Origin of the sequence: Azospirillum sp. TSH20, from assembly GCF_003115935.1 — a bacterium.
Taxonomy (GTDB): domain Bacteria; phylum Pseudomonadota; class Alphaproteobacteria; order Azospirillales; family Azospirillaceae; genus Azospirillum.
The window spans coordinates 1-49,804 of the sequence record NZ_LGQU01000083.1; the positions used below are offsets into that span (position 1 = coordinate 1).

Sequence of the window (49,804 nt, forward strand, 5' to 3'; positions counted from 1 at the left end):
AAGCGGGGAGGGTGAGGGGCAGTCCAAGAGTCCTGAACCTGCCTGATCCTTGCGCCACCCCTCACCCTTCCCACCGCTTTGCGGCGGGTCCCTTCCCTCTCCCGGGGCGGGAGAGGGACCTTTCCTCCTCGCAATACGACTTTCAAATTGCGACGGATTGTCGCGCTGAATTGGCCGCCTTCAAAACAAAGGGGCGCTCTGATAGCGCGAACATAGCGCGATGATAAAGTTTCATTTGTTCTCTCTTCCGGGCGCGTCCTTAGTTGACAAATGGACAGGTTCAGTCCTTCTATTATCCATCTGAAGAATGCTAAGCCACTGTAAGGCAACGGCTTTTCGCAGGTGCATCAAAAGGGGTGCAGGGCCTTGGGTCCAAATACGGCGCGCGGTGGGACCGTGAACGCCGACGCATCCGTCTTGTGTCCGAGAGGAGTTTGCGGCGCGTGTCCAGGGCCGTCGATCACACCGTTCCCCCCGCCGTCGCGGAGGAGGAGCTGCTGCGTGCGCAGGTCTATGCCCTGCTGGCGCGCCTGCTCGCCCGCGCGCCCGACGCGGCCTTCCTGACCGTGCTCGGTGAGCTGGCAGGGGAGGGCGGCGACTTCGGCGCGGCTCTCGACCAGCTGGTCGGCGCGGCGCGCGACAGCGATCCCGCGGCGGTGGAGGAGGAGTTCACCACCCTCTTCATCGGCGTCGGCGGCAGCGAGCGCACCCCCTACGGGTCCTTCTACCTGACCGGATTCCTGAACGAGAAGCCGCTGGCTGAGCTGCGCGCCGATATGGCGCGGCTGGGCATCGCCCGCGCCGACGGCGTGACGGAGCCGGAGGACCACATCGCCGCCCTGTGCGAGATGATGGCCGGCCTGATCGCCGGCGCCTTCGCGCCGGAGGATGGCGGGGCCGTCGGGCTCGATGAGCAGCGGGCCTTCTTCGACCGCCACATCGGCTCCTGGGCTGGGCGGTTCTTCGCGGATTTGGAGACCTCGCCGTCGGCCCGCTTCTATCGGGCGGTCGGTGCGGTCGGACGGAGTTTTCTGGCGGTCGAGGCGCGCGCCTTCGACCTTGCGGCGTAAAGGTGAGGAGCGAAGCCATGACGCGGAACGCGGTCAAAGCCACTGATGAAGCAGCAAAGCAGAACACGGACAGTCAGGGCACGGAAAAGGGTCTCGCCCGGCGCGACCTGTTCCGCGTCGCCGGTCTTGGCGTCGGCGCGCTGGGTGCCGTCGCGGCCGGCGTGACCGCCACGAGCGGAACGGCCGAGGCCGCCCCGGCCGAGACGACCTCCACGGGCTACCGCGAGACCGACCATGTCCGGAAGGTCTACGAAGTCAGCCGCTTCTAAGAGGAAAGCCCCGATGCTCATCAAGAAAAGCTCGGCCACCTCCGGCGGCCGCCATCTCGCCCGCAGCTTGACCCAGACGCTGGCGACCGCCACCGGCGTCACTGTCGACCGCCGCGCCTTCCTGCGCACCTCCGGCATCGCCGCCGGCGGCGCCGCGCTGGCCTCGGCCATGCCCTTCGGAATGGTGAAGAAGGCCGACGCCGCCACGGCCGCCACCGTCGCCGGGGCGCCGGTGAAGCAGATCAAAACGGTCTGCACCCATTGCTCGGTCGGCTGCACCGTGGTCGCCGAGGTGCAGAACGGCGTCTGGATCGGCCAGGAGCCCGGCTTCGACAGCCCGATCAACCTCGGTTCCCACTGCGCCAAGGGCGCGTCGGTGCGCGAGCACGCTCATGGCGAGCGCCGCCTGCGCTATCCGATGAAGATGGTCGACGGCAAGTGGACCCGCATCAGCTGGGACCAGGCGATCGAGGAGGTCGGCTCCAAGCTGCTGTCGATCCGCGAGCAGTCCGGCCCGGATTCGGTGTTCTGGCTCGGCTCTGCCAAGCACAGCAACGAGCAGGCCTATCTGTTCCGCAAGTTCGCGGCGCTGTGGGGCACCAACAACGTCGACCATCAGGCGCGCATCTGCCACTCCACCACGGTGGCCGGCGTGGCGAACGTCTGGGGCTATGGCGCCATGACGAACAGCTACAACGACATCCAGAAGTCGCGCGCGCTGTTCTTCATCGGCTCCAACGCAGCCGAGGCGCACCCCGTCGCCATGATGCATGTGCTGAAGGCTAAGGAGCAGAACAACGCGCCGCTGATCGTCGCCGATCCGCGCTTCACCCGCACCGCCGCCCACGCCAACGAATATATCCGCTTCCGTCCCGGCACCGACGTGGCGCTGATCTGGGGCATCCTCTGGCATGTTCTGCAGAACGGCTGGGAAGACAAGGACTACATCGCCAAGCGCGTCTACGGCTTCGACGACATCCGCGCCGAGGTCGCCAAATGGACGCCGGAAGAGGTGGAGCGCGTCACCGGCGTTCCGGGCTCGCAGCTGCAGCGCGTCGCCCGCACGCTGGCCTCCAACCGTCCGGGCACGCTGGTCTGGTGCATGGGCGGCACCCAGCATCACATCGGCAACAACAACACCCGCGCCTATTGCGTGCTGCAGCTGGCGCTCGGCAATGTCGGCGTGGCGGGCGGCGGCACCAACATCTTCCGCGGCCACGACAACGTCCAGGGCGCCACCGACTTCGGCGTCACCTCCGACAGTCTGCCCGGTTATTACGGGCTGGCCGAGGGCGCATGGCGCCATTGGGCGCGCGTCTGGGATCTCCCCTATGACGACGTCCTGAAGCGTTTCGGCTCCAAGGCGCTGATGGAGAGCACCGGCATTCCGGTGTCGCGCTGGTTCGACGGCGTGCTGGAAGCCAAGGAAAACCTGGACCAGCCGAACCCGGTCAAGGGCATGGTCTTCTGGGGCCACGCGCCGAACAGCCAAGTCCGTCTGCCCGACATGAAGAAGGCGATGGAGAAGCTGGAACTGCTGGTCGTCGTCGATCCCTATCCGACGATGACGGCGGTTCTGCCCGACCGCAAGAACGACTTCTACCTGCTGCCGGCCGCGACCCAGTTCGAGACCTCCGGTTCCGCCACCGCGTCCAACCGTTCGGTCCAGTGGCGCGACAAGATCGTCGAGCCGCTGTTCGAATCGAAGACCGACCACGAGATCATGTATCTCTTCGCCAAGAAGTTCGGCTTCGCGGCGGAACTGGTGAAGAACATCAAGGTCAACGGCAACGAGCCGCTGGTCGAGGACATCACCCGCGAGTGGAACCGCGGCATGTGGTCGGTGGGCTACACCGGCCAGTCGCCGGAGCGGCTGAAGCTGCACATGCAGCACCAGGGCACCTTCGACAAGACGACACTGCGCGCCGTCGGCGGCCCGTGCGACGGCGATTACTTCGGTCTGCCCTGGCCCTGCTGGGGCACGCCGGAGATCAAGCATCCCGGTTCCGCCAACCTCTACGACACCTCGCTGCCGGTGGCCGAGGGCGGCGGCGCCTTCCGCGCCCGTTTCGGCGTCGAGCGCAACGGCGTGACGCTGCTGGCCGAGGGCTCCTATCCGGAAGGGTCGGAGATCAAGGACGGCTATCCGGAAGTCACCATGGCGATGCTCCAGAAGCTGGGCTTCGACAAGGACCTGACGGCGGAGGAACTGGCGGTCATCCAGAAGATCGGTGGCGAGAAGATCGGTGCCGTGTCCTGGACCACCGACCTGTCCGGCGGCATCCAGCGCGTGGCGATCAAGCACGGCCTGAACCCGCCGGGCAATGCCAAGGCGCGCTGCGTCGCCTGGAATTTCCCGGACCCGGTTCCGATCCACCGCGAGCCGCTCTACACCCCGCGTCGCGATCTGGTCGCCAGCTATCCGACCTACAAGGACACCAAGTCCTGGCGCGTGCCGACGCTCTACAAGTCCATCCAGGACCGCGACGTGTCGAAGGAATACCCGATCATCCTCACCTCCGGCCGTCTGGTCGAATATGAGGGCGGCGGCGACGAGACGCGCTCCAACCCCTGGCTGGCCGAGCTGCAGCAGGACATGTTCGTCGAGATCAACCCGTTCGACGCCAACAATGCCGGCGTCAAGGACGGCCAGCTGGTCTGGGTCGAGGGTCCCGAGAAGGGCAAGGTGAAGGTCAAGGCCATGGTGACCGAGCGGGTCGGCCGCGGCGTCGCCTTCATGCCCTTCCATTTCGGCGGCGTGTATCAGGGGCAGGATCTGCGCTCCAAATACCCGGCCGGGGCGGACCCGATCGTGCTGGGCGAGGCCGCCAACACGGCGACCACCTACGGCTATGACTCGGTGACCCAGATGCAGGAAACCAAGACCACCCTTTGCCGCATCCAGGCGGCCTGACGCGCGGGAGTTTGAACCATGGCCCGGATGAAATTCCTGTGCGACGCCGAGCGCTGCATCGAGTGCAACGCCTGCGTCACCGCCTGCAAGAACGAGAATGAGGTGCCCTGGGGCATCAACCGCCGCCGCGTCGTGACCATCAACGACGGCCGGCCGGGGGAGCGGACGATCTCGGTCGCCTGCATGCATTGCTCCGACGCGCCCTGCAAGGCGGTCTGCCCGGTCGACTGCTTCTACCAGACCGCCGAGGGCGTGGTCCTGCACAACAAGGACCTGTGCATCGGCTGCGGCTATTGCTTCTACGCCTGCCCGTTCGGTGCGCCGCAATATCCGCAGGCCGGCAACTTCGGCACCCGCGGCAAGATGGACAAGTGCACCTTCTGCTCCGGCGGTCCGGAGGCCGACAATTCGGAGGCGGAGTTCAAGAAGTACGGCCGCAACCGTCTGGCCGAAGGCAAGCTGCCGCTCTGCGCCGAGATGTGCTCGACCAAGGCGCTGCTGGCCGGCGACGCCGACACGGTGTCGGACATCTACCGCCAGCGCGTGGCCGCCCGCGGTTTCGGCTCCGGCGCCTGGGGCTGGGGCACCGCCTACCAGACCAAATCGGGTCAGGAGCGCGGCCAGCCCGGCGGATCGCTGTTCCAGGGCACCGGCGGTCCGGCCGGCGGCCCGCCTGTGCAGAAGCAGGGGCTGTGACGGTGACGCGCCTCGTCCTGCTGGCGTTCGGCGCCGCGATCCTGCTGGCCGGTTGCCAGGAGGACGGGGCGCCGCGCCCGGTCCATCTCGACAAGGGTGTCTATCAGGGCGCGGCCGACACGCCGCTGAGCGCCGAGCAGGTGCGGGCGCTGCAACAGCGCACCGCCTATCAGGCTGTGCGATAGGGAGCGTCCGATGGAAGGTCATCGCATGAAGTCGGCTCTTGCCGCTCTGCTGCTCGGGATCGGTTTTGCCGGCGGCCTGGGCGGTGGCTTTGCGCTGCCGGCTGCCGCCCAGTCCAGCGTCCGCGTCGGCGGGCCGGTGGCGGAGCAGCAGGTCGACCGCGACGGTCCGCAGGTGCCGACACAGATCCCGGGCCAGAGCTTGGGCGACACGTGGCACGGCATCCGGCTGGGGGAACAGGGCACCGTCTCGATCCCCAACAAGCAGGCCGGCGTCTTGATCCAGTCGGAAGGCGAGGCGTGGCGTGCCGTGCGCAACGGACCGCTCAGCCAGTATGGCTCCTGGGTGCTGGGCGGCATCCTGGCCCTGCTCGCGCTGTTCTTCCTGGTTCGCGGGCGCATCCGCATCGACGGTGAGAAGACCGGCCGCACCATCCAGCGCTTCAACGCCTTCGAGCGTGGTGTGCATTGGATGACCGCCGGCAGCTTTGTTGTGCTCGCCATCTCCGGCCTGAATGTTCTCTACGGCCGGTTCACGCTGCTGCCGCTGATCGGGCCCGAGCCTTTCGCCGCCCTGACCCATTACGGCAAGCTGGCGCACAATTTCCTCGGCTTCGCCTTCATCCTGGGCGTGGCGCTGATCTTCGTCATGTGGGTCGGGCACAACATTCCGTCACGCCATGACCTGACCTGGTTCCTGAAGGCGGGCGGCCTGTTTTCCAAGGGCGTCCACCCGCCGGCACACAAGTTCAACGGCGGCCAGAAGGTCATCTTCTGGTCCACCGTCGTCGGCGGTGCTGCGCTCGGCTTCACCGGCGTGCAACTGGTCTTCCCCTTCAGCTTCGCCACGCTGGAGGAACTGCAGCTCTACCAGCTGGCCCACGCCGCCATTGCCGTCATCATGATCGCCATCATCCTGGCGCACATCTACATCGGCTCCATCGGGATGGAAGGCGCCTTCGACGCCATGGGAGACGGTCAGGTCGAACTGCAATGGGCGCGCGAGCACCATTCGCTGTGGGTCGAGGAGGTCACCGGCGAGAAGGTGCGCCACGGCCACCACGGGACGCCGGCGGAGTAGGGCACTTTGGGGGGACGCGCTCGTCGTCCCCCTTGACCCTTTCCGCACTCCATGGCCCCCTTGGCGCTCCCACCATCCCGGATGCGCCTGCCATGACCAGCCACCTTGCCGAACGCCAAGCCGTGATCGACGGCTGCCTCGCCATGAACCGGCTGGGCGTCAATCAGGGCATGTCGGGGAACCTGTCGCACCGGGTCGATGGCGGCTTCCTGGTCACGCCGACCAGCATGGCCTATGACGCCGTGACTCCAGCCGACATCGTCGAGATGGGCTTCGACGGCACCTATCTGGGTAACCGTCGTCCGTCGTCGGAATGGCGCATCCACCGCGACATCCTGCGGGCGCGGCCGGACGTGACGGTCGTCCTCCACGCTCACCCGACCTTCGCCACCGCGCTGGCGGTGCATGGCCGCGGCATCCCGTCCTTCCATTACATGGTGGCGTTGGCCGGCGGCGATTCGATCCGCTGCGCCCCCTACGCCACCTTCGGCACGCAGGATCTGTCCGACCACGCCCTGGTGGCGCTGGAGGGGCGGCTGGCCTGTCTGCTGGCCAATCACGGCATGATTGTGCTGGGCACCACTGTGCAGTCTGCCCTGTCGCTGGCGGTCGAGGTGGAGACGCTGGCCCGCCAGTATCTCTTTGCCCAGCAGTTCGGCGAACCTGTGATCCTGCCGGCCGACGAGATCGCGCGGGTGGCGGACAAGATGCGGCGGATGAAATACGGCCAGCCGATCGACGACGGCGACGCGCCGGAAGACACCGCACGCCCCCGCTACTGACCCGCGGCTACGATTACGGTCCGATCTGAGTCATCGACGTGCTGCTGGCAAGATGCCCGGCCGGCTTCAAGGAAGCGACGCGCAGCAGCGGCTTGGCGTTGCCGACCGCCTCCACCTGCAGCGGACGCTCTTCCGCCGGCGGCTCATAGACGGCGGGCAGGGCGATGGTGATGCGTGTGCCCTGGCCGGGCTCGCTCGCCACCTCAATGTCGCCGCCCAGCATGGCGGTGTAGTGCCCGACCAGCGTCAGACCCAGCCCGGCGCCGCGCGGTTTGCCCTGGCCACGGGTCGCCACCGCACCGTTGCCGGCGCCCTGGACGAAGGGCTGGAACAGCCGGCCGGTCTGGGCGGTGGGGAAGCCACGGCCGGTGTCGGCGACGGTGAAGCGGTACCAGCGGGCGCCGTCGCGCTCCACCTTTTCCGCCGACAGGGTCACCGTCCCGTCCTGGGTGAACTTGCAGGCATTGTCCAGCAGGTTCAGCAGGGTCTGCCGAACTTTGGTGAAGTCGGAATGCATCTGGCCGAGCCCGCCCGGCGCCGACAGGTCCAGCGCATTTCCGTAGAGGTCGGCAGCCGGCATCGACCGTTCGCGCGCCTCGGTCAGCAGCCGGTTGATGTCGAAATCCTGCAGACAGACATCCATCGCCCCGGCCTCGACCTTGGCGTAATCGAGGATGGCGTCGACCAGGGTCGTCAGCTGCTCCCCGGTCCACTGGATATGCTCGACGTCGGTCGCCAGCTCGTCGACGCCCAGCCGGTGCAGGTCGGTCATCAGCGTCTGGCTGGCATTGACGATCTCGGTCAGCGGCCCGTGCAGTTCGTGGCCCATATTGACCAGGAAGTCGCTCTTGGCCTGGCTGGCGGCTTCGGCCATCGCCTTCTCGCGCAGCAGGCGGGTGTGCTCGATCTCCGCCTCGCGGCGCTCGCGATCGGTATCCTCGGCGGTGCCGCGCAGCGCTTCCACCGCGCGGGCCATGGCGGCGATCTCGTCCTGGCCGGTCAGCGCCGGCAGGGTGACGTCGGTGCGGCCGGCGGCAAGCGCCGTCACCGCGTTCGCCATCGTCCTCACCGGAACCGCGACGCTGCGCTGGACCAGCCAAAGCGCGATGAGCCCGGCCAGCAGGATCAGGCCGCCGATCCACAGCGCCACGTTGGTGTAGCCGGACAGGCCGTTGCCCAGCGTTCCGCGCAAGGCCTGGATCCCGGCCTCCGACCGGCGGCGGATTTCGCCCAGATTGGCGGCGATGCCGGCCGCGTTGGCCGCCATCGCCTCGGCGCGCAGATTGTCTTCTTCGACCACCGAGGATTCGATCGCCGTCAGCACGCCGCCCGCCTTCGCCAGCAGGGCGGTCACCTCGTCGATGGCCTGCTTGGTGCCGGGCACCCACAGGTAGCGGTTCATCTCCGCCAGCCGGTCGCGGGCGACGGCCAGTTGGGCGCGCATCGCCTCGGCATCCTGCGGATCGCGGCGGTCGATATAGCGGGTCAGATGTTCCTGCATCAGCAGGGTGGCGATGGCGGCGTCGCTGGCGAGTGCGGTCGAATCGACTCCGCCGGCATTCTTGAGCTGGTTCAGCTTCTGGCGGGTCTCGGCGACCAGAGGCTCCAGCACGCCGGTCATCTGGCCGTTGCGGTCGCCGCGCAGGGCGATCATCTTCTGCACCGCCGCCCAATAGTCTTCCAACGCGGCGCGGGCCTTGTCGATGCCCTGCCGGTCCGCCGTCTCCACCACGCCCTTCGCCAGCGCATCGAGCCGCTCGCGCAGCGTGTCGTGCCGCCAGGAGGCGTCGATGAGGCTCTGGTCGTCACCGTAGGTAAGATGGTCGCGCACCGCGACTTCCAGGTCGCGCAGGCTGACGTCTGCGTCGGCCGCCACCTGGGACAGGTCGGCGCGGCCGGAGAAGGCGCCGATGTCGCGCGACACCGCGTAAAACCAGCCAAGCCCAACCAGGGCTAGCAGGACCACCAGCCCAAGCGCGATGCCGAAGCCCGCGCCCACCCGCGCCGACACGGTCATGTCGCGGAATCGGGTCCGGCGGCCGCTCCGGGACAGAATGCCGTTCCGCTTCACACCGACTCCCGCTCGCGCTGTGCCTGACGATTCCCGCGTCCGACCGACCACAACCAATGAGCGGCCGGTCGCCGCGCGGCGCGGATTGTAGCTTGGCTATCCCCTCAGGCAAACAGACAAGTGTGCGACGGAGTACCGCCAAAGATCAGGCGGCGGCAGTCTCGGTGTCGGAGGAGGAGAACGCGTAGGCGTGCATGCCCAGGCTGCCATGTTCGAAGCCGGCATGCAGCCGCTCGGTCCTCGGCCGAGGACCGGCGGCGCCGAGAGCCACCGGCAGCGGCAGGAAATGCTCGTCCGTCGGGTGGGCGCGGCGGGCGTCCGGACTGGCGTCGAGCCAATTGCCGAGCGCATCGGCATCGCCGGCCTCCAGCGTGTTGTCCAGCCAGCCGGCGAAGCCCGTCGCCCAGGGGGCGGCGCTGGTGCCGCCGAAGCGGAACTCCCGCAGGTTGTGCACCGCGCCGCCGCTGGCGAGGATCAGCACGCCATCCCGCCGCAGGGGTTCGAGCGCCCGGCCGACAGCGATGTGGTCGGCGGCGCTGCGGCCGGGCATCACCGACAACTGCGCCACCGGGATATCGGCCTCGGGATACATCAGCATCAGCGGCACCCAGGCGCCATGGTCCAGACCCTGCGACGGGTCGACGACGGCTCCGGTCAGATCCGCCACCCGCCCGGCAAGCGCCGGTGCGCCCGGTGCCGGGTAGCGCATGCGATAGAGCGCATCGGGGAAGCCGTAGAAGTCGTGGATGGTCTCCGGCGCCGTCGCCCCGCTGACGGCCGGCATCCGCGTGGTCCAATGGGCCGAGACCGCGAGGATCGCGCTCGGCCGCCCAAGCCTGCGGCCCAGCCCGGCCAGGAAGTCGCGTCCGGCGCTGGTCTCCAGGATCAGTGTGGGGGCGCCGTGGGAGACGAACACGGAAGGGAGCGGGGCAGGGAGCGGGTTGATATCGGACATCGGTGAACGGAACTCCGGCCGAGCGATAGGGGAGGGCAGAGGAGGAGTGGCGACCGTTCCATTCGAGCAAAGAAAAACCCCGGCGCATAGGCCGGGGTTTTTCTAAAGTCCGTTGTCCACGCTGCAACAATCGCTGCCGCGGAACCCGGCTGACCGATCGGGGGACCGATCAGTGCAGATGCTTCGGCAACTCGCCGATCGACTGCTCGATCAGCTTGTTGGCCTGGGCGGCGGGCAGGCCGCCAGACAGGACGCGCTTGCTGGCGCCGATGGCGATGTCGACCGTCAGGTTGCGGACCTCGGCCAGCGCCGCGGCTTCCGCCTGGGCGATGCGGTCCATGGCCTGGGCCTCGCGACGCTTCAGCGACGCCTCCAGGTCGCTGCCGGCCTGGCTGCGCAGGCGGGCGGCTTCCTCGCGGGCGTGGGCCAGAACGGCCTCCGCTTCCTTCTGGGCGTCGGCCAGACGGCTCTGGTAGCCGTTCAGCAGGGCCTGTGCGTCCTTGTGGAGACGCTCGGCCTCGTCCAGTTCGGAGCGGATGCGTTCGGCACGGCCATCGAGCATGGTGCCGATGGCGGCCGACGCCTTCTTCCAGACCAGGGCCACGAAGATGACGAAGGCGACGAAGACCCAAAATTCAGGTGCGTTCATCCCCGGCGCTCCTCAAGCACGGCCGCGACGGCGGCATCCGCCTGGGCCTGATCGACCTCGACGCCGGCCAGACGGCCGGTGATGTCCTGGACGATGCCGGTCGACTCGGCGCGGATGTTGGCCAGAGCCTGTTCCTTCGCCGCGGCGATGGAGGCTTCGGCATTGCGCAGGCGTTCGGAGATGTCGGCGTTCAACTGGGCCTGACGGGCCTGGTTGTTCGCCTCGATCTCGGCGCTGGCCTCGGCGATGACGCCTTGGGCCTGGCTGCGGGCGCCGGCGAGGGACTTCTCGACCTGGGCCAGGATGGCCTCGGCCTCTTCCTTCAGCTGGGCGGCCTTGGCGAGATCGCGCGAGATGCGCTCCTGCCGCGCTTCCAGAACCTCAGCCACGCGCGGGAGCGCCTTCTTGGACATGAGGTAGTAGAGAACGCCGAAGGTCAGAGCCAGCCAGAAGATCTGGGTCGGGAAATTGGCGGGATTGAGCTGCGGCAGGCCGCCGGAAGCGTGCTCGCCGCCGTGCGCCGCGTCCGGAGCGTGCTCCGCCGCGGCCGCCAGGACGGTGCCGGCCATCGTGGTGAGGGTAGCGAGCGAAGCGCCCGCCACTCCCGACCAGCGGGCCAGCCGGCCTTTGGCCAACAGGTTCGGCATGATCGGTCCCCCTAGGCAAAGGAGCGGCGCCGAAACTCCGATCAGGAAGCCCGGCGCCGCGTCAGAGCTGTTTTTTTAAAAAGCCGCTCTGGCCTTAGGCGAACAGGATCAGGAAGGCGATCAGCAGGGCGAACAGCGCGACGGCTTCCGTCAGCGCGAAGCCCAGAATGCCGATCGGGAAGACCTTCGGCTGGACGGCCGGGTTGCGGGCGATCGAGCCGATCAGCGTCGAGAAGATGTTGCCGATACCCAGGCCGACACCGGCGAGGGCGATAACGGCAAGACCGGCACCGATGAACTTGGCGGCTTGAGGATCCATAGTACTCTCTTCCTCTAGGTAAGGGTGAACTTGTTGGAACTGTTGGTGAACTCAGGGTCCGGCGATCGTCAGGCGCTGCTTAGTGCAGTTCCAGGGCGTCGCGGATGTAAAGGCAGGTCAGGATCGAGAAGACGTAGGCTTGCAGGAAAGCCACCAGGAACTCGAAGCCGGTCAGGGCGACGTTGATCGCCAGCGGGACGAGGCCGGTGACGAAGCCCAGCGCGCCCATGCCGCTGATCATCATGACCGTGAAGCCGGCAAAGACCTTCAGCATCGTGTGACCCGCCATCATGTTGGCGAAAAGTCGGATCGAGAGGCTGACGGGGCGCATCACGTAGGAGATCACCTCGATCGGGATGAGGATCGGGGCGAGCGCGATCGGAGCGCCATGCGGCATGAAGAAGGAGAAGAAGTGCAGGCCGTGCTTCATCAGGGCCAGGATGGTCACGAACACGAACACCGTCGCCGCCAGCGCAAACGTCACGATGATGTGGCTGGTGAAGGTGAAGGTGTACGGGATCATGCCGATCATGTTGCCGATCAGCACGAACATGAAGATCGAGAACACGAACGGGAAATAGGGGCGGGCGTCGTGGCCGGCGTTGTCGCGCACCAGGTTCGCGACGAACTCGTAGAACATCTCGGCCAGCGACTGCAGGCGGCCCGGAACCATCGACTTGTTCGCCACGCCCATGACCAGCAGGGCGTAGATCGCCGCCACGGCCACGACCATGAAGAAGGCCGAGTTCGTGAAGGACACGTCGTAGCCGCCGAGCACGATCTGGAACAACGGGTTGATTTGGAACTGGTGCAGCGGATCCAAGGTCGTCCTCGCTCAGTGTGCGTCGCCGTCTTGGCGCTCGTTGTCGTCCCCAGTGGGCCGGCGGTAGCCGGCGGCGATGCCGAAGCCGGTGACGGCCCGGTAGACGTTCAGGACTCCCGCCGCGGCTCCCAGGAAGAACATGACGATCAGTCCCCAGGGCGCGGTGCCGAGCCAGCGATCGAGCAGAAGCCCGCCGCCGACGCCGACGATCATGGCCGCAACCAGTTCAGTCCCGATGCGCCAGGCGGTGGCGAGAGCACCCTGCGGCGGACGGTGGTATTTGCTACCGGGTCCGCCCGACCAGCCGCGTTGTCCCTCACGCGCCTTACGCAACCGGGCTTCGAGGTCATCCAAGGGATCGGGGGGCGATTTGTTGTTCATTTCGCCTCTCAATCACTCTTGGCTCGCAGCCATGCGAAAGCGGCGAGACCATACGGGCGGGGCGTTACCCTGTCAAGTCGCAAAACCTGTGGTGTAAGTCTTTGAAAGATAAGGAAAAGGGCCGAAAACTCGCGGATTCTGCCGCGGTGCGGCGCGATGTCCCGCTCCAGCATGCGAAAAAACCCGGTGGTATGACCGCTTTTCAGGGTTTTTTCGCTGCTTTTCACCCGGTCCGGGGCCGGTCCGCCCCCGGTCCGCCTGATTCAGCCCGCGATGCGGGACGACAGATCCTGCACGATCTTGTCGGCGGTGGTGCCGCCGGGATACACCCCGACGAACGTCCCGTCCGGCCCCATCAGGTAAATAAAGCTGGAGTGATCCATCAGGTAGTCGTCGGCTTTTCCATCCTTTTGCGGTGCTTTGGCATAATAGACGCGATAGGCGCGCGCCGCCTCCCGCACCTGCTCCGGCGTGCCGGTCAGGCCGACCAGCCGGGGGTGGAACAGGCTCACATAGTCCTTCATGTGCGCCACAGTGTCGCGGTCCGGGTCGATCGTGATGAAAATCGGCTGGACCTGCTCCGATTTCGGCCCCAGCCGGTCGAGCGCCTGGGTCATCACCCCAAGTTCGGTCGGGCAGACATCCGGGCAATAGGTATAGCCGAAATAGATCAGCATATACTTGCCGCGGAAGTCGGCGTCGGTGACCGACTTGCCGGTGTGATCGGTCAGCGTGAAGGGACCGCCGATCGGCACGGCGGACTTCGTTCCGCTTTCCACCGTGGTGGCGGCGTTGCGCACCTGCCACCAGGCGATCCCGGCGGACACGGCGATGGCGAGGACGGAGGCGGCGGCGATGCGCAGGATTCGTGTCTTCATGGTCCGTCAGGAATGGGGCCGTCCGCAGCCGAGGTCAAGGGGGTGCGGCGCCATCGCCTGGCCGATGCTCCGGTCAGGCCGCCTTCGCCTCGATGTTGCGGCCCGTTGCCGCCAGATGCTCGCCGATCCGCTTGTCGGCGCGCTGGATATGCTCGAACAGCCATTCGCGCAGCAGTGCCAGCAGTTCGTCCGCCACGGAGTCGCCGGCGTCCAGACGGCGGCGCAATTCGCCGGCACGGGTGCGCAGAGCCTCGTGCTGCGCCTTGTGGGCGGTGATGTCGGGGTAGCCGCACTGGTCCATCAGCCGCTCCTCCTGCTCGAAATGCAGGGCGGTGTAGGCCAGCAGCCGGCCGACGGCCTCGCCCAGTGCCCGGCGGTTGCCGCCCTCCCGTCCCTTCGGCCCGGCCTTGGCCTGCTGGGCGAGAGAGGCCGCCTCGTTCATCAGGGCGATCAGAATCATGTGGTCGGTGTCGATCACCTCCTCACCCACCGCAAGGCCGTCGGTCCAGGGCATGAACAGCTCCGACCCTTCCGACGGCGCATCATGCAGGGCGGTGAGCGGCGCGGAGTTGATCGCCCCGACATTGACCAGGAAGGCATCGACCATGCCACGCAGCCCCTGTGCCTGCTGCGACAGACCGCCGGCGGCTTCCAGCAGGGCGTCGGCCGACCGTTCGGTCTCCAGGGCGGCGCCGGACACCGCGTCGATGCTGGTGGAGACCTGCCGCGTGCCCTCCGCCGCCTCGCCGGCGCTGCGGGCGATCTCGCCGGTGGCGGCGCCCTGCTGCTGGACGGCGGTGGCGATCGAGGTGCCGATCTCGTCGCTGCGGGCGACGATGGTGCCGATCTCGCGGATGGCGGCAACGGCGGCACGCGTCGCCTCCTGCACGTCGGCGATATGGCGGGCGATCTCCTCGGTGGCCTTGGCGGTCTGGTTGGCCAGCGTCTTCACCTCGCCGGCGACCACGGCGAAGCCCTTGCCCATCTCGCCGGCGCGCGCCGCCTCGATGGTGGCGTTCAGCGCCAGCAGGTTGGTCTGCCCGGCGATGCCGGCGATCAGGTCGGCCACCTCGCCGATCTTCTGGGCGGCCTGGCCCAGCCCGTCGATCCGCTCGCCCGCCTTCTGCGACGCCTCCACCGCCTGAGTGGAGATGGCCGAGGAGGTCACCACCTGTTCGCCGATCACGGCGATCGAGCCGGTCAGCTGCTCCGCCGCCGAGGCGACGGTCTGCACGCTGCTGGAGGCCTGCTGCGAGGCGCTGGCTACGGAGGTCGCCTCGCGCCGGTTGCGGTCGGCGGTGGCGGACAGGGCGCGGGCGGTGGTCTCCAAGGTGCCGACGGCGCTGCCGACGGTGCGGATCGTCTCGGCGATGGTGGCGTCGAAACGGTCGGTCAGCCGTTTCAGCGCCTGGGCGCGCTGTTCGGTCACGCGATGCTCGATCTTCTGCCGCTCCCAATGGCCGGCGAGGTCGATCTGCTGGACGCGGAAGATTTCGACCGTGCGGGCCATGGCGCCGATCTCGTCGCCGCGGTCCAGGCCGGGCACGGCGACCGCGCTGTTGCCGCCGGCCAGATCCTGCATGACGCGGCCCAGACCGTCCAGCGGCCGGACGATGGCCCGGCTGACCAGCAGCGCCAGCAGCACCGCCGCCAGCGCAATCAGCAGCCCGGTGCCGGCCAGCCGCAGCGCGGCCTGACGGAAGGCGACGTCGACGTCGTCGATGTAGATGCCGGACCCGATCAGCCAGCCCCAGGGGGCGAAGCCCTTGACATAGGACAGCTTCGCCACCGGCTGCGCCGATCCCGGCTTGGGCCAGAGATAGTCGACGAAGCCGGCGCCGTCGGTCTTCACCACCCGGACGAACTCCTGGAACAGCAGCTTGCCGTTGGGATCGGCGTTGCGCGACACGTCGGTGCTGTCCAGCTCCGGCTTGATCGGATGCATGATCATGCGCGGGGCGAGGTCGGTGATGAAGAAATACTCGTCGCCATCGTGGCGCAGGGCCTTCAGCGCGGTCTTGGCCTTGTCCTGCGCCTCGGCGCGGGGGAGGGTGCCGGCGCGCTCCTGCGCCTCGAAATGGGAGATCAGGCTGTGGGCGACCTCGACGACGTTGCGGGTCTTGTCCTGGCGGTCGGCCATCATCTCCGCGCGCAGGCCGATCAGGCTGACCACGGCCACCAGGATCAGCCCAAGGCAGGCCGCGGCCAGGATCATTGCGATCTTGCCCTTGATGCTGATGCGTTCGAACAAGGCAACGGTCACGGCGGCAACCCCTTCGGCAACGAAACGGCGATGTCCATAAAATTTTCGGGACTTTTGCCGGACCGGGGCTGCTCGTCAAGCGGCAATGTTCGTGTATCTTACGTTTCGTTCAACGGAATGTCATAATTGCAACCATAATGGAGTGTGCTGCGCGAAATCCGATCCGCGGAGGGGCGGGAGATGCCGAGGCCGCACCTCCCGCGCAACCGTGGGGCGATTCTGCGATGTCAGAGGACCGTCAGCATGCTGGCGACCAGCGGGTGGCGGACGATGTCCTTCTCCGTCAGGCGGGCGACGGCGATCCCCTCCACCGCCTCCAGCCGGCGGGCGATGTCGGCCAAGCCCGACAGGTTGTCCAGCAGGTCGGTCTGGTCGGGATCGCCGGTCAGCACCATGGTGGAATGCCAGCCCAGCCGGGTCAGCAGCATCTTGATCTGGGCATAGGTGCAGTTCTGCGCCTCGTCGATCACCACGAAGGCGTTGTTCAGGGTGCGGCCGCGCATGAAGCCGACCGGGGCGATCTCGATGGTGCCGTCGGCCATCATGGTGCGCAGCCGCTTGGATCCCAGCCGGTCGGTCAGCGCGTCGTAGAGCGGGCGCAGGAAGGGCGCCATCTTCTCATGCATGTCGCCGGGAAGGTAACCGATGCTCTCGCCCGCTTCGATGGCCGGGCGGGACAGGACGATGCGGTCGACGCTGCCCGATTCCAGCGCCTCCACCGCCGACGAGATGGCGATGTAGGTCTTGCCGGTGCCGGCCGGCCCAAGCGCCACCACCAGATTGTGAGTCTTGATGGCGTCCATCAGAAGCTTCTGGTTGGGGTTCTGCGGCTTCACCTTGCGGAGATAGCTCTGGTCCCGGCGATCCTCGCTCCCACCGAGCGGATCCCAGCCGAAAGCGGCGGGGGCGTTCATACCGGGGAAAAGCGGGTGGACGGTGGAGTCGCCCGCCGCGGCGATGCCTTTGCTCGAACGCTTGGCCATGTCGCATCTCCTCGAATGGTGGGGGTGGCGCCGGATTTGGGCACAAAAAAGCCTCCCGCAGGGGGGAGGCTCGATCGGTCGCATGGATGCGCGGTGATGAGTGCTTCGCCGGGCACTGCGGCCGGTTGCCGTGCCGGGTCCGGACATGCCGGTGCGGGCCGACGGGGGAGGTGCTCTATGGGCGAAACAAGGTGCAAGAGAACCTCGTCGTCGTTGAAAGCCACGCAACCTGACTGTACCGGTCATAACGCGCGGCGTCAGGCAAAATTGCGGCCGACGCAAAATATTCATACCAGATGTGGTGTGGGTGCCGCAGGAAAGCCGCCAGAGCGGGCTTGGTAACCCTTTCCGCCGAGCCGGACCGGCCGCGGGATAGCCTTCCGGCGGAGGCGGCCGAAAGGCTTTGCCGCTGTCGCGGGCTTTCATTACTATGGTCGGTCACGGGGGAAATCGAAAGTCATGTTGCAACCCTGGCCTGTCCACCGCGGTGGCGGGCTGCGATCTCAGGTCGCCGCATCCGGCGGTGGCCGGGGAGGGTTGGTGTTTGCCTGGCGTTCGCTTGAGGGCGGCAGGCGGCGGCGCGGCTTTCGATTGTCACCCCGGCGGACGGGGAAACTCTTGAATCCGACCGGTGTGGACGGCTAGAAGGCGCTGATTGGCTGGCTCGATGCCGGGGCTGCGCAACGGCAGTTCCGGGGCGGTTCCGGGCGCATGAGTGAACCGGAAGCACGGCACGGGGCGGCAGGAACGAACGGGAAGGCTACGGTGAGCAGCGCCAGTCAGGTCGCCGAACGGGATGCGCCGTTCCAGTTGCGGGGCAACTCCTTCACCATGATGGTGCTGAAGGTTTTCGCCCCGACATCGCCGGATTTCTTCACCCAGCTGAACGTCAAGGTGCGGCAGGCACCCAACTTCTTCCGCAACGCGCCGGTCGTGCTGGATTTCGACGACCTGCCGGAGAGCATCGTCTTCGATCTTGGCGCCTTCGTGGCCCAGGTGCAGGCGCTGCAACTGCTGCCAGTCGGCTTTCAGGGCGGGCCGCAGCCGGTGCGCGAGGCGGCGATGACGGTCGGGCTGACGCCGATGCCGTCGGGCCGCGCCGCCAAGCTGGAGGAGGTGGTGAAGGCCCCCGATCCGCGGCAGCAGGATCAGCAAACCCCGATTCCGGCGCCGCAGGTGCTGATCGAGGTCGTTCACCGCCCGACCGTGGTGGTGACCGAGCCGGTGCGCTCCGGCATGCGGGTCTATGCCGAGAAGACCGACCTGATCGTCATCAGCTCCGTCTCCCCCGGAGCGGAGCTGCTGGCCGACGGAAACATCCATGTCTACGGCGCGCTGCGCGGCCGGGCGCTGGCCGGCTTCTCCGGCGACAGCAACGCCCGCATCTTCTGCCACAGCCTGGAGGCGGAGGTGCTATCGGTCGCAGGCAATTATCGCGTCAGCGAAGACATCGGCAGTGACTTTTATAAGAAAGCCGTGCAGGTTTTCCTGCGCGACGGCGTCCTCAGCATGGACCTGCTGAAGACCGCCTGAGAGTTGAAGCGACGGAATCTTGTCCGAAGGCGGCAATCTTCGGACGGTGTTTGGTATCGGTGACGGCAACTTTGGGATTATGGGAGAGGCTCCGTTGAGCAAGATCATCGTCATGACCTCCGGCAAGGGCGGTGTCGGCAAGACGACCTCGTCCGCGGCCTTTGCGACCGGGCTGGCGCTTCGCGGCTTCAAGACGGTCGTCATCGATTTCGACGTTGGCCTGCGCAACCTTGACCTGGTGATGGGTTGCGAGCGCCGGGTGGTCTTCGACTTCATCAACGTCATCAATGGCGAAGCGAAGCTGAACCAGGCGCTGATCAAGGACAAGCGGATCGAGAACCTGTACATCCTCCCGACCTCGCAGACGCGCGACAAGGACGCGCTGACCCGCGAGGGGGTGGAGAAGGTGCTGAACGAGCTGTCGAAGGAATTCGACTACATCCTGTGCGACAGCCCGGCCGGTATCGAGCGTGGCGCCCTGATGTCGCTCTATTTCGCCGACCACGCGATCATCGTCACCAACCCGGAAGTCTCGTCGGTGCGCGACAGCGACCGCATCCTGGGCGTGCTGAACTCGCGGTCCCGCCGGGCGGAGCAGGGGCTGGAGCCGGTGACGCAGCAGCTGCTGCTGACCCGCTACGACCCGGAGCGCGTCGAGCGGGGCGAGATGCTGAAGGTCGACGACGTGCTGGAGATCCTGGCGATCCCGCTGCTCGGCGTCATTCCGGAAAGCCAGGCGGTGCTGCGCGCCTCCAACGTCGGCATGCCGGTGATCCTGGATGAGGTCTCCAACGCCGGACTGGCCTATTCGGACGCGGTCGGCCGCTTCCTGGGCGAGGACATCGAGCACCGCTTCGTCACCCCCCAGAAGAAGGGCCTGTTCAGCCGGCTCCTGCGGAGGAGCGCATGAGCATTTTCAACTTCTTCCGCGCGGCCCCGCGCGCGTCGGCCGTCCAGGCCAAGGAGCGTCTGCAGATCGTCATGGCGCACGAGCGCGCCGGACGCAGCGGGCCCGACTATCTGCCGATGCTCCAGCAGGAGCTGCTGGCGGTCATCGCCAAATACGTCAACATCGACGAGAACAAGGTCGAGGTGAAGCTCGACCGCGGCGGCGACTGCTCGACGCTGGAGGTCAACATCGAACTGCCGGCCCGCGAGCAGGCCAAGGCCGCCGCCGCGGCCAAGGCGGGTGAAAAGCCGGCCGGCAACGACGATGCGGCGGCCAAGCGTGCCACCGGCAATACCGGCGCGAAGAAGCGGCTCTGAACGACCCCGTCGTTCGACCATTCGAAATCCTTCTGGCGAAATCCCTCCGGCGTAACCGCGCCGGGGGGATTTTGCTTTCAGGGGAAACGGCCGCCCGGCCTGGATCCGGGCTGCGGCATCGGGCATAGGCCGTCCCTGATCCTCCGTCCGGGTTTACGGCCGGGCGGGGACGGGGTATCAACAGGGATACACCGCTCGAAAGCCCAATGGCTCCAAAGGCCTGTTGAGGGCGGCGAGGGTGGACCGACCACGGGACAAGAGGGTGCATATGTTCCTCGATTGCTCGTCGCTGCTCGCCGAGAACCCGCCGCGGCCGTCGAACGGGATTGCGGTCACGGACATCGACGGCGACGGCGCCTTCGAGCTGGTCGTGGCCGGCTACCGCACCGCCAACCTTGTCCTGAAATGGGTCGACGGACGTCTGGTCGATATCGCCACCCCGCTGATCGCCGATCCCTCCAGTCCCGCCATGGGGCTGGCTGCCGCCGACATCGACGGCGACGGGCGGGAGGAGCTTTACGTCGTCAATTGCGACCGGGTCACCGGTGCCAAGGACATGGCCGATCGGCTCTTCGCCTGTTTCGGCAAGCATTGGCTCGACCTGTTCGCGCAGGCGGAGAATGCCGGGGCGGCCAACCACACCGCCGCCGGCGCGGTGGCGGCGCTCGACCGCTGGGGCCATGGCCGCTACGGCTTTCTGGTGGCGACCGACGGCGGGCCGCTGCGCCTGTATGAGCTGACCCGGCGCGGCCGGCTGGAGGATGGGGCGGAGGAGGCCGGTTTGGACTCCATCGGGGCGGCGCGCGGCGTCGTCACCCTGCCGATCGTCTCCGACCATATGGATGTGGTGACGGTCAACGACGGCGGTCCCAACCAGCTGTTCCGCAACCTGGGCGACGGCAATTTCGAGGAGATCGCCGAGGAGCGCGGCATCGCCGATTCGCGCCCGTCCGGACGTGCGGTCGCGGCGCTGGATGTCGACGGCGACGGGCTGTTCGATCTGGTGGTCGGCACCTGGGACGGGGCGCAGCGCCTGTTCCACCAGCGCATGGGCGGCGCCTTCATCGAATCGGCCGACGCCGACCTGTCGATGCCCGGCCGCATCTTCACCGTCGTCGCCGCCGATTTCGACAATGACGGCTATGAGGAGCTGTTCTTCCACGCCCACGGCGAGCCCAACCGCCTGTTCGGCTGGCGCAACGACCAGTGGCAGGAGCTGGAGTTGGGCGACGCGGCGGAGCCGAAGGGGCTGGGCACCGGCGCGGTCGCGGCCGACATCGACGGCGACGGCCGGCTGGAGCTGGTGCTGGCGCATGGCACCGCCCATGACGGACCGGACGCCGTGGCGCAGCCGCTGTCCATCTACCGTCCGGCCGCCTCGCACAATGGCTGGCTGCGCGTGCAGCCGCTGACCCCCTACGGTGCGCCGGCGCGCGGCGCCGTCGTCAGCCTGACCGCGGGCGGGCGCCGGCAGCGCCGGATCGTCAATGCCGGGTCAGGCTATCTCTGCCAGGGCGAGCCGGTGGCGCATTTCGGGCTCGGCGCGCTGCATGAGGTGGAGCAGGTCGAGGTGCGCTGGCCCGACGGCACGGTGGTCACGGTGGACAACCCGCCGGCCGGCCGGCTGCTGACCATTCCCTATCCGCCGGAGTAGGCGGATTTCATCCGACTGGATGATGGATACCCAAATATTTCGGCACCGCAATGGGTAGGGTCTTTCCTGATAGCTTCCGTCACATTAAAGTGCTTTTCGTTACAGCTCCCGCGGTGCGGGGCATCGCGTGGCATGTCGATCCGGAAATAATCCGTTCCTGCCGCCCGATTCTCGCCGGGAAGTAGCGCAGGCAGGACCGCACGGGTCTGGGCAGGTCTGGGAAGCGGGAGACCGGAAGGCACATGGCACGACGCGACGTCCCCCTGACGGGGGTGGAACGCTTCTTCGACCCGGATGAAGTCATCGTTTCCAAGACCGATCTGAAGGGGCGGATCACCTACGCGAATCGGGTGTTCCAGCAGGTCGCCGGCTATGAGGAGGCCGACCTGATGGGCGCCCCCCATTCCATCGTCCGCCATCCCGACATGCCGCGCTGCGTCTTCAAGCTGCTGTGGGACACGCTGGCGGCGGGGAAGGAAATCTTCGCCTATGTGGTCAACCGTGCCCGCAACGGCGACCATTACTGGGTCTTCGCCCATGTCACGCCCAGCTTCGACGCCGAAGGGCGGGTGATCGGCTATCACTCCTCCCGCCGGGTGCCGGAACGGTCGGCGCTGGACAAGGTGATCCCGCTCTACCGCCAGCTTCTGGACATCGAGAACAGCCATGCCGACCGCAAGAAGGGGATGGAGGCGGGCTTCGCCGCCGTCCTCGCCCTGCTGGCGGAGAAGGGGATCGGGTATGACGAATTCGTCTTCTCCCTCTAAGTCGTCCTCTCCGAAGGCGTCCTCCCCGAAGGCGTCCTCCCCGAAGGCGTCCTCGCTGACGCGGGCCGGCGGCTTGGCGATGCTGGGCGGGGTGGCGCTGGCGGCGTTGCTGACGGTCGACCTGCTGGGGATCGGCGGCATCGCCCTGCGCGCCGGACTGGCCGTGGCCGGGTTGGCGGCGATCGGCGGGGCGGTGCTGTTCCTGCGCCGCGCCTGTGCGGTGGTGGACCAGCTGACCCGGGTGAACCGTGCGGTCTCCGCCGGCGATTTCGAGGCGCGGGTGATCGGCATCCGCGAGGGCGGGGCGCTGGGCGAGCTGATGCACGCCACCAACGACGCCATCGACCGCACCGACGCCTTCGTGCGCGAGGCGACAGCCTCCATGCATGCGGTGTCAGAGCACAAATATTTCCGCCGGATCGTTTTGCGCGGCATGCAGGGCGGCTTCCTGCACGCCAGCCGCACCATCAACGCGGCGACGGAAAGCATTTCGCAGAAGGTGGCGGGCTTCGCCGGCGTGACCCAGCGCTTCGAAGGCCAGATCCAGAGCGTGTGCAGCGAGGTGGCCGACACCGCCCACCAGCTGGAGGTCTCCGCCCGCACCATGGAGACGGACGCGACCCAGGCCACCGGCAAGGCGTCGTCGGTCGCGGCCTCCGCCGCCCAGACCGGCAGCAATGTCGGCAGCGTCGCCGCCGCGACGGAGGAACTGTCCGCCTCCATCGCCGAGATCGCGCGCCAGATCGGCGAGGTCGCCCAGGTCGCCGAAAACGCGGCGGGCGAAGCCGAGCGCTCCAACGCGCTGGTCGGCAACCTGTCCGGCGCGGCGCGGACGGTGGGCGACGTCATCACCCTCATCAACGACATCGCCAGCCAGACCAATCTTCTGGCGCTGAACGCCACCATCGAGGCGGCCCGCGCCGGCGAGGCGGGGAAGGGCTTCGCCGTCGTGGCGCAGGAGGTGAAGCGGCTGGCCGATCAGACCGCCAAGGCCACCGGCGACATCGCCGCCCAGATCGCCGGCATCCAGTCCTCGACCGAGGAGGCGGTGGGCGCCATCGTCGGCATCGGCCGCACCATCCAGTCGATCAACCAGATCGCTTCCGGCATCAGCGCCGGGATCGAGCAGCAGGGCTCCGCCGTGCGCGAGATCGTCGTCAACATGGAACAGGCCGCCGCCGGCACCCGCGCGGTGTCCGACGACATCCGCGAGGTCACCGACGCCGCCGGCCGCACCAGCGGCACCGCGCACGAGGTGTTCGCCGCGTCCGAACGCATGGCCGCCGAGGCCGACCGCCTGACCCGCGAGGTCCAGCGGTTCCTGGATGAAATGCACCGCGTGGCCTGACGGCTTTTCCGTGGTGCATTTTCCGTGGTGCAGTGACGCGCTCCGCATCAACTGCCCGGCGAATGTGCACAGCATGCGCATGGGATTTTGCAATGCGGAATTGATCTGGCGTGTTGCTTCTCAGATAGGAATTTTTATTGCGAATTTGCGGAGAATCCGTGTTACGTGTCCGCAACATGGAAGCCGCGCCCATGGCAAGTTCGCAACCTGTTGAGCAACCCGTCGCCAGCATGCCCGCTGTTTCAGCAGCTTAACCGTACAACTCCCCCGAAATGCCGGATGGCTCCCTGTCATCTGCGGCCAAGCGCCGCGGAAACCGGGAGGGCGGGCCGTTCACGGGGCGCCGGTGACCGTTGGCACGGCTTTTGATTTGGAGAATGCAGGGACGGTCATGACGGGGGACAAGACGATGAGCATGGCGGGCACCGATCTTTTCGAGCTGTCGCGGGGCGTGCTGGATGTTGCGTCGAAGAAGGTGTCCTTGATCGAGGACATCACCCGGCGCACCAAGATGCTGGCCATGAACGCCCTGATCGAAGCGGCGCGGGCCGGCGACGCCGGGCGCGGCTTCGCCGTCGTCGCCAACGAGGTGTCGGAGATCTCGACCCAGGTCAACAGCATCACCAAGGAGCTGCGGTCGGAGATCGTCGCCCGCGTCGACCATCTGACCACCACCGGCAGCGCCATGGTGCAGGAGATGCACGGCAAGCGGCTGGCCGACCTGTCGCTCAACATGATCGAGATCATCGACCGCAACCTGTATGAGCGGTCCTGCGACGTGCGCTGGTGGGCGACCGACAGCGCGGTGGTCGATTGCGCCGCCGACCCGACGGAGGAGGCGCGCCGCCATGCCTCGCGCCGGCTGGGCGTGATCCTGGAATCCTACACCGTCTATCTCGACCTGTGGATCGCCGACCGCAACGGCACCGTGATCGCCAATGGCCGGCCGGACCGCTATCCCGGCGCGCGCGGCGCCAACGTGTCGGACGAGCCGTGGTTCCGGCAGGCGCTGGCCACCCGCAACGGCGGCGAGTTCACCGTCGGCGACGTCGCCCGCAACCGCAGCCTGGACGACCGCGTCGTCGCCACATATGCCACCGCGATCCGCCGCGACGGCGAGGCGGACGGCGACGCCATCGGCGTGCTCGGCATCTTCTTCGACTGGGAGCCCCAGGCCGCCGCGGTGGTCGAGGGCGTGCGGCTGGAAGCCGGGGAACGGGAAAAGTCGCGCTGCCTGCTGCTCGACGCCCGCCACCGGGTGATCGCCTCGTCCGACGGCCGCGGCCTTCTGACCGAGACGGTGCCGCTGCGCCGCAGTGCCACCACCATGGGCCATTACATCGACGACAAGAACCGGCTGGTCGGCTACGCCCTGACCCCCGGCTACGAGACCTACAAGGGGCTCGGTTGGTACGGAGTCATCATTCAGGACCGGTGATCCCGCCGACTTGACTGTCGCCTTCGGGAACGGGGCCGGGATACACTCCCGGCCCTGTTCCATTTCGGGGTTCGCAATGTCTGCCCAGCAGCTGACCGTCCGTCGGGAGACCTTTCCCATCCGCGGCGCCTTCCGCATCTCGCGCGGGGCCAAGACCGAAGCCGCGGTTGTGGTGGCGGAGGTGACCGACGGTCCCCACCGCGGCCGTGGCGAATGCGTGCCTTATGCCCGCTATGGCGAGAGCGTCGACGGGGTCGTCGCCGCGCTGGAGGCGATGGCCGACGCGGTGGCCGGCGGGCTCGACCGCGACTCGCTGGCCCGGCAGATGTCGCCGGGCGCCGCCCGCAATGCGCTGGACTGCGCCCTATGGGACCTGGAGGCCAAGCGCAGCGGCGTGCCGGCCTGGAAGCTTGCCGGGCTGGCCGAGCCGCCGGGGCCGCTGGTCACCTGCTACACGCTGAGCGTCGACGAACCCGACGCGATGGCCGCCGCCGCCCGCGACCGGGCGCCGCGCCATCCACTGCTGAAGATGAAGCTGACAGGGGAGGGCGACCTCGACCGCGTGCGCGCCGTCCGCGCCGCCGCGCCGTCCGCCCGGCTGGTGGTCGATGCCAACGAGGGCTGGACGCTGGACCAGCTCCACCAGTTCGCCCCGGTTCTCGCCGGGCTGGGCGTGGAGATGATCGAACAGCCGCTGCCCGCCGGCCAGGACGAGGCGTTGCGCGGAGTCGACTGTCCGGTGCCGCTCGGCGCCGACGAATCCTGCCATGGGCTGGAGTCGCTCGACCGTCTGCGCGGGCTCTATCGGGTGGTGAACGTCAAGCTCGACAAGACCGGCGGGCTGACCGAGGCGCTGGTGATGACCCGCGCCGCCCACGCCATGGGCTTCGAGGTGATGGTCGGCTGCATGGTGGCGACCTCGCTCGCCATGGCGCCGGCGATGCTGGTGGGGCAGGGCGCGCGCTACGTCGATCTGGACGGCCCGCTGCTGCTGGCCCGCGACCGCGAACCGGGGCTGGTCTATGACGGCGCGGTGGTCCAGCCACCGGTCGCGGAACTGTGGGGGTAGGGCGCGGGGAGGTGTCGGCTGACGATGCCCCCACCCTGACCCTCCCCCGCTGGGCGGGGGAGGGGATTGGACCTTTGTCGGCGTTCAGCGGCAGTCCCTCCCCCGCCCAGCGGGGGAGGATAGGTGGGGGTCTAACTTCACCAATCCAGAAACATTCCCTCACGCCCCCTGCACATAAGGCGGCGGCGGAGTCCCCACCGATGCCGGCACATAGGGCGCATCGGCCAGCCCATTGACCTTCGCCGCCATCACGAAGTCGTTCTCGTGCAGCCCCCTGATCTTGTGGGTCCAGAAGGCGACCGAGCAGTGGCCCCAGCCGTAGCGGATCTCCGCGTGATGGCCTTCCGCTTCGCAGAGGTTGCCGACCTGAACGGCGAAGGCCTGGGCTTGGGCGAAGTCGGGGAACTTGAAATCGCGTTCGATGCGGTCCGGGTTCTCCTTCAGGTCCCATCCCGGCACCTGCACCAGATAGGAGGCGGCCATCGCCCGGTCCATCGGCGGTATTCCGCCGCGGCAGGGCTCGCAGGTCTTGCCCGCCAGTTCCTGCGTCGTCGGTGCTTGCGGTGTCATCCCGATCTCTCCCTTGTTGGTAGGCTGGACGGTCTGGGCTAGAACCTCACCGCCTACAAGCTTGGGGTCGGGCCGATGCTTCGGCAAGCCCGGTTCCTCGACTGCACCCATTGCCGGGAATTTGGGAAGCGATCCGATGACAGAGCTGCGCACCGACATGCCCTTCGCCGACTACCAGTACCCGACCAAGCCGGTGGACGGGCCGCGGCTCGCCATCGTCGGCGAGGCGCCGGGGGCTGAGGAGGCGCGGCAGGGCACCCCCTTCGTCGGCCGCAGCGGCAAGCTGCTGGACGAATCGCTGGCCGCCGTCGGCATCGAGCGGGCGGAATGCCTCGTCGCCAACGTCTTCCGTTACCAGCCGCCCGGCAACAAGGTCGGGCATTTCTTCTCCTCGCGCGCCCGCGCCCGCAAGGAGGGGCGGGAGATCGACGAGAGCTGGGGCGCCTTCGGCACGTCGGACCGGCTGCTGGCCGAATTCGCCGGCGAGATCGAGCATCTGCGCGCCACCCTGGCCGACTACCGCCCGTCGGTGATCGTCGCGCTGGGCCGCACCCCGACCTGGGCGCTGACCGGGGAGAACGGCATCCTGCAGCTGCGCGGCAAGGTGCTGCCCTGCCGCCTGCTGGACGGGGTGGAGGTGGTGCCGACCTTCCACCCCAGCTACCTGCTGCGCGGCCAGCTGGTGGAGCAGCCGACCTTCCTGGCCGACCTGCGGCTGGCCGTCTCCCGACTCAGCCGTTAGGAAGCAGCCGCCAGATCGTCGTTTCCCGCGCCTCGCGGTCTTCCAACTCCAGCGAGGTCGGGACGGTGTAGGTCGCTACCTTCTCGATGCCGCCGTCGGGGGCATAGGCGCGGCCGGGGTCGCCCAGCAGCACCAGCGTGCCGGTGGCGGCGACCTCGCGCAGCCATGCCGTCACCCGCTCCGCCATCGGCCGCTCGTAGCAGACGTCGCCGGCCAGAACCACGTCGATGCCCGGCAGGGGGCGGCCGACCAGGTCGGCGCTGACCGGCTTGACCTCCACCCCGTTGGCCTCGGCGTTCAGCGCGATGGCGGCGAGCGAGAAGCGGTCGATGTCGCAGGACTGCACCCGCGCCGCCCCGGCCTTCATCGCGGCGATGCCGACCAGCCCGGTGCCTGCGGCAAAATCGAGCACGGACTTGCCGGCCACCAGCTCCGGCCGGTCAAGCAACAGCCGCGCCACAGCTTGTCCGCCCGGCCAAGCGAAAGCCCAGTATGGCGGTGGCAAATTCGTGGCGGCCAAGGTCTCCTCGGTCGCCTGCCAGAGTGGCGTGACCTCGGTGGCAAGATGAAGCTGGATTTCCGGCAACAGCGGGGTGGTCGTCAGCGCCGTGTTGTCGCGGACGAAATCTGGCGGGGATGCATTGTTCATACGAGGATTCCCAAGGGACTCCGCTGTTGGGGGGAGGGCGGTCGATGGCTTTTGAATGTTACATAATTCAAACGGTGTAGACACAGCTGCGAACCCGTGTTACCCGTTCTGCCAAGGGGAAAACAGAGGGATTGGGGGAGTCATGCGGCAGAGGGGAACCGCCATCGGCCTTTCGTTTGCGGCTTTGATCGCGCTCAGCCCCCTTACCGTGTCGACGGCTGCCGCACAAGACGGCGATTGCGTGCGCACGGTCCGCTCCATCTCCGATTTCACCATTCGCGGCGACGCCTGGACCTGGTGGGACCATGCCGCCGGCCAGTATGACCGCGAACACCGCCCCGCCGTCGGCTCCGTCCTCGTCTTCAAGCGCACCGGCCACATGCGCCGAGGCCACGTCTCGCTGGTCAGCGCGGTGATCGACCGCCGCACCATCGAGGTCGACCACAGCTGGCTGGATGGCGATGGGCTTCGCCGCGGCATGCGGGTGGTCGATGTGTCCCGCAACAACGACTGGTCCTCCGTCCGCGTCTGGCACGAGCCGACCGACCAGCTCGGCCTGCGCGTCTATGCCGCCTACGGCTTCATCATGCCGGAAGGCGAAGAGGCGCCGCGTAGCGGCCGGATGCTGGATGCCGGCGACCGCGGCATGGACCAGGGCTTCGCCAGCAGCCCGCGCGGCCGCAGCAAGGCCACCGGCCCGCGCATGCTGGAAGCGTCGCTGCACCCGCAGAAGGGGCTCAGCGTCTCGGTTCCCGGCCGCAAGCCGCAGAGCCTGCCGACCACCGCCGTCGCCTCGCACGCTCCGCAGAAGCCGCAGCGCATGGATGTCGCCGTGCTGCCGTCGCGCAAGCCGGCGGGTGCGGTGCATGCCGCGCCGGTGACGGTCGCCGAGGTCTCCTCGCCCGGCAGCCGCCGCACCGTCGCTCCCGGCCGCAAGCCCGGTTCCGGCAACTCCGTCGCCCAGCTGGCCGAGACCAGCGGGCGCTGATCGGAACGGATTTCAGGTTTTCAGGAAGGGCGGGGCTTTGCTCCGCCCTTTTTGTTTGTGCGGGAGCTGGGCAGGGGAGGGGACAAGTGCTTGTTCAAGAGAGCGGCGGCAGTCCCTCCCCCGCCCAGCGGGGGAGGTTAGGTGGGGGCAATCACACAGGAACCGCCCTAAATCTTCCCCGCCAGGATCGCCGCCAGCACCAGCCAGCCGAACCAGCGGTTTGACTTGAACTTGTCCAGGCAGTCGCCCTGGTCATCCGGCCGCCATGTCGCGACCTGCCAGGCCAGTTGCAGGGCGGCCAGCGACAGCACCGGCAGGAACAGTCCGCCCAGCCCGGCCAGACGGCCGGCGATGCCGATGCCGACATATGTCAGAGTGTAGAAGCCGTAGATCCAGATCTTGCTCTGGTCGCCCAGGCGCAGCGCGGTGGACTTCACGCCGATGCGGGCGTCGTCCTCCTTGTCCTGATGGGCGTAGATGGTGTCATAGCCCAGCGTCCAGGCGATGCCCGTCACATAGAGCGCCACCGCCGGCCAGCCGACATCGTTCTGCACCGCCGCCCAGCCCATCAGGACGCCCCAGTTGAAGGTCAGCCCGAGAAAGGCCTGCGGCCACCATGTGATCCGCTTCATCAGCGGATAGGTGAAGACCAGCAGCAGCGACAGCACGCCCAGACCGATGGCGGTCGTTCCCAACTGCACCAGAATCAGCAGCGACACCAGAAGCTGGGCCACCAGGAAGGCCAGCGCCTGACGCACCGACACCTGCCCCGACGGGATCGGGCGGGAGCGGGTGCGCTCCACCATCGCGTCGAACTTGCGGTCCAGGATGTCGTTGACGGTGCAGCCGGCGCCGCGCATCAGCACCGCGCCGATCCCGAACAGCGCCATCAGCCAGAGCAGCGACGGCCAGTCCCGGAAGGGCTGCGGCATGGCCAGCGCCACGCTCCACCAGCAAGGGAACAGCAGCAGCCATGTCCCGATCGGGCGGTCGAGACGCGCCAGCGTGACATAAGGGCGCAGCCGGGCGGGAATCCGGCGGGTGACCCAGCCGTCCCTGCGGATGTCGGTGAAACCGGAGTCGGGAAGAGTTGGGCCGGTGGAAGCAGTGGGCATGACGGCGGTGTTTCCGCTGTGCTATGGAGATGTCGGAACAGCAATCATGGCGAAGGTATCGGGCTGCCGTCCGTGCGGCAAGTGCGGCGCACCGCTTGCGACCGGACTGAAGTCCGGAAAGGATGCGGCGAAACAGCCGGGTTCAAGCTATGAAAAATTGCAGTTCCAGGACTTGCGCGCGCCAAAATCGTGCCAATACTGTTTCTTTATCAGAACCTCAGCGGCTTGCAATCTGAAATGGACATGAGCACGAAACCGGACCGTTTCGCCGTCGTCATCGATGACGAGTCGATCATCTTGGCCGGGATGGAGATCATGCTGGACACCTGGGGCTATCAGGTGCTTGCCGCGGAGGATGTCGAAACCGTCCTGGCGAAGCTGCCCGGCTGTCCGGCGCCGGACGTGATCCTGTCCGATTACCGGCTGCGCGACGGCTGGTCCGGCATCACCGCCGTGCGGGCGGTGCGCGAGGCCTGCGGCGCCACCGTGCCCGCCATCATCCTGACCGGCGACACCGGGGCCGAACTGATGGCTGCGGCCAAGGCGGATCAGATCCGCATCCTGCACAAGCCTGTCCAGCCCAACGACCTGCGCCGCCAGATCGACGCCCTGATAGCCGCAGCCTGAGCGGCCTCGCGTACCCGCATGTCTGGCTTCTGACCTGCTGACTTGCACGCCCGCGGCCGGCTATAGTCGGCGCCGCCCCGCGGAGACGAAAACCATGGCCGACCCGATCAAGACCCGCCTGTTTGTCGACAGCCCGCTGGCCGAAGGCCAGTCGGTCGGGCTGGACCATGAGCGCGCCCATTTTCTGCGCCATGTCCTGCGGCTGGACCGCGGCGACTCCGTCGCGGTGTTCAACGGCCGCGACGGCGAATGGCGGGCGGTGATCGACGGCTTCGGCAAGGGCTGGTGCTCGCTGACCGTGGCGGAGCAGCGGCGGCAGCAGGATACGACCCCTGACCTCTGGCTTCTCTTCGCCCCGCTGAAGAAGGGCCGCATCGATTTCGTCGCCGAGAAGGCGACCGAGATGGGAGTTTCCCGGCTTTGGCCGGTCTTCACCCGCCGCACCGATCCCAACCGCGTCAACAGCGACCGGCTGCGCGCCAACGCGGTCGAGGCGGCCGAACAGTGCGAGCGCCTGAGCGTGCCGGAGATGGGGGAGGCTCTGCCGCTGGACCGCGCGCTGGCCGGCTGGCCGGCGGACCGCCGGCTTTACCTGTGTGCCGAGGCCGGTTCCGCCCGCCCCATCGCCGAGGTTCTGCGCGACGCCCCTGCGGGACCTGCAGCCCTGCTGATCGGGCCGGAGGGCGGTTTCGACCAGTCGGAACTTGACGAACTCGTCAAACTTCCCTTTGTTGTACCGGTGGGATTGGGTCCGCGCATCCTGCGGGCCGACACGGCGGTGGTGGCGGCGCTGGCTTGCTGGCAGTCCTTGGCCGGGGACTGGACTGCCGGGGGAAGCGACCGGCGTCCGCCTTTCCGCGCGCCGATCCCGTAACCGGCCGTCACCCGGCCGATCCTCCGTCCACTTCCCGCGAGAGACTTCATGTCCGCACCCCCGACCACGCGCGGCGAACCCATCACCGACCGCCGCCAGCTTGCGGCCTATCTCGAATCCGGCTGCAAGCCGGCGCCCGACTGGCGCATCGGAACCGAGCACGAGAAATTCGCCTACCGCACCTCCGACCTGCGGCCGCTGCCCTATGACGGGCCGGACGGCATCCGCGAGCTGCTGACCCGCATGACCCGCTTCGGCTGGCAGCCGGTGGAGGAGAAGGGCAACATCATCGCGTTGGTCCAGGACATGGCCAACATCACGCTGGAGCCCGGCGGGCAGGTCGAGCTGTCCGGCGCCCCGCTGGAGACCCTGCACCAGACCTGTGCCGAGGTGCACCGCCACCTGCGCCAGGTGAAGGAGGTCGGGGCCGAACTGGGCATCGCCATGATGGGGCTGGGCTTCCAGCCGAAATGGACGCGCGACGACATCCCCTGGATGCCCAAGGGCCGTTATAAGATCATGCGCGACTACATGCCGAAGGTCGGCTCGCTCGGCCTCGACATGATGACGCGGACCTGTACCGTGCAGGTCAATCTGGACTTCGCGTCCGAAGCCGACATGGTGAAGAAGTTCCGCGTGTCGCTGGCCTTGCAGCCGATCGCGACCGCGCTGTTCGCCATGTCTCCCTTCACGGAAGGCAAGCCGAACGGCTTCCAGAGCTTCCGCAGCCACATCTGGACCGACACCGATCCGGACCGCACCGGCGACATCCCCTTCGTGTTCGAGGACGGCTTCGGCTTCGAACGCTATGTCGACTATCTGCTCGACACGCCGATGTACTTCGTCTACCGCGACGGCACCTACATCGACGCGGCCGGCCAGTCCTTCCGCGATTTCCTCGATGGCAAGCTGCCGGCGCTGCCGGGTGAACTGCCGCTGATCACCGACTGGGCCGACCACACCACCACCGCCTTCCCGGAAGCGCGTCTGAAGAAGTATCTGGAGATGCGCGGCGCCGATGGCGGCCCGTGGCGCAGCCTGTGCGCCTTGCCGGCCCTGTGGGTCGGGCTGCTCTACGATCAGGTGGCGCTGGATGCGGCGTGGGATCTGGTGAAGGACTGGACGACCGCCGAACGCGCGCACCTGCGGGCTGAAGTGCCACGCTCGGGCCTGCGCACGACGTTCCGCAGTGGGACGGTGCGCGACGTGGCGCTGGAGATGCTGGCGATCGCCCGCGACGGTCTGGCCCGCCGCGCCCGCAACGACAATTGGGGCGATGACGAGACCCACTTCCTCGACACGCTGCAGGTCATCGCCGAGACCGGCCGCAGCCCGGCCGACGAACTTCTGGAGAAGTTCAACGGCCCCTGGGGCGGCAGCGTCGATCCGGTGTTCAAGGAGTACGCGTATTGAGGGGGTAGGTTAGACCCCCACCCCAACCCTCCCCCGCTGGGCGGGGGAGGGGGCAAGTGCTTATGCGGGAGAGTGGCGGCAGTCCCTCCCCCGCCCAGCGGGGGAGGTTAGGTGGGGGTCTAACTTTCCCGCTTAAGCCGCCACCGGCGCATGGGTGATGCAGCTCTTGGAACACACCTTGGAGCAGCTTTCGCAGCCGATGCAGTTGGCTGCTTCCTTGACCGTCATAATCTTCTTCTCGGCCTCGTCGTCGAAGGCGTCGACGATGTCGCCGTCCTCGGTCAGGCCGATCATGTCGAGCACGCCGCGCCCGCACACCTTGAAGCAGCGGCCACAGCCGATGCACTGCTTCCGGTCGATGGATTGGACGAATTTCGGGGTCCAGCTCTGACCACCGCGGGTGGTGCCGGTCAGGAATTCAGCCATGGGAATGCTCCTCTCGGGAAAGGGTGCGCCTAAGCTCTTCTTGAAAAAGGGAGGGGTTATGCCGTCTCCAGTGCCTTCAGCGCCGCCCGCTTCTCCGTCAGGGTCTTGAAGACGTCATAGGTTTCCTGCGCCACCGACAGGATGCTCTGCCAGTTCTGCGGAAGCTCTTCCGACAGATCGTGCAAATCCATCTTCTTCTGGGTGGCACGGGCGTTCAGCTTCTTGATCTCGTCCTTCAGCGCGTCGATGTCGCTCATGGTCATGCTCCCGGCAGGGTCAGAGGTTCGCGACCTCGGGGTACTCCCGGATCAGCGCCACGGCGTTCTCGACCAGCTTGGCGCCGTCGGCGGCCAGCTTCTCCAGGCTGGGGAAGCCGAAGCGATGGACGTCGCGCAGAGTCTTCGACACCACCACCAGCCGGCCGGTGATCAGGATCATGCGGCCGAAGCCCTCGTGGCTCATCTTCATCATCGGCGAGGCCATCATGCCGGTCTGCTTTTCGACCGTGACGCCGACCGCCTTGTAGAACAGCTCCAGCCGCCACAGCGTGTCCGGGTCGGGATCGCCGATGATCGGGATGGCGGCGCGGGCCTCCTTGTCCAGAATGAAGGGGGCGAGCAGGGCCTCGTCCGGCTTGCCTTCCCAGGCGCCATAGCTGTCCTCGGCACGGAACAGCAGGACCAGCGTCTTTACGAACTGGTCGGCGACGGACACTTCAGCCATATCGGCGCTCTCTGCAGCCATACTCAGACCTCCTCCTCGTCGAAATGGAATTGCGGCGTCTCGCCCATCGCCTTGCGCAGCCAGGGCGGCGGATTGCCGTTCAGCGTCTGGACCAGCTTGTCGAGCAGGGCCGGGATGGTCTCGGTTGCCTCGACCTTCACCGGATGGATCTTCTTCGCCACCACGCGGGCGGCGGCCGAGGCGCCGATGGCCGACAGGTAGAGGATGGCGACATCGGCCAGCGCCTCCAGCTTGGGCACCAGCTTGTCCTCGTTGCCGTCCTCGAACATCGAACCGCCGAACTGGAAGGTCTCCAGAAAGGCATGGCCCTGACGGTCGACCTGATAGACGGCGATGTTCTTGGCCCAGCCGAAATGCGCATCGACGTGCTGCATGTCCTGGGTGCAGAAAGCGACCTTCATTGATCCTCCTTTGGTCGGGCGGGGGTCCTGCACCACGCTCAGACGGCGTTGCATCCGCATGATCCGCCTCCGCAGCCGTGGGATTCGTCGGCTTCGTGAGTCGCGTGGTCCATCTCGCGGGCGAGGAACAGGTTGCCGATATCGCACAGCAGCTCCCGCGTGCCGCGGTAGCCGACCTGGACGCGCAAGCCGGCCCCGAGCCGGTCGAACATCGGCAGGCCCATGCGGTGCAGCGGCACGCCGATCCTCGCCGCACCCTGCCGCCCGTGCGAGTTCGAGACGATCAGGTCGGCGTCGCGGGCCAGCGTCTCGACGTCGGAATGGTCGCCAACCATGATGGTGGCGGCCTTCAGCCGCTCCAGCACCGGGCTTTGCGTCGGCGACACCGCGGCGACGACCTCCGCCCCCATGTCGGCCAGGAAGCCGGTGACGGCGTAGAGCAGGTCGGGCTCCAGCGCGACGGCGATGCGCTTGCGGCTGTAGAAGAAATGCCCGTCCAGCATGGCGTCGACCAGGGCTTCACGCTGGCGCCGCAGCCGGGCCGGCGCCGGCTTGCCCGACAGCTCCATCAGCAGCCGGACCAGCTTGTCCGTCGCCTCCAGGCCGGTCAGGCGGCTGAAGAAGTGGCTCGGCACGTCGGTCTTCAGCTCCAGCGCGTTGCCGGCCACCCGCATATGCTCGCCGACCACGATGGTGGCGGCCGAGGCGCCCATGGCACGGATCTGCTCCACCGTCACGCCGCCCAGCGAGGTGGCGGTGAAGTCGGTGGGCTGGCGGCCGGACATCGACAGCGACAGGTCGGGCAGGAAGATCGGCGACAGGCCGAAGCCCTCGATGATGTCGCGCAGCTCCTCGACATCGCCGGGCGACAGGTGGCTGCCGGCCAGCACATTGACCTGGGTCGGGATGCGCACCGGCGAGGGTTCGACCAGCCGCTCCACGACGGCGGTGACGGCGGCGGCGAAGCCGTCCTCGAAGCCGCCGGCGAAGTCGGGGGTGTTGGCGAAGACCAGGGCGGTGTCGGCCATGTCGGGGTTGCGCTGGCGGAACAGCGTGTACTGTCCGCCCATATCCTCGCCCTTGGTCTCGGTGACGCCGGTGGTGGCGACGCCGATCATGGCGGGCTTGTTGCGCTCGACGATGGTGCGGATCGCCTGTTCCAGATTCTCGTAACCGCCGAGGATGGTGGAGACCTGATCCATCGCCGTGGTCTGCAGCGGGATCGCCTCGCGGAAGTGGCGGACCAGCAGGACCAGCCCGAAGGCGGTGCAGCCCTGCGATCCGTGGAACAGCGGCAGGCAGCGGTCGACCCCGAGATATGCCAGCGCCGCGCCCAGCGGCTGGCTCATCTTCAGCGGGTTGGTCGAGGCGGCCTTGGCGGCGGAGGGGAAGCGCTGGATGTGCGACATCGGCCTCACTCCGCAGCCAGGAGCGTGGAGGACGGGCCGGATTCCCACGGCGCCGGCTGGCGGACCTGACGCCAGATCGGATTCGACAGCGTCTTGTCGATCTCCTCGCAGAGATTGACGATGCCGTCATAGCCGGCATAGGCGTGGTGGCGCTCCTGGTTGATGTCGAGCCAGGGTACCTTGGCCTTCAGCGAGATGAACTGCGACCGGCCGCCGGACATCATGATGTCGGCTTGGTTGTCGGCCAGCATCCTGTAGATGTCGCGCGGCTTCAGGTCGTCCCACTGGTGGAACTCCTCGCCCTTCATCTTTTTGATGCGCTCCTTGTCCTCCTTGGTCGATTTCTTGGTGGAGGTGCCGAGGATGGTCAGCCCGGCGCCTTCCAGCGCGCTGACCATCGACCAGCTCTTGACCCCGCCGGTGAACAGCAGGACCCGCCTGCCCTCGAACCGCGGCTTGTAGGGTTCCAGCCGGCGCCAGACCCGGCTTTCCTCCCGCGCGATCACGCCCTCCGCCCGGTCGATCAGCCCCTTGTTGGCGCCGCGCTCCACCAGCATGCGGGCCATGGTGCGCAGGGTGTCCGACATGTCGGAAACGCCGTAGAAGGAGCCCTCGAAATAGGGGATGCCGTAGCGCTCCTGCATCTTGCGGCCGACATTCACCAGCGCCTGGCTGCACACCATCATGGTGACGCGGGCGCGGTGGGCCTGGGCGACCTCGTGGTAGCGGCCGTCACCGGAGATGCAGGACAGCAGGCGGATGCCGATCTCGTCCAGCAACGGCTTGACCAGCCACAGTTCGCCGGCGAGGTTGTATTCGCCGATGATGCAGACGTCGGTCGGGGTGGTGTGCTCGGGTTCGACCGTGCCGATGACATGCTCCAGCAGGGCTTCGCCGGCCAGCTTGTTGCCGAGATTCTTCGACCCGACAAAGCCCGGCGCCTCCACCGGGATCACCGGCTTGCCCAGCTTCTGCGTCGCGAATTTGCAGACGGCGGCGATGTCGTCGCCGGTCATGGCGGGCACGCAGGTCTGATAGACGAAGACGGCCGGCGGGTCGTATTGCTGAACGATCTCCTTGATGGCGCGGTAGAGCTTTTTCTCGCCGCCGCCGATGACGTCCAGCTCCGACAGGTCGGTGGTGAAGCCGGTGCGGTAGAGCTGCGGGCCGGAGGATTGCGAGCCGCGATTGTCCCAGCTGTTGCCCAGGCAGGCGATGGGGCCATGGACCAGATGGGCGGCGTCGGTGATCGGCTGCAGCACGATCATCGCCCCGTCATAGGCGCAGCCGCCGGCTGCGGCCCCCGGCTTCAGCGACTTGGTGCAGCCCTTCTTCTTCTCCTTGGCCGACTTGGCCTGGTTGGCCGCGCAGCCCGGTTCGTTGAAGACGTCCTGGATCTTGTCCTGGAGCATGCCCGCTCTCCCATCCTGGCGCCGGAAATGGCTCTGCGTCCGGCTGATGCAGGGGGCGTGCCAGCGGGTAAGCTACTGATAAAGAAGGATTGTCATCTTTCCTGTCGCTGTCCGATAGCTGACAATCTCCCCTGGCCGACCGCGGCTTGTCGGGTGTCGCACAGCACTGGGCGGGAGGCACGCGCAGGGAAGGGGTGGGGACTGCCGTATCAGGACGGTTCGCGGGAATGGAAGGTCATGATGGTATGGTTCGGGCGGCGCGGCGGCCGTGAGGTAATGAGCGGACTGCTGCTGGCGCTGGCGGCAATGCCGACCATGGCCGCGCAGAATGACGCGATGATTCGGTTGGCGACGGAGCCGGGTCATGAGATCGGCATCGCCTGCCGTTTCCTTGACCCCGACCAGCGCCCCGTTCCACCGGAGGCCGAGACACTGTGTGCAGCCGCCGCCGATCTCGTCGCGGGCAAGACCGCCGGTCATGGCAAGGCGGTGGTGCGTCTCGGCCTGCGTGCCGTGCCGGCTGACGACGGGGAGCCGGAGGAGAAGCCGCCGGCGGTCGACGGCCCGATCCTGTTGCTGGTCCTGGAAGGTCGTCAGGATTGGAGCGGCACGGCCCATCCCCGCCTGCTTCTGCGGGCCCGTCCGGTCCGTGACGGCATGGCCGCTCCGTCGGTCGGCCTGCCGCCGGTCTCGGTCGAACTGGGTGGAGAGAACTGGCGGGCGGCTGCCGACCTTGCGCTGGAGCGTGTGGTCAGCTTTGCCATTCGGGGCAGTTGAGGCGGGTTGGCCGAAGTCCGCCGGACCCGGTCAGCGGGCGAGCACCTGTGCCGCTTCCTTGGTCGAGGCGATGGCGGTTCCGATCTGCGCGAAGGCGGTGGAGATCGCGGTGATGTTCCGGTCCACCACCGCCACCGAGGTCGATGCTCCCTGCATGTTGGCGGAGATGCTGGCGGTGACGGTGGTCTGTTCCTCGACCGCGCCGGCGGACATGACGACGAATTCGCGCAGATTGGTCATCGCCGTGCGAATTGCCGACAGGGAAGACACGACATCGCCGGAAACGGACCGCATTCCCTCGATTTCGCGGGAAATCTGGGCGGTCGCGTTGGCCGACTGGTTGGCCAGGTTCTTGACCTCGTTGGCAACCACGGCGAAGCCCCTGCCGGCCTCACCCGCGCGCGCCGCCTCGATGGTCGCGTTCAGGGCCAGCATGTTGATCTGTCCGGCGATGGAGCGGATCAGTTCGACGATGCCACCCATCGCCTTCGCCACTTCCGTCAAGCGGGTCGCAGCGCGGTCGGCGTTGTCGGCCTCGCTCACGGCGGCATCCGCAGCCTGCTGCGACCGCGACATGCTGTCGGCGATCTCACGGGCGGCGGCGGCCAGTTCCTCCGCCCCGGCCGCAATGGTCTGCACCGTCCCTCGCGTCTCCGACGATGCGGCCGCGGCGGTGTCGGCCTGTTGGTGGGCGACGCTCATCGCCTGTTCGATCTCGGTGAAATTGGTGTCGATCAGGGATTTCAGGCGCTCCAGCAAACTGATCTGGTCGGTGATGTCGGTCGCGAACTTCACGACCTTGCACAGGCGGCCGGCACCGTCGAAAACCGGGTTGTAGGATGCCTGGATCCAGACGACGCGACCGCCCTTGCCGATGCGCCGGTATTGGGCGGCTTCGAACTGCCCCTTGTTCAGCCTGGACCAGAAATCGCGATAGGCGGAACTCTCGCGCTCCTGCGCATCGACGAACATGCTGTGATGGCGTCCGCGAATCTCGTCCAGACTGTAGCCGAGCACCTTGAGAAAATTCTCGTTGGCGGTGATGACGGTGCCGTCGGGATTGAATTCGATCACGGCCTGCGAGCGCGAAATCGCATCGATCTTGCCGCGCATGTCGGCGTTGATGGCCTGTCTTTCCGTGACGTCGGTGGCGACCTTGACGATTTTGCAAGGACGGCTGGACCCATCGAGTACCGGATTGTAGGTCGCCTCGATCCAGACCTCCCGACCGTTTTTGCCAATGCGCCGGTACAAAGCCCGCTGGAACTCGCCGCGCTTCAGCCGATCCCAGAACTCCCGATAGGCCGGACTGCCATGTTCGGCCGGATCGATGAACATCCGGTGATGCTGTCCGACGATCTCCGGCAAGGAATAGCCCATCACTGCAAGGAAATTGGCGTTGGCGGTCAGGATCGTTCCGTCCAGCGAGAATTCGATCACCGCCTGCGAACGGTCCAGGGCGGACAGAATCGCTTGGCTGTCGGATGCCTTTCCATTCATCGGCCGAATAAAGCCAAACATCTCTGCCTTCCCCTTCCTGTGCCTGCGCATTTGTTCCGCATGCATCATGAAAGCCCGAGTGAGGCGATCGGTCAATAAGTGTTGGCACTAAAGTCCCATGAATTTCTTGGATAAATTATAAACATAAGAGCGAACTAATGATAGAAATCGTTGATTTTTCTTTCTGTGTTTAAGAAGTGCGTGAATGTTGTCGTTTTCGGTTTCTCGCGAGTAAATTTGCGACGTCAAAGTAAGCAACAAAATGTATGTTTGGGAGAAACGAAATGTCGAATTTTGCCCGGCATTTTGGTTTCCCGCCAACTCCGGCCGTTGGCCTGCCTTCAATGCAAAGAAACCCGGAGGGCGCCATCGCCGACGCTCTCCGGGCTGGGGAGGTTGCCGCCGGGCCGGGGGGATGGAGGCCCCGGCGCGACGGTTGGGCTGAACTGATGCTTATGAAGTGAAGCCTGGGTTGCCGCCGATCAGCGGATCAGGTCGAACGAGTAGTCGGTCTGGCCGACGATGTTGGTGTTGGCGTCGATGTCCTCGAAGATCCGGTCCAGGATCCGCACCAGCACGTTCAGCGCGCCCTGGTAGCCCCAGGTCGGGTAGCGGTGGTGGTGGTGGCGGTCGAAGATCGGGTAGGTCAGGCGGATCAGCGGAACCTTGGTGTCGCGCTCCAGATACTTGCCGTAGCTGTTGCCGATGATGTAGTCGACCTTGTCGGTGAAGATCAGCGAGCGCAGGTGCCACAGATCCTTGCCGCCATAGGCCGTACCCGACTTGCCGAAGGGCGAGCCGTCCAGCACCTTCTGGACCTGCTTCTCCCACTTCTTGGAGCCGGAGGTCGACAGGATGTGCACCGGCTCCGCACCCAGCTCCAGCAGGAACTTGGTCATGCCCAGGCAGAAGTCCGGGTCGCCGTAGACGGCGAAGCGCTTGCCGTGCAGGTGGGTGTGGCTGTCGGCGATGGCGTCGACCAGACGGCCGCGCTCCAGCTTCAGGCTGGCCGGCACCGGCTTGCCCGACAGTTCCGCCAGCTTCAGAAGCAGTTCGTCGGTGGCGGTGACGCCCATCGGGTAGTTGAACTTGGCGACCTCCTGGCCCTTCTCCTTGCAGAGCTGCAGGGTCTGGGTCGTGTTGTACTCCTGCATGGAGATGGTGGCCTTGGCGTGCAGGGCCTCCTTGGTCTCCTCGATGGTGGTGCCGCCGTCATACATGCGGTACTCGCCATCCATCGGCGTGTCGAAATTGTCGGACACGTCGGACAGGATCTGCAGCTTCAGGCCGAACTCGCCGGCGATGCGCTTCAGTTCGCGGTTGTTGCCGACGGCGAAGCCGTCGAAGCCCGGGATCAGGTTGATCTGCTCGGTCTTGGGCGTGTCGAAATTCTCCGACGTGCCCCAGAAGTTGGACAGGATCCCCTTGATCATGTTGTCGTAGCCGACGATGTGGCTGCCGACGAAGGCCGGGGTGTGGGCGAACGGCACCGGGAAGTCCGCCGGGACGCTTTCCTTGTTCTTCGCGTTGGCGATGAAGCCCTGAAGGTCGTCGCCGATGACCTCGGCCATGCAGGTGGTCATCACCGCGATCATCTTCGGCTTGTAGAGCGCGTAGGCGTTCGCAAGGCCGTCGATCATGTTGTTCAGCCCGCCGAACACCGCCGCGTCCTCCGTCATCGATGAGGAGACCGCGCTGTTCGGCTCCTTGAAGTGGCGGGTCAGGTGGGTACGGTAATAGGCGACGCAGCCCTGGGAGCCATGGACGAAGGGCAGGGTGCCTTCGAAGCCCTGGGCGGCGAACATCGCGCCGATCGGCTGGCAGGCCTTGGTCGGGTTGATGACGACTGCTTCACGGGCGAAGTTCTTCGCCTTGTATTCCTCGGACTTGGTCCATTCGGACACGCGGGCGACTTCCTCGTCCGAATGGCCGTACTCGAACTCGGTCTTCTTCTTCTCGAACATCGCCGCATATTCGGGCTGCCGGAAGAGGGTGTAGTGGTCGAGGACCTTGTCGGCGCTCTGCGAAAGCTTGTCGGTCATTCTCAAATTCTCCTGTTCCAGAGGCCGATGGTCAGAACGGGGCCTTCATCACGCCCCAGACGGGGTTGTTGATGGCCAGGTCCATGTCGCGGGCGAAGATCGCGAAGCCGTCATAGCCGTGGTACGGGCCGGAATAATCCCAGCTGTGCATCTGGCGGAACGGCAGGCCCATCTTCTGGAACACGTACTTTTCCTTGATGCCCGACGCGACGAGGTCGGGACGCATCGCCTCGACGAACTTCTCCAGTTCGAACGCGGTGACGTCGTCGTAGATCAGCGTGCCTTCCTTCACATAGTGCGGCGTGCGCTGATAGTCGTCGTTGTGGGCGAACTCGTAACCGGTGCCGATGATCTCCATGCCCAGGTCATGGTAGGCATCGACGACGTGGCGGGGACGCAGGCCGCCGACGTAGATCATGACCTTCTTGCCGTCCAGCCGCGGCTTGTACTTGGCGATGACCGCATCGACCATCGGCTGGTAGCGGGCGATGACCTTCTCGGCGTTCTCCTTGATCTTGTCGTCGAAGAGAGCGGCGATCTTGCGCAGGGACTCGGCGATCTGGCTCGGGCCGAAGAAGTTGTATTCCATCCAAGGAATATTGTACTTCTCCTCCATGTGGCGCGCGATGTAGTTCATCGAGCGGTAGCAGTGGATCAGGTTGACCTTGGCCTTCGGCGTGTTCTCCAGCTCCGCCATGGTGCCGTCGCCCGACCATTGGGCGATCACGCGCAGGCCGATCTCCTCCAGCAGGATGCGGGACGACCAGGCGTCGCCGCCGATGTTGTAGTCGCCGATGATGGTGACGTCATAGGGGGTGGAGACGAAGTCGGCCTTGGGTTCCGTCTTCTCGAACACCCAGTCGCGGATGGCGTCGTTGGCGATGTGGTGGCCCAGCGACTGGGACACGCCGCGGAAGCCTTCGCAGCGCACGGGGATGACCGGCTTGCCGATTTCCGCCGACTTGGCGCGGGCGACCGCCTCGATGTCGTCGCCGATCAGGCCGATCGGGCATTCCGACTGGATCGAGATGCCGTTCACCAGCGGGAACAGCTCGTTGATTTCCTCGATGACCTTGTGCAGCTTCTTGTCGCCGCCAAAGACGATGTCCTTCTCCTGGAAGTCGGAGGTGAAGTGCATCGTGCCCCAGCTGTCCACACCGGTGTCGCCGATGTAGTAGTTGCGGCGGCCGGACCAGGAGTAATAGCCGCAGCCCACGGGCCCGTGGGAGATGTGGATCATGTCCTTGATCGGACCCCACACCACGCCCTTCGAGCCGGCATAGGCGCAGCCGCGGATCGTCATGACGCCGGGGATGGACTTGACGTTCGACTTGACGCCGCAGTCCTTGGCCTCGGCCTCCAGCACGTTCAGGTGCTTGGCGCGGCGCTTGCGGGACTTTTCGGGATAGGCTTCGAGGACTTCGTTGACGAGGGTCTTGACGTCGACCGCGGTGGTGGTCTGGGTGTTCTCGGACAGGCTCATAGCCGGCCTCCTGCTTGAATATTCCGCGCCACTGCAGCGCGTGACCGAGCCCCTCCCTCCCACGCCGACGTCGCCCGGCCGGAACCGGTGGGCGGTCGTTGGGTCGACGTCGTGCGGGGCTGGGGAAAAGGGCCAGTGTTCAGGCGGTCCCCCCTGCGCGGATGGGGCAGGGGGGCCGGTAGGCAACCGTCGCTACGCCCGGGATCAGGCGCCGGCCTTCGCCGCTTCCTTGGCAGCCAGCTCGGCGAGCTGCTGCTCCTCGGTCTTCATGATGCCGAAGTCCATCAGCATCTCTTCCAGCTCTTCCATCGTGATCGGGGTCGGGATGCAACCCTGGCCGGAGTTGTTGTGCACCTTGCTGGCGAGTTGGCGGTACTCTTCCGCCTGCTTGCTCTCCGGCGCGTACTCGATGACGGTCATGCGGCGCAGCTCGGCATGCTGCACGATGTTGTCGCGCGGCACGAAGTGGATCAGCTTGGAGCCCAGGCGCTTGGCCAGGGCCTCGGCCAGATCGATCTCCTTGTCGGTCTGACGCTCGTTGCAGATCAGGCCGCCCAGGCGCACGCCGCCGCTGTGGGCGTATTTCAGGATGCCCTTGGCGATGTTGTTGGCGGCGTAGAGCGCCATCATCTCGCCCGACATGACGATGTAGATTTCCTGGGCCTTGTTCTCGCGGATCGGCATGGCGAAGCCGCCGCAGACCACGTCGCCCAGCACGTCGTAGGACACATAGTCCACGTCGTCATAGGCGCCGTTCTCTTCCAGGAAGTTGATCGAGGTGATGACGCCGCGGCCGGCGCAGCCGACGCCCGGCTCCGGACCGCCGGACTCGACGCACTTGATGCCCTTGTAGCCGATCTTGACGACGTCTTCGAGTTCCAGGTCCTCCACCGAGCCGGCCTCGGCGGCGAGGTGCAGCACGGTGTCCTGGGCCTTGGCGTGCAGGATCAGGCGGGTCGAGTCGGCCTTCGGATCGCAGCCGACGATCAGGATCTTCTGATTCAGCTCGACCAGCGCGGCCAGCGTGTTCTGAGAGGTGGTGGACTTACCGATACCGCCCTTGCCGTAAAAGGCGATCTGACGCAGAGGCGCTTTGGCCATGTGGGTCGCTCCTGTGCTTGGGTCGTGGGGACTGTGCTTCGATCCGGTGCGGCCGGTTCGTGGCCGCTTCGGATTTCATGGATTGCACGACCCGTGCCAGAGCGGAGAATGATGTTAAGTTATTGAAATAACGATATTATTTCGAACGGAAGTGCTTTTGGCCCCTTTGTCGGGGTCCCGACACACACGACAAAGCCCGACATTTTGTCTGGTCTTTATGGCGGCGGAGGGTTTGTGGGGAGGGAGCACCTACAGGAGAACCTTACCGCTCCTCGCCCAGCGCCTCCGCCGCGACGACGATGCGTAGCGCCAGCTCCTCCACCGCCTCGTCGCGGTCCATGTCGTAGAGCAGTTGCGCCAGCAGCCGGCCGCGCGCCATCAGGCGGCGGGCGAGCGCCGGATCGGCGGGCTTGGCCAGCAGCGCCTCGACCAGACGTTCGCCGGTCAGGCGGGCCAGCGCGTCGCAGCGGTCGACCAGCCGCTGCTTCAGCGTGTCCACGGCGGCGGGGCGGCCGGCATGGCTGAGGTCGGCGCAGAAATGGTGCAGGCTGCGCAGTTGCCGCAGCAGGGCAGCGAACAGCAGGTCGTCCAACTCGCCGCCGGCCGCAGCCTTGCCGATCAGATCGAACAATGTGTCGGAAAGCCGCCATGCCGCCGACAGCCAGTCGTTCATCGCCTTGCGGTCTGCCGGCTCGACGAAGGGGCCGGATTCCTCCTTCGTCTCCTCCTGGTCGTCCAGGTTGCGCAGCGCGATGACGATCAGCCCGTCGGCCTGGGCCAGCGTGGCGAGGCTGGCGTGCAGCGTCTTCAGCCCGCGGTCGGCGACGAAGCCCTCGATAGCCTCCGTCGCCCGGCGGAGCGAATAGCGGGCGAGCCGCCGCGACTGATAAACGACGTCCTGCAACGCGCTGCCGCCGCCCAGCGCCTCCAGCGCCATCCGCCGCACTTCGAAGCGCAGCAGAGCGCGGGCAAGCTGGTCGATGCCGCCGACATCGATGGGGCGGCTGTCCTTGGTCAGCCTGTCGGCGGTGGCGCGGGCATCGGCTTCGATGGCGGCGATCACCGCCTGGAGATGGCCCTTGCCGCCGCCGCGCATCCGGCTGACCAGCGTCCGCATCGCCTCGGCGAGATCGACGGCGCCCGGAAGGCTTTCCTCATGGTCGGTGCGGCCGGTCACCAGCCGGTCGATCAGATGGTCGCGGACCCCCGGCAGCAGCACGTCGGTGATGATCTGCCCGATCGGCCGCAGCAGCGCTTCCATCAGGCGGCCGGGCGGCTGCCCGACCAGTCCCGGCAGTGGGTTGATCGGCTTGGGCACCAGCCGCGGCCGGTGCGGCTCCAGCAGCTCCAGCACGGCATCGCCGCGCAGGGGCGTGATCGAGCCGCGCAGGAGCTGGGCGAGCCGCAGGGTGGTGCGCGCCTCCGCCATGCCCCGCGGCGGGCGGCTGTCGGGAGCGCCGGGCGTGGGGGTCGCGGGTTCGGCGGGAGGCGAGGGCCGGACAAGCGCCTGCGTGGGCACGGGCGGAGTGCGCCGGCGCCGGCTGTCGTCATACTTGGTCGGCCAGAAGGCCATGCGGGTGCCGCCGGATCGTAAGCGTCGCTGTATTGAGTATGGGGACGGAAGGTTCGGCTTCAAATGGACAATATTGCGACATGCGGCGACACGCCCCCCGCCGGTTGCAGCGGTGAAGGCTTGGCACGCGCCGGCTTATGCAATATCCATATAAGAAATAATGATATTTGGACGGAGCGGCTTGGCGTGACGGATGGGGGGCTGATGCGCGATGCGAGTGGACGGACGCCGGAGGCCGACTCGCCGCCCGATTCTCCGCTGGCGCTGCGTGCTCACCGCACCAACCTCGTCAACGTCCCGGCCGCCCTGCTGTGCAGCGAAGCCTACAATGACGAGCCGCGGCGCCTGCGCATCGGCGCCACCCGCAGCGAACACGCGGCCTTGTTCGAGGCGCTGGACGAATGCCCCGACGCACTGACCGCGTCGGATATCTTCCAGCGCCATATGGCCGAGGTGTTCGGGGTGAATCCCGACTTCTCCGGAACGGAAGGGCCGGACGGCAAGCGCCGGTTCCGCGCCAGCTACCTGCGCCTGCTGAAAGGCTGGATGTTCGACAGCAACCGCGCGGAAGGGGCGGTGCTGAAGGGGTGGGTGGAGAGCCGTTTCGGTCTGCTGCCGACCTTCCATGGCGAACCGATCCACCGCTTCGCCTCCGACGCCTGGGCGGCCTATGGCGAGCAGAAACAATCGACCCGCTTCCACAACAACAACATCCATCTGCAGCTCGACCTTCTGTACGAGTTCTGCCAATGGACGATCCGCCGCGGCTGGCCGGACGCGCCGATGCCCAACTGGGCCTCGCACATCCGGCTGTACCGCGGCGTCAACGATTTCGAGGAACACCACATCGTCGCCCGGCCGGACAAGCGTACGGCGGTGCTGCGGCTGAACAACCTGTGTTCCTTTTCCATCAACCGCGACATCGCCGGCCAATTCGGCGACTACATCCTCGATGCCTGGGTGCCGCTGCCCAAGGTGGTCTTCTTCCGCGACATCCTGCCGCGCTACCCGTTCCAGGGCGAAGGAGAATATCTGGTCATCGGCGGGGATTACCGGGTGGGTGTGTCGCTTCTTTGACAACCTCACGCCGGGCGTCGGCTTGTGGGCCGTTTGCCGGGCGCACCAGGAAAGGGCGGGCGCTTTGCCCGATGGCATGACCGATCCGACGATTCTGACGCCTGGGATCAGATCCAGGGCGCTTGGCGCCTATCTCGGCCTCGCTTGTGGCGACGCGCTGGGAGCGACGGTGGAATTCCTGACCAAGGGGGAGATTGCTCACCAATATGGCGTCCACAAGCACATCAAGGGCGGCGGCTGGCTGAAGCTGTCGGCGGGGCAGGTGACTGACGACACCGAAATGTCGCTGCATCTCGGTCGCGCCATCCTCTCGGGGCCGGAGTGGGAGGCCCGCCGCGCCGCCGAGGAGTTCGTGATCTGGCTGAAATCGGTGCCGGTCGATGTCGGCGACACGACACGGCGCGGCATCCGCCGCTTCATCATGCATGGCACGCTGGAGGAGCCGGAGTCGGAATACCACGCCGGCAACGGCGCTGCGATGCGCAACCTGCCGGTGGCGCTGGCGACGCTGGGCGACGACGCGGCGTTCGAACGCTGGTCGGTGGAGCAGTCGCACATCACCCACTGCAACCAGCTGTCCGATTCCGCGGTGATCGCGCTGGGCCGGATGGTGCGGCGTCTGGTGCTGGGCGGCGGCATCGTCGCTGCGCGGGAGGAGGCGAACGCCCTGATCGCCAAACACCGCCAGTTCAAGTTCGAACCCTATCGCGGCCTGTCCACCGCCTTCATCGTCGATACGGTGCAGACCGTCTTCCACTATTACTTCCAGACCGATTCGGTCGAATCCTGCGTGGTGGAGACGGTGAACCAGGGCGGCGACGCCGACACCACCGGCGCCATCGCCGGCATGCTGGCCGGCGCTACCTATGGCGTCGAGTCGATCCCGCCGCGCTGGCTGCGCAAACTGGACCGCAAGGTCTACGACGAGATTTGTCAGCAGACCGACGCGCTGCTGGCGCGCGCGCCGCTGTTCCGGGAGACATGACGATGGCCGACGTGATTTTGTTCGGAAAGCCCGGCTGCGCGTGCGCGTGGTGCTCCACAATGTCAGCGCGTGACCTTGCGCACCACCTGTCGTAGCTTGTCGCTCCCAAGGGCGACGGCCAGCGGCAGACGAGGACATCATGTGCGAACTCCTGGGCATGAGCGCCAACGTGCCCACGGACATCTGTTTCAGCTTCGCCGGCCTGATGCGCCGCGGCGGACAGACCGGCCCGCACCGCGACGGTTGGGGCATCGCCTTTTACGAGGGGAAGGGCTGCCGCACCTTCCACGACCCGGCCCCCAGTTCGGAGTCGGAGATCGCCCGGCTGGTCAGCCAATATTCGATCAAGTCCTGCACCGTGATCTCGCACATCCGCCGCGCCAACCGCGGCCGGGTGTCGCTGGAGAACACCCACCCCTTCACCCGCGAGCTGTGGGGCCGGGTGTGGACCTTCGCCCATAATGGCCAATTGAAGGGCATCAAGGACCGAATCCTGACCTTCTACGAGCCGGTCGGCAGCACCGACAGCGAACATGCCTTCTGCTGGCTGCTCGACCAGATCCGCATGCAGTATCCGGAGCCGCCGAAGACCACCTCCGGCCTGATGAAGCTGATCCGCCATCTGGCCGCCGATCTGGGCACGCTGGGCGTCTTCAACATGCTGCTCAGCGACGGGCGCTATCTGTGGTGCCATTGCGCCACCAACCTCGCCTGGCTGACCCGCAAGGCGCCGTTCGGCGCCGCCACCCTGGTCGATGCCGACATGAGCGTCGATTTCTCCAAGGAGACCACGCCCAACGACATCGTCACCGTCATCGCCACCCGCCCGCTGACCAGGGACGAGGCGTGGACGGTGATGCAGCCGGGTCAGATGGCGGTCTTCCGCAGCGGGCTTCTGGTGACGCGCTGATTCCGCCGGGCCGATGGTCGCTTGGCCGCCGATTGTTGCTTCTCCAGAGACGATCTTTCGCGCACAGCCCGGCTTAACCGCTGGAAAACAAAGGGGCATCTTGGGTGTCAGAAACCGGCCGGACCTGACGGCCGCAACAACCAAGAGGCTCCTTCCGCCATGACCACGATCCTGCATGTCGACTCCAGCCCGCTCGGCGCCGCCTCCGTCACCCGCCAGCTGACCGCCTCCATTGTCGACGCTCTGGTGAAGGCCGAACCGTCGGCCACCGTCGTCACCCGCGACGTCGCCGCCAACCCGCCGGACCACCTGAACGGCGAACTGATGCAGGTCGTGAAGTTCCGCAATCTGGAAGGCCTCAGCGAGCGCCAGCGTGAAGAACTGGCCCTGACCGACGCCCTGGTCGATGAGTTCTTGGCCGCCGACGTCGTCGTGATCGGCGCGCCGATGTACAATTTCTCGATCCCGACCCAGTTGAAGGCCTGGATCGACCGCCTTGCCCAGGCCGGCCGCACCTTCCGCTACACCGAGAAGGGGCCCGAGGGGCTGGCCGGCGGCAAGCGCGTGATCGTGGCGTCGGGCCGCGGCGGCGTCTATTCGACCAACCCGGCGCTGGCCGGCCTGGACCACCAGGAGGCCTATCTGCGCACGGTGCTCGGCTTCTTCGGCATCACCGACGTGACCTTCATCCGCGCCGAGGGCATCGGCATGGGTCCGGAAGCCAAGGCGAAGGCGCTGGCCGGTGCGGCGAAGGAGATCGAAGGGCTGCTGGTGGCGGCTTGAGTTGTTAAGGGCGGGTGCTGCACTTGCCCCCACCCTAACCCTCCCCCGCTGGGCGGGGGAGGGGACCAGTGCTTGTTCGGGAGAGCGGCGGCAGTCCCTCCCCCGCCCAGCTCTCGCACAAAGCTATGCTTTGTGCTGACGCGGCAGGCGGACCGTAGGTCCGCT

At 66.8% G+C, this 49,804-nt stretch carries 49 protein-coding genes and 1 pseudogene; 26 read left to right on the forward strand and 24 right to left on the reverse strand.

The window, feature by feature from the left end:
• The first annotated feature begins 443 nt into the window (after positions 1-443).
• From TSH20_RS22285 to TSH20_RS22315, 7 genes are all read left to right on the forward strand, one after another.
• On the forward strand, positions 444-1,070 hold the full coding sequence (locus TSH20_RS22285; RefSeq protein ID WP_109156044.1) for a molecular chaperone TorD family protein: 627 nt from the start codon (positions 444-446) through the stop codon (positions 1,068-1,070).
• A gap of 17 nt (positions 1,071-1,087) precedes the next feature.
• Positions 1,088-1,339, forward strand: a complete 252-nt coding sequence (locus TSH20_RS35760) for a formate dehydrogenase (RefSeq protein ID WP_247871219.1) — start codon at positions 1,088-1,090, stop codon at positions 1,337-1,339.
• Between the two features lie 13 nt (positions 1,340-1,352).
• The gene (locus tag TSH20_RS22295) at positions 1,353-4,253 is read left to right on the forward strand and encodes a formate dehydrogenase subunit alpha (protein WP_109156042.1); all 2,901 of its coding nucleotides are present in this window, start codon (positions 1,353-1,355) and stop codon (positions 4,251-4,253) included.
• An 18-nt stretch (positions 4,254-4,271) separates the two neighbouring features.
• Entirely contained in the window at positions 4,272-4,949 is a 678-nt protein-coding gene (gene fdh3B, locus TSH20_RS22300; protein WP_109156041.1) for a formate dehydrogenase FDH3 subunit beta, read from the forward strand.
• A 2-nt stretch (positions 4,950-4,951) separates the two neighbouring features.
• Complete coding sequence (locus TSH20_RS22305) at positions 4,952-5,134, forward strand: hypothetical protein (RefSeq protein ID WP_146205349.1); 183 nt, start codon at positions 4,952-4,954, stop codon at positions 5,132-5,134.
• A gap of 25 nt (positions 5,135-5,159) precedes the next feature.
• Entirely contained in the window at positions 5,160-6,212 is a 1,053-nt protein-coding gene (locus TSH20_RS22310) for a formate dehydrogenase subunit gamma (protein ID WP_247871218.1), read from the forward strand.
• Between the two features lie 92 nt (positions 6,213-6,304).
• Positions 6,305-6,994 (forward strand): class II aldolase/adducin family protein, encoded by a 690-nt coding sequence (locus TSH20_RS22315; RefSeq protein WP_109156038.1) that lies wholly within the window; start codon positions 6,305-6,307, stop codon positions 6,992-6,994.
• Between the two features lie 13 nt (positions 6,995-7,007).
• Here the strand turns inward: TSH20_RS22315 and TSH20_RS22320 are convergent, their stop codons facing one another.
• The 10 genes from TSH20_RS22320 to TSH20_RS22365 form a co-directional block, all read right to left on the reverse strand.
• Positions 7,008-9,011 (reverse strand): HAMP domain-containing sensor histidine kinase, encoded by a 2,004-nt coding sequence (locus TSH20_RS22320; RefSeq protein WP_247871217.1) that lies wholly within the window; start codon positions 9,009-9,011, stop codon positions 7,008-7,010.
• A gap of 199 nt (positions 9,012-9,210) precedes the next feature.
• Positions 9,211-10,020: a class III extradiol ring-cleavage dioxygenase gene (locus TSH20_RS22325; protein ID WP_109156036.1), complete on the reverse strand. Its 810-nt coding sequence runs from the start codon at positions 10,018-10,020 to the stop codon at positions 9,211-9,213.
• Between the two features lie 169 nt (positions 10,021-10,189).
• Complete coding sequence (locus TSH20_RS22330; RefSeq protein WP_109156035.1) at positions 10,190-10,669, reverse strand: F0F1 ATP synthase subunit B; 480 nt, start codon at positions 10,667-10,669, stop codon at positions 10,190-10,192.
• A complete protein-coding gene (locus TSH20_RS22335; protein WP_109156034.1) occupies positions 10,666-11,316 on the reverse strand; it encodes an ATPase in 651 nt (216 codons plus the stop codon). The genes TSH20_RS22330 and TSH20_RS22335 overlap by 4 nt, the downstream gene beginning before the upstream one ends.
• A gap of 94 nt (positions 11,317-11,410) precedes the next feature.
• Complete coding sequence (locus tag TSH20_RS22340) at positions 11,411-11,635, reverse strand: ATP synthase subunit C family protein (RefSeq protein ID WP_012973363.1); 225 nt, start codon at positions 11,633-11,635, stop codon at positions 11,411-11,413.
• Positions 11,636-11,714: 79 nt separating this feature from the next.
• The gene (locus tag TSH20_RS22345) at positions 11,715-12,458 is read right to left on the reverse strand and encodes a F0F1 ATP synthase subunit A (RefSeq protein ID WP_109154072.1); all 744 of its coding nucleotides are present in this window, start codon (positions 12,456-12,458) and stop codon (positions 11,715-11,717) included.
• A gap of 12 nt (positions 12,459-12,470) precedes the next feature.
• Positions 12,471-12,839: an AtpZ/AtpI family protein gene (locus TSH20_RS22350; protein ID WP_109154071.1), complete on the reverse strand. Its 369-nt coding sequence runs from the start codon at positions 12,837-12,839 to the stop codon at positions 12,471-12,473.
• Positions 12,840-13,102: 263 nt separating this feature from the next.
• Positions 13,103-13,717: an SCO family protein gene (locus tag TSH20_RS22355; RefSeq protein ID WP_109156033.1), complete on the reverse strand. Its 615-nt coding sequence runs from the start codon at positions 13,715-13,717 to the stop codon at positions 13,103-13,105.
• Between the two features lie 73 nt (positions 13,718-13,790).
• On the reverse strand, positions 13,791-15,980 hold the full coding sequence (locus TSH20_RS22360; RefSeq protein ID WP_109156032.1) for a bacteriohemerythrin: 2,190 nt from the start codon (positions 15,978-15,980) through the stop codon (positions 13,791-13,793).
• A gap of 227 nt (positions 15,981-16,207) precedes the next feature.
• Positions 16,208-16,963, reverse strand: a complete 756-nt coding sequence (locus TSH20_RS22365; RefSeq protein ID WP_109154068.1) for a PhoH family protein — start codon at positions 16,961-16,963, stop codon at positions 16,208-16,210.
• Between the two features lie 765 nt (positions 16,964-17,728).
• Here TSH20_RS22365 and minC point away from each other — a divergent pair.
• The 8 genes and pseudogenes from minC (at position 17,729) to dgcA (ending at position 26,038) form a co-directional block, all read left to right on the forward strand.
• Positions 17,729-18,496, forward strand: a complete 768-nt coding sequence (gene minC / locus TSH20_RS22370) for a septum site-determining protein MinC (protein ID WP_109156031.1) — start codon at positions 17,729-17,731, stop codon at positions 18,494-18,496.
• Positions 18,497-18,590: 94 nt separating this feature from the next.
• Positions 18,591-19,406: a septum site-determining protein MinD gene (gene minD, locus TSH20_RS22375; RefSeq protein WP_085088446.1), complete on the forward strand. Its 816-nt coding sequence runs from the start codon at positions 18,591-18,593 to the stop codon at positions 19,404-19,406.
• Positions 19,403-19,651 (forward strand): annotated as a pseudogene (gene minE / locus TSH20_RS22380) (cell division topological specificity factor MinE); the annotation flags it as partial. The gene minD and the pseudogene minE, both read left to right, overlap by 4 nt.
• A gap of 379 nt (positions 19,652-20,030) precedes the next feature.
• Positions 20,031-21,416 carry a CRTAC1 family protein gene (locus tag TSH20_RS22385; RefSeq protein ID WP_109156029.1) on the forward strand — a complete coding sequence of 462 codons (1,386 nt, stop codon included), beginning with the start codon at positions 20,031-20,033 and terminating at the stop codon, positions 21,414-21,416.
• Between the two features lie 242 nt (positions 21,417-21,658).
• Entirely contained in the window at positions 21,659-22,183 is a 525-nt protein-coding gene (locus TSH20_RS22390) for a PAS domain-containing protein (RefSeq protein ID WP_109156028.1), read from the forward strand.
• Positions 22,158-23,531, forward strand: a complete 1,374-nt coding sequence (locus tag TSH20_RS36175) for a methyl-accepting chemotaxis protein (RefSeq protein WP_282183582.1) — start codon at positions 22,158-22,160, stop codon at positions 23,529-23,531. Before TSH20_RS22390 ends, TSH20_RS36175 begins: the two co-directional genes overlap by 26 nt.
• A 391-nt stretch (positions 23,532-23,922) precedes the next feature.
• Positions 23,923-24,969 (forward strand): methyl-accepting chemotaxis protein, encoded by a 1,047-nt coding sequence (locus TSH20_RS22400; protein ID WP_109156026.1) that lies wholly within the window; start codon positions 23,923-23,925, stop codon positions 24,967-24,969.
• A gap of 76 nt (positions 24,970-25,045) precedes the next feature.
• Complete coding sequence (gene dgcA, locus TSH20_RS22405; RefSeq protein ID WP_109156025.1) at positions 25,046-26,038, forward strand: N-acetyl-D-Glu racemase DgcA; 993 nt, start codon at positions 25,046-25,048, stop codon at positions 26,036-26,038.
• Positions 26,039-26,197: 159 nt separating this feature from the next.
• On the opposite strand, the gene TSH20_RS22410 is transcribed toward dgcA, so the two are convergent.
• The gene (locus tag TSH20_RS22410; protein ID WP_109156024.1) at positions 26,198-26,608 is read right to left on the reverse strand and encodes a 4a-hydroxytetrahydrobiopterin dehydratase; all 411 of its coding nucleotides are present in this window, start codon (positions 26,606-26,608) and stop codon (positions 26,198-26,200) included.
• A gap of 136 nt (positions 26,609-26,744) precedes the next feature.
• Here TSH20_RS22410 and TSH20_RS22415 point away from each other — a divergent pair, with 136 nt between their 5' ends.
• Positions 26,745-27,350: a uracil-DNA glycosylase gene (locus TSH20_RS22415; RefSeq protein WP_109156023.1), complete on the forward strand. Its 606-nt coding sequence runs from the start codon at positions 26,745-26,747 to the stop codon at positions 27,348-27,350.
• On the opposite strand, the gene TSH20_RS22420 is transcribed toward TSH20_RS22415, so the two are convergent.
• Positions 27,340-27,999 carry a methyltransferase gene (locus TSH20_RS22420; RefSeq protein WP_109156022.1) on the reverse strand — a complete coding sequence of 220 codons (660 nt, stop codon included), beginning with the start codon at positions 27,997-27,999 and terminating at the stop codon, positions 27,340-27,342. The two genes, TSH20_RS22415 and TSH20_RS22420, sit on opposite strands and share 11 nt — an antisense overlap.
• A 241-nt stretch (positions 28,000-28,240) precedes the next feature.
• On the opposite strand from TSH20_RS22420, the gene TSH20_RS22425 reads away from it, so the two are divergent.
• Positions 28,241-28,987, forward strand: a complete 747-nt coding sequence (locus TSH20_RS22425; protein WP_247874513.1) for a CHAP domain-containing protein — start codon at positions 28,241-28,243, stop codon at positions 28,985-28,987.
• 167 nt (positions 28,988-29,154) lie between these two features.
• Here the strand turns inward: TSH20_RS22425 and ubiA are convergent, their stop codons facing one another.
• Positions 29,155-30,102, reverse strand: coding sequence for a 4-hydroxybenzoate octaprenyltransferase (gene ubiA, locus TSH20_RS22430; protein WP_109156020.1), 948 nt, complete (start codon positions 30,100-30,102; stop codon positions 29,155-29,157).
• On the opposite strand from ubiA, the gene TSH20_RS34715 reads away from it, so the two are divergent.
• From TSH20_RS34715 to TSH20_RS22445, 4 genes are all read left to right on the forward strand, one after another.
• Positions 30,101-30,349 carry a hypothetical protein gene (locus TSH20_RS34715; protein WP_136705289.1) on the forward strand — a complete coding sequence of 83 codons (249 nt, stop codon included), beginning with the start codon at positions 30,101-30,103 and terminating at the stop codon, positions 30,347-30,349. The genes ubiA and TSH20_RS34715 overlap by 2 nt on opposite strands.
• Positions 30,346-30,729 (forward strand): response regulator, encoded by a 384-nt coding sequence (locus TSH20_RS22435; RefSeq protein WP_247870947.1) that lies wholly within the window; start codon positions 30,346-30,348, stop codon positions 30,727-30,729. Before TSH20_RS34715 ends, TSH20_RS22435 begins: the two co-directional genes overlap by 4 nt.
• Positions 30,730-30,823: 94 nt before the next feature.
• Positions 30,824-31,603 (forward strand): 16S rRNA (uracil(1498)-N(3))-methyltransferase, encoded by a 780-nt coding sequence (locus TSH20_RS22440; protein WP_109156019.1) that lies wholly within the window; start codon positions 30,824-30,826, stop codon positions 31,601-31,603.
• A gap of 48 nt (positions 31,604-31,651) precedes the next feature.
• The gene (locus TSH20_RS22445) at positions 31,652-33,016 is read left to right on the forward strand and encodes a glutamate--cysteine ligase (protein WP_109156018.1); all 1,365 of its coding nucleotides are present in this window, start codon (positions 31,652-31,654) and stop codon (positions 33,014-33,016) included.
• 132 nt (positions 33,017-33,148) lie between these two features.
• Here TSH20_RS22445 and fdxB read toward each other — a convergent pair whose 3' ends face one another.
• From fdxB to nifE, 6 genes are read right to left on the reverse strand one after another with little or no spacing between them, the layout of a single operon-like run.
• Entirely contained in the window at positions 33,149-33,442 is a 294-nt protein-coding gene (gene fdxB, locus TSH20_RS22455) for a ferredoxin III, nif-specific (protein ID WP_109050545.1), read from the reverse strand.
• 56 nt (positions 33,443-33,498) lie between these two features.
• The gene (locus tag TSH20_RS22460; protein ID WP_109156017.1) at positions 33,499-33,699 is read right to left on the reverse strand and encodes a CCE_0567 family metalloprotein; all 201 of its coding nucleotides are present in this window, start codon (positions 33,697-33,699) and stop codon (positions 33,499-33,501) included.
• A gap of 19 nt (positions 33,700-33,718) precedes the next feature.
• Complete coding sequence (locus tag TSH20_RS22465; RefSeq protein WP_109156016.1) at positions 33,719-34,186, reverse strand: NifX-associated nitrogen fixation protein; 468 nt, start codon at positions 34,184-34,186, stop codon at positions 33,719-33,721.
• 2 nt (positions 34,187-34,188) lie between these two features.
• Positions 34,189-34,587 carry a nitrogen fixation protein NifX gene (gene nifX, locus TSH20_RS22470; RefSeq protein WP_109156015.1) on the reverse strand — a complete coding sequence of 133 codons (399 nt, stop codon included), beginning with the start codon at positions 34,585-34,587 and terminating at the stop codon, positions 34,189-34,191.
• Positions 34,588-34,625: 38 nt separating this feature from the next.
• Positions 34,626-35,996, reverse strand: a complete 1,371-nt coding sequence (gene nifN / locus TSH20_RS22475) for a nitrogenase iron-molybdenum cofactor biosynthesis protein NifN (protein WP_109156014.1) — start codon at positions 35,994-35,996, stop codon at positions 34,626-34,628.
• A gap of 5 nt (positions 35,997-36,001) precedes the next feature.
• Entirely contained in the window at positions 36,002-37,408 is a 1,407-nt protein-coding gene (gene nifE / locus TSH20_RS22480) for a nitrogenase iron-molybdenum cofactor biosynthesis protein NifE (RefSeq protein ID WP_109156013.1), read from the reverse strand.
• Between the two features lie 237 nt (positions 37,409-37,645).
• On the opposite strand from nifE, the gene TSH20_RS22485 reads away from it, so the two are divergent.
• Positions 37,646-38,185 (forward strand): hypothetical protein, encoded by a 540-nt coding sequence (locus TSH20_RS22485; protein WP_109156012.1) that lies wholly within the window; start codon positions 37,646-37,648, stop codon positions 38,183-38,185.
• Between the two features lie 30 nt (positions 38,186-38,215).
• On the opposite strand, the gene TSH20_RS22490 is transcribed toward TSH20_RS22485, so the two are convergent.
• The 5 genes from TSH20_RS22490 to TSH20_RS22510 form a co-directional block, all read right to left on the reverse strand.
• On the reverse strand, positions 38,216-39,706 hold the full coding sequence (locus TSH20_RS22490) for a PAS domain-containing methyl-accepting chemotaxis protein (protein ID WP_109156011.1): 1,491 nt from the start codon (positions 39,704-39,706) through the stop codon (positions 38,216-38,218).
• 461 nt (positions 39,707-40,167) lie between these two features.
• Positions 40,168-41,727 (reverse strand): nitrogenase molybdenum-iron protein subunit beta, encoded by a 1,560-nt coding sequence (nifK, locus tag TSH20_RS22495; RefSeq protein ID WP_109156010.1) that lies wholly within the window; start codon positions 41,725-41,727, stop codon positions 40,168-40,170.
• Positions 41,728-41,758: 31 nt separating this feature from the next.
• Positions 41,759-43,210 carry a nitrogenase molybdenum-iron protein alpha chain gene (gene nifD, locus TSH20_RS22500; RefSeq protein ID WP_109156009.1) on the reverse strand — a complete coding sequence of 484 codons (1,452 nt, stop codon included), beginning with the start codon at positions 43,208-43,210 and terminating at the stop codon, positions 41,759-41,761.
• 204 nt (positions 43,211-43,414) lie between these two features.
• Positions 43,415-44,311: a nitrogenase iron protein gene (gene nifH / locus TSH20_RS22505; RefSeq protein ID WP_109156008.1), complete on the reverse strand. Its 897-nt coding sequence runs from the start codon at positions 44,309-44,311 to the stop codon at positions 43,415-43,417.
• A 262-nt stretch (positions 44,312-44,573) separates the two neighbouring features.
• Positions 44,574-45,884, reverse strand: a complete 1,311-nt coding sequence (locus tag TSH20_RS22510) for a hypothetical protein (RefSeq protein ID WP_109156007.1) — start codon at positions 45,882-45,884, stop codon at positions 44,574-44,576.
• Between the two features lie 204 nt (positions 45,885-46,088).
• Here TSH20_RS22510 and TSH20_RS22515 point away from each other — a divergent pair, with 204 nt between their 5' ends.
• The 4 genes from TSH20_RS22515 to TSH20_RS22530 all read left to right on the forward strand — a co-directional run bounded on the left by TSH20_RS22515 (position 46,089) and on the right by TSH20_RS22530 (position 49,639).
• Positions 46,089-46,961 carry an NAD(+)--dinitrogen-reductase ADP-D-ribosyltransferase gene (locus tag TSH20_RS22515; RefSeq protein WP_247871216.1) on the forward strand — a complete coding sequence of 291 codons (873 nt, stop codon included), beginning with the start codon at positions 46,089-46,091 and terminating at the stop codon, positions 46,959-46,961.
• Positions 46,962-47,037: 76 nt separating this feature from the next.
• Positions 47,038-47,946 carry an ADP-ribosyl-[dinitrogen reductase] hydrolase gene (gene draG / locus TSH20_RS22520; protein ID WP_109156005.1) on the forward strand — a complete coding sequence of 303 codons (909 nt, stop codon included), beginning with the start codon at positions 47,038-47,040 and terminating at the stop codon, positions 47,944-47,946.
• A 139-nt stretch (positions 47,947-48,085) separates the two neighbouring features.
• Positions 48,086-48,856, forward strand: a complete 771-nt coding sequence (locus tag TSH20_RS22525) for a class II glutamine amidotransferase (protein ID WP_109156004.1) — start codon at positions 48,086-48,088, stop codon at positions 48,854-48,856.
• Between the two features lie 159 nt (positions 48,857-49,015).
• A complete protein-coding gene (locus TSH20_RS22530; RefSeq protein WP_109156003.1) occupies positions 49,016-49,639 on the forward strand; it encodes an FMN-dependent NADH-azoreductase in 624 nt (207 codons plus the stop codon).
• Positions 49,640-49,804: the final 165 nt, after the last annotated feature.

Excerpts from the sequence above, each read along its gene's own strand:
- TSH20_RS22365 (WP_109154068.1), bottom strand. The coding sequence starts at position 16,963 with ATGGCCAAGCGTTCGAGCAAAGGCATCGCCGCGGCGGGCGACTCCACC.
- TSH20_RS22420 (WP_109156022.1), bottom strand. The coding sequence starts at position 27,999 with ATGAACAATGCATCCCCGCCAGATTTCGTCCGCGACAACACGGCGCTG.
- TSH20_RS22515 (WP_247871216.1), top strand. The coding sequence starts at position 46,089 with ATGCGCGATGCGAGTGGACGGACGCCGGAGGCCGACTCGCCGCCCGAT.
- TSH20_RS22390 (WP_109156028.1), top strand. The coding sequence starts at position 21,659 with ATGGCACGACGCGACGTCCCCCTGACGGGGGTGGAACGCTTCTTCGAC.
- nifN (WP_109156014.1), bottom strand. The coding sequence starts at position 35,996 with ATGTCGCACATCCAGCGCTTCCCCTCCGCCGCCAAGGCCGCCTCGACC.
- dgcA (WP_109156025.1), top strand. The coding sequence starts at position 25,046 with ATGTCTGCCCAGCAGCTGACCGTCCGTCGGGAGACCTTTCCCATCCGC.
- nifX (WP_109156015.1), bottom strand. The coding sequence starts at position 34,587 with ATGAAGGTCGCTTTCTGCACCCAGGACATGCAGCACGTCGATGCGCAT.
- nifK (WP_109156010.1), bottom strand. The coding sequence starts at position 41,727 with ATGACCGACAAGCTTTCGCAGAGCGCCGACAAGGTCCTCGACCACTAC.
- ubiA (WP_109156020.1), bottom strand. The coding sequence starts at position 30,102 with ATGCCCACTGCTTCCACCGGCCCAACTCTTCCCGACTCCGGTTTCACC.
- fdxB (WP_109050545.1), bottom strand. The coding sequence starts at position 33,442 with ATGGCTGAATTCCTGACCGGCACCACCCGCGGTGGTCAGAGCTGGACC.
- TSH20_RS22510 (WP_109156007.1), bottom strand. The coding sequence starts at position 45,884 with ATGGCCTTCTGGCCGACCAAGTATGACGACAGCCGGCGCCGGCGCACT.
- TSH20_RS22485 (WP_109156012.1), top strand. The coding sequence starts at position 37,646 with ATGATGGTATGGTTCGGGCGGCGCGGCGGCCGTGAGGTAATGAGCGGA.
- TSH20_RS22440 (WP_109156019.1), top strand. The coding sequence starts at position 30,824 with ATGGCCGACCCGATCAAGACCCGCCTGTTTGTCGACAGCCCGCTGGCC.
- TSH20_RS22410 (WP_109156024.1), bottom strand. The coding sequence starts at position 26,608 with ATGACACCGCAAGCACCGACGACGCAGGAACTGGCGGGCAAGACCTGC.
- TSH20_RS22355 (WP_109156033.1), bottom strand. The coding sequence starts at position 13,717 with ATGAAGACACGAATCCTGCGCATCGCCGCCGCCTCCGTCCTCGCCATC.
- nifD (WP_109156009.1), bottom strand. The coding sequence starts at position 43,210 with ATGAGCCTGTCCGAGAACACCCAGACCACCACCGCGGTCGACGTCAAG.
- TSH20_RS22350 (WP_109154071.1), bottom strand. The coding sequence starts at position 12,839 with ATGAACAACAAATCGCCCCCCGATCCCTTGGATGACCTCGAAGCCCGG.
- TSH20_RS22320 (WP_247871217.1), bottom strand. The coding sequence starts at position 9,011 with ATGACCGTGTCGGCGCGGGTGGGCGCGGGCTTCGGCATCGCGCTTGGG.
- nifE (WP_109156013.1), bottom strand. The coding sequence starts at position 37,408 with ATGCTCCAGGACAAGATCCAGGACGTCTTCAACGAACCGGGCTGCGCG.
- TSH20_RS22335 (WP_109156034.1), bottom strand. The coding sequence starts at position 11,316 with ATGCCGAACCTGTTGGCCAAAGGCCGGCTGGCCCGCTGGTCGGGAGTG.
- TSH20_RS22465 (WP_109156016.1), bottom strand. The coding sequence starts at position 34,186 with ATGGCTGCAGAGAGCGCCGATATGGCTGAAGTGTCCGTCGCCGACCAG.
- TSH20_RS22415 (WP_109156023.1), top strand. The coding sequence starts at position 26,745 with ATGACAGAGCTGCGCACCGACATGCCCTTCGCCGACTACCAGTACCCG.
- TSH20_RS22525 (WP_109156004.1), top strand. The coding sequence starts at position 48,086 with ATGTGCGAACTCCTGGGCATGAGCGCCAACGTGCCCACGGACATCTGT.
- TSH20_RS22310 (WP_247871218.1), top strand. The coding sequence starts at position 5,160 with ATGAAGTCGGCTCTTGCCGCTCTGCTGCTCGGGATCGGTTTTGCCGGC.
- TSH20_RS22530 (WP_109156003.1), top strand. The coding sequence starts at position 49,016 with ATGACCACGATCCTGCATGTCGACTCCAGCCCGCTCGGCGCCGCCTCC.
- fdh3B (WP_109156041.1), top strand. The coding sequence starts at position 4,272 with ATGGCCCGGATGAAATTCCTGTGCGACGCCGAGCGCTGCATCGAGTGC.
- nifH (WP_109156008.1), bottom strand. The coding sequence starts at position 44,311 with ATGGCCAAAGCGCCTCTGCGTCAGATCGCCTTTTACGGCAAGGGCGGT.
- TSH20_RS22295 (WP_109156042.1), top strand. The coding sequence starts at position 1,353 with ATGCTCATCAAGAAAAGCTCGGCCACCTCCGGCGGCCGCCATCTCGCC.
- TSH20_RS22400 (WP_109156026.1), top strand. The coding sequence starts at position 23,923 with ATGACGGGGGACAAGACGATGAGCATGGCGGGCACCGATCTTTTCGAG.
- TSH20_RS22490 (WP_109156011.1), bottom strand. The coding sequence starts at position 39,706 with ATGTTTGGCTTTATTCGGCCGATGAATGGAAAGGCATCCGACAGCCAA.
- TSH20_RS22445 (WP_109156018.1), top strand. The coding sequence starts at position 31,652 with ATGTCCGCACCCCCGACCACGCGCGGCGAACCCATCACCGACCGCCGC.
- TSH20_RS36175 (WP_282183582.1), top strand. The coding sequence starts at position 22,158 with ATGACGAATTCGTCTTCTCCCTCTAAGTCGTCCTCTCCGAAGGCGTCC.
- TSH20_RS22315 (WP_109156038.1), top strand. The coding sequence starts at position 6,305 with ATGACCAGCCACCTTGCCGAACGCCAAGCCGTGATCGACGGCTGCCTC.
- TSH20_RS22435 (WP_247870947.1), top strand. The coding sequence starts at position 30,346 with ATGAGCACGAAACCGGACCGTTTCGCCGTCGTCATCGATGACGAGTCG.
- TSH20_RS22325 (WP_109156036.1), bottom strand. The coding sequence starts at position 10,020 with ATGTCCGATATCAACCCGCTCCCTGCCCCGCTCCCTTCCGTGTTCGTC.
- TSH20_RS22385 (WP_109156029.1), top strand. The coding sequence starts at position 20,031 with ATGTTCCTCGATTGCTCGTCGCTGCTCGCCGAGAACCCGCCGCGGCCG.
- TSH20_RS22340 (WP_012973363.1), bottom strand. The coding sequence starts at position 11,635 with ATGGATCCTCAAGCCGCCAAGTTCATCGGTGCCGGTCTTGCCGTTATC.
- TSH20_RS22330 (WP_109156035.1), bottom strand. The coding sequence starts at position 10,669 with ATGAACGCACCTGAATTTTGGGTCTTCGTCGCCTTCGTCATCTTCGTG.
- TSH20_RS35760 (WP_247871219.1), top strand. The coding sequence starts at position 1,088 with ATGACGCGGAACGCGGTCAAAGCCACTGATGAAGCAGCAAAGCAGAAC.
- TSH20_RS22460 (WP_109156017.1), bottom strand. The coding sequence starts at position 33,699 with ATGAGCGACATCGACGCGCTGAAGGACGAGATCAAGAAGCTGAACGCC.
- draG (WP_109156005.1), top strand. The coding sequence starts at position 47,038 with ATGACCGATCCGACGATTCTGACGCCTGGGATCAGATCCAGGGCGCTT.
- TSH20_RS34715 (WP_136705289.1), top strand. The coding sequence starts at position 30,101 with ATGACGGCGGTGTTTCCGCTGTGCTATGGAGATGTCGGAACAGCAATC.